Below are 57,001 nucleotides of genomic sequence, written 5' to 3' on the forward strand. Positions count from 1 at the left end.
GCCGCGCCGCCGGCGTCGGAGACCTCGACGGTGAGCACCCGGTCGCGGAACAGGCGCAGCCGGCGCGGCGCCTCGGCGTGCAGCAGGGCGTTCGTGACCAGTTCGCTGACCAGCAGTTCGGCGTAGTCGGAGACCGCGGTCAGGCCCCAGGCGTCCAGGGTGGCCCGGGTGAAGCGGCGGGCCTTGCCGGGGAGCTTGCCGCCGCCGGTGAGCGGCAGGGTGGCGATCCGGTCGGCGGGCACCGGCAGCGCCCGGGCCATGATCATCGCGATGTCGTCCTCGGTGCCGTCGGTGACCAGGGCGCCGATCACCGCGTCGCAGCTCTCCTCCAGCGTCCGGCCGGGCCCGGCCAGGGTGCGGGCCAGCAGGTCGATGCCGTGGTCCAGGTCCTGGCCGCGCCGCTCCACCAGTCCGTCGGTGTAGAGGGCGAGCAGGGTGCCCTCGGGGAGGGTGAAGCCGATGGACTCGAAGGCGACCCCGCCGACGCCCAGCGGGACGCCGGGCGGCACCTCGATCCGGCGGGCGGTGCCGTCGGTGCCGACCCACACCGGCGGCAGGTGCCCGGCCGAGGCGACCTGGACGGTGCGCTCCAGCGGGTCGTAGACGGCGCAGATGCAGGTGGCGAACTGGCCCTCGCCGATCCCCGAGGCGGTCTCGTCCAGCCGGGTGAGCACCTGCTCGGGCGGCATGTCCAGGGTGGCCAGGGTACGGGCGACGGTGCGCAGCTGGCCCATGGTGGCGGCGGCCCGGATGCCGTGGCCCATCACGTCGCCGACCACCAGGGCGACCCGCCCGCAGGACAGCGGCACCACGTCGAACCAGTCGCCGCCGACCTCGCTGACCACGCTGCTGGGCAGGTAGCGGTAGGCGATCTCCAGGCCGAGGGTGCGGTGGATCTCCTGCGGCAGCAGGCTGCGCTGGAGGGTGAGGGCGGTCTCCCGCTCCCGGCGGTAGAGCCGGGCGTTGTCCAGGGCCAGGGCGGTGCGGGCGACGAGTTCCTCGGCGAGCGCGACGTCGGCGTCGTTGAACGGCTCGGGGTTGCGCATCCGGATGAACTCGGAGCCGCCGAGGACCATGCCCCGGGCGGTGATCGGCACCATCAGGTACGAGTGGATGCCGGCGGCCATCCCGGGGGCCACCCGGTCCTCGCTGGAGACCAGGCCGCGCAGCACCTCCTCGTCCACGTGGGCGCGCAGCAGCGGCCGCCCGCTGCGCAGGCACTGGGTGTAGCTCCGGTCGGGGGCGTACTCGGAGGTCTCGCCGACGACGTCCACGGCGTGCGCCAGGCCGGTGTCGTAGTTCTCGCCGACCGCGACGGCGCGCAGGGTGACGGAGCGGTCCGAGGGGATCGGGGTGGGCTCGGCCCCGCGCAGCACCGGTTCCAGCAGGTCGACGGTGGCGAAGTCGGCGAACCGGGGGACGACCGCCTCGATGAGTTCCTCGGCGGTGCGCTGGAGGTCGAGGGTGGTGCCGATCCGGGCGGTGGCCTCGGCGATGGTGGCGAGCCGTTCCTGGGCCCGGGCGGCCCGGGCCTCGGCCTGGAAGCGTTCGGTGACGTCGATGATCGAGGAGCAGACGCCGAAGACCCGGCCGGTGGAGTCCTCCAGCCGGAAGTAGGAGGCGGACCAGGCGCGGTCCCGCTTGGGGTCGCCCGGGACGCGGCCGTGCGAGCGGGCGTCCACCACGGGCTTGCCGGTCTTGAGGACCTGTCTCATGGTCTGTTCGATCTCGGCGGTGTTGATGCCGGGCAGGACGGCGGATATCCGGCGGCCGAGGTGGGCGGCGGCCGGGACGCCGTTCATCCGGGCCAGCGCCTCGTTGATCCGGACGTAGCGCAGGTCGCAGTCGTAGACGGCCATGCCGATCGGGGAGCGGCCGAAGACGCCGTCCAGCACCGCGAGGTCGGCCTCGATGGCGTGCAGGGCCTGGGTGTCGGTGGCGGTGGCGAGCAGCAGCAGGGTGCCGGCCGGTCCGGCGATCGGGTAGGTGCGGAACTCCAGCTCGACCCGGTGGCCGTCGCGGTGGCGGACCGGGAAGACGAAGGAGGCGCCGCTGCCGGACATGATCCGCTGGAACAGGCCGAGCACCGCGGGCCGGTCGGTCTCGTCGGTGAGCAGCCGGGCGGCGTAGCTGCCCACCGCCTCCTCGGCGGAGTAGCCGAGCAGCGCCTCGGCGTCCTCGCTCCAGTGCAGGATCAGGCCGTCGCTCTGCAGCAGGGCCGTGGCGAGCGGGACGAGGCGGTGACCCTCCGGACGTACGGGATCGCCGCTCGGCGCGGGGCCGGCGGCGGCGGTCGCGTCCCACTCGTGTCCGTGCATTCAGGCAGCACCCCGGTTCGGCTCGTTCCCGGCCGGATGGGCCTCGCGGTCGGTGCCGGCCGGGGTTCTTCTCCAGACTGCACGGACATCGGCCGCCCGGCGACCCCTTGGTCGGGGGCCGTCCGGTCGCTCGGTTGTACGGGCGTCATGGGCGTACCGGCCGCAGCGTACTCTCCAGAACGCCTGCCCACTGCCGGATCACTCCGGAACGTCGAAGGCTGTCGTCGGTGAGCAGATTGGCCAGGCCGAGTCCGCGGGCGAGGTCGAGGGTGGCCTGCACCGATTCGCGCACGCCCGGGCGGGTCTCGTCGGCGTCCAGGAACTCCACGGCGGCCCGGTGGGCCTCCCGGCCGACGTGGCCCTCCAGCGCGACGATCCGCTCGCGCAGCCCGTCCTCGGTGGCGGCGGCGGTCCACAGGTGCAGGGCGGCCCGGAACAGCGGGCCGGTGTAGAGGCGGACGATCAGGTCGACCACGGCCCGGGTCCGGTCGGGGCCGGCGGCCGGCAGCTCGTCCGCGTGGGCGCGGACGGCCGCCAGCCGCTCGGCGGTGACGTGCTCGACGGCCGCGGTGAAGAGGTCCTCGCGGGTCGGGAAGTGGTGCTGGGCGGCGCCCCGGGAGACGCCGGCCCGTTCGGCGACCACGGTGACGGTGGAGCCCTGCCAGCCGAGCTCGGCCAGGCAGTCCACGGCGGCCGCGAGCAACCGGGCCCGGGTCGCTCGGCTGCGGTCCTGCTGGGGGGTGCGGACGGCGGGGTGGCTGGTCATGGCGGGTGGCGGTTCCTGTGTCGATGGGTTCTGTTCCGGTCGGGGCGCGGCGGGTCGGGGCGCCGCGGGTCGATCCTCACAGACGGGCCGCGCCCGCCGGCCGCCCGGGTCCTGGTCGGCGGGTCTCAGCGGACGGCCTCGCGGGCGGCCTCGCGGGCGCGCAGTTCGCGGCGGAGGATCTTGCCGGCCGCGGACTTGGGGACGGCGTCCACGAACTCCACCGCGCGCACCTTCTTGTAGGGGGCGACGTGCCCGGCCACGTACCCGGTGACCTCCTCCGCGGTGAGCCCGCTGCCGGGGGCGCGGACCACGAAGGCCTTGGGGCACTCCGTCCCGTCGGCGTCCCGGACGCCGATCACGGCGGCGTCGGCGATCTGCGGGTGGCCGAGCAGGACGGCCTCCAGCTCGGCGGGGGCGACCTGGTACCCCTTGTACTTGATCAGCTCCTTGACCCGGTCGACCACGAACAGGTAGCCGCGCCCGTCCACGTAGCCGATGTCGCCGGTGTGCAGCCAGCCTTCGGCGTCGACCATGGCGGCGGTGTCGGAGGGGCGGCCGAAGTAGCCCTTCATCACCTGGGGGCCGCGGATCAGCAGCTCGCCCGGCTCCCCCGGCCCGAGGTCCGCGCCGGAGCCGTCCAGGGCGATGACCCGCAGTTCGGTGGAGGGGACCATCCGGCCGACCGAGCCGGGCACCGGGTCGCGCTCCGTCGGGGAGACGACATGGGTGACCGGGGACAGCTCGGTCATCCCGTAGCCCTGGAGCAGGTGCGGCAGGCCCAGGCGGCGGGCACAGGCCTCGGCGAGATCGTGGTCCAGCGGGGCGGCCGCGCACAGCAGGTACTCGACCGAGGAGAGGTCGAAGTCGGCCACCACCGGGTGCTTGGCCAGCGCGAGCACGATCGGCGGCGCGACCACCAGGCCCTGCACCCGGTGGCGCTCGACCGCACCGCAGAACTGCTCCAGGTCGAAGCGGGGCAGCACGACCACGGTGGCGCCGCACCGCAGCGGCTGGTTGAGCAGGGCCGTCAGCCCGTAGATGTGGAAGAACGGGAGCACCGCGAGCACCCGTTCGCCGACGGAGGGGCGGTAGAGGGCGTCGGTCTGGGCCAGGTTGGTGGCCATCGAGCGGTGGGTGAGCATCACCCCCTTGGGCAGTCCGGTGGTGCCGCTGGAGTACGGCAGCACGGCGACGTCCTCGCCCGGGTCGATCGCGGGCTCCGGGGCGGGGCCGGTGGCGGCCAGCAGGTCGGCGAGCGAGCGGTGGCCCTCGGCGCCGTCCAGCACGATGACCTCGACCGGCGGGCGGCCCTCGGCGGCCAGCAGCTCGGCGGCGGCGCGGGCGGTCGCCAGGAACGGGGAGACGGTGATCAGGCAGCGGGCGGCGCTGTCCGCGAGCTGGCCGGCCAGCTCGCGGGCGGTGCTGAGGGAGGACACCGTGGTCACGGTGGCACCGGCCCGGCTGGCGCCGTAGTAGGCCATCGGGTAGCTGACCGAGTTGGGGCTGAACAGGGCCACCACGTCGCCCTTGCCCACCCCCGTCTCCGCCAGTCCGGCGGCGACCCGCTCGACGGAGGCGGCCAGCCGCGCGTAGCTGACCTGCTCCCCGGTGAGGCCGTCGATCAGGGCCGGCCGGTCGCCGTACTCGGCGGCGGCGGCGAGCACCGCGTCATGGATCGGCAGGTCGACGACGGGGACGTCCGGGAACTCGCTACGGAACACCAAGGCATGCCTCCAGCAAGGAAGTTGATGCAGCAACCAAATCGGCGAGCGGGTGGTACGGGGCGCGTTCAGGAGCATACGGACAGTGCGGCGCGGGACTGGGCCATTGTGGGGAACCGGGGTGGGGGCAGGCGTGGCGCAGTTGCTCCGGAGGGCGCTCGATCGGACGGTGTGCTCCTCGGCCGCCCGCCCGGGTGCGGCCCCCCGGAACCTGGAGCGCCCCTGTGAGATCGACCTCCGTCCCCGTGCCGCCCGCTGCCCTGCCGTCCGCCCGTCGTCTGCTCGCCGCCGCCGGCGTCGCGGTCGTGCTCGCCCTGGGCGGAGCCCCGGTCGCACTGGCCGCGCCGGGCGACAACGGCGACGTCAAGGTGCACGACAGCACCACCGCGGTGAGTGACACCCGCGACGACCCCAAGGTCTGCCGCTTCTACTTCGACGCCTTCAACTTCGACACCATCCAGGAGGTCAACTGGACGGTCCATCAGCAGCCGCCGACCGGCACCGCCCAGGTGCTGGCCGGGTCGATCGTCCTGGTCGGCGGCACCGGGCACACCGGCGACTTCACCCTCCCGGACGGGCACTACAAGCTCGAATGGACGTTCGTCGGCGAGAACGGCGCGGCGAAGCAGAAGGTCTTCGACGTCTCCTGCGCCACCTCGTCACCGTCCCCGTCCCCGTCTCCGTCCTCGTCACCCTCGCCCTCCTCCTCGCCGTCCGTGTCACCCAGCAGCTCGCCCTCGCACTCGCCCTCGGTCTCCCCCGGCCACTCGCCCAGCCACTCGCCCAGCCACTCGCCCGGCGGCGGCCCGCACGGCGGGGTGGGCACCGGTGGTGGCGGCACCTCCGGGACCGACACCGCCGAGGTGCTCGGCGGCCTCGCGCTGGTCCTCGGCGCCGGCGGACTGGGTGTCCGCGCGCTGCGCCGCCGCTCCGGGCGCAATGCCGAGTCCTGACCGCGCCACCCGCGCGCCGCGCGGCGGCTCCGGCCCCTGGCGGGCCGGGGTCGCCGCGCTCGCGTTGGCGGCGTGCGGCGCCTGGCTGGTGCACGACGGCTCCACCGGCCGAAACGGGCCGCCGCTGCCGCCGGCCCCCGCCGCCGTGCCCGCCGCCCCGGCACCCGCGGCGCCGTCGGCGACCGCCCGGCCGAGCCCGGGGCCGCCCGCCCACCCGCCGCTGCCGCCCTCGGTGCCGACCCGGGTCCGGATCCCCTCGATCAAGGTCGACGCCCCGGTCACCGGCCTCGGACTGACCGCCGCCCAGCAGCTGAACACCCCGCCGATGGACCAGCGCAACCTGGCCGGCTGGTACCGGGACGGCACCACACCCGGCGCCGCCGGGAACGCGCTCGTCGTCGGCCACGCCGACAACCACACCGGACCGGCCGTCTTCTACCGGCTCGGACTGCTGCGCCCCGGCGACATCGTCGAGGTGGCCCGCAAGGACCGGCGCACCGCGGTGTTCACCGTGGACGAGGTCCGGGTCTTCCCCAAGCAGGGCTTCCCGGACGCCCTGGTCTACGGCCCCACCGAGCGGGCCGAGCTGCGACTGATCACCTGCGGCGGGAAGTTCGACCGGCGCACCGGGTACGAGGCCAACACGGTGGTGTTCGCGCACCTGACCGGCGTGCGGTGACGGCGGCGCGCTGCGGTGGCGGCCGCGCGCCCCTCGGTGCCGATGCTCGGCAGGACTGCTCGGCAGGGCTGCTCGGTAGGGCTGCTCAGTACGACTTGGGCAGGCCCAGGGTGTGCTGGGCGACGAAGTTGAGCACCATCTCCCGGCTCACCGGGGCGACCCGGCCGACCCGGGTGGCGGCCAGCAGAGCGCCCAGGCCGTACTCCTGGGTGAGGCCGTTGCCGCCCAGGGTCTGCACCGCCTGGTCGACGGTGCGGGCGGCGGCCTCCCCGGCCGCGTACTTGGCCATGTTGGCGGCCTCCCCGGCGGCCAGGTCCTCGCCCGCGTCGTAGAGCAGCCCGGCCTTCTGGGTCATCAGCCGGGCCAGCTCGATCTCCACCGCGCACTGGGCCAGCGGGTGTGCCAGGCCCTGGTGGGCGCCGATCGGGGTGGACCAGACGGTGCGGGTCTTCGCGTACTCCACGGCCTTGCCGAGCGCCTGCCGGGCCAGCCCGAGGGAGAAGGCGGCGGTCAGGATGCGCTCCGGGTTGAGGCCCGCGAACAGCTGGAGCAGGCCCGCGTTCTCGTCGCCGACCAGGGCGTCGGCGGGCAGCCGGACGTCGTCCAGGAAGACCTGGAACTGCTTCTCGGGGGCGACCAACTCCATCGGGATCGCCCGGTACTCGAAGCCGGGGGTGTCCCGGGGGACGACGAACAGGCAGGGCTTGAGCTTGCCGGTGCGGCCCCCTCCAGTGTCCGCAGTCTCGGTGCGGGCCACGAACAGCACGGCGTCGGAGTGGTCGATGCCGGAGACGAAGACCTTGCGGCCGGTCAGCAGCCAGTCCTCGCCGTCCCGGCGGGCGACCGTGGAGATCCGGTGCGAGTTGCTGCCCGCGTCCGGCTCGGTGATGCCGAAGGCCATCTTGCGGCTGCCGTCGGCCAGTCCGGGCAGCCAGCGCCGCTTCTGCTCCTCGGTGCCGTACCGGGCTATCACCGTGCCGCAGATCGCCGGGGAGACGATCAGCAGCAGCAACGGGCAGCCCGCGGTGCCGAGTTCCTCCAGGACGATGGCGAGGTCGCTGATGCCGCCGCCCCCGCCGCCGTACTCGGCGGGCAGGTTGACGCCCAGGTAGCCGGCCTTGCCGGCCTCCGCCCACAGCTCCTCGGCGGGCTCGCCGGCCCGGGCCTTGGCCAGGTAGTAGGCGGAGCCGTAGCGGCGGCCGAGGTCGCCGACGGCCTTGCGCAGGGCGGTGCGTTCGGGGGTTTCGAGGAGCTGACTGCCGATGGCCGACATGCGTGGTCCTTCCGCGGTGCGGGTGGTCGGGCGGTACTCAGGCTTCTTCGGGGGACTTGACGACGGCGAGCAGGGCGCCGAGCCGGACCTGCTGGCCCGGGGTGACGCGCAGTTCCACCAGGGTGCCGTCGGCCGGGGCGGTGACGCGGTGCTCCATCTTCATCGCCTCCAGCACCAGCAGCGGCTGGCCCGCTGCCACGGTGTCTCCGACGGCGGCGCTGGTGCGCAGGACGGTGCCGGGCATCGGGGCGAGCAGGGCGCCCGGGTCGCTCTGGGCGGTGCGGTCGGGGAAGCGCGGCAGCACGGTGAGCGCGGTGCTGCCGGTCGGGGAGTCGACGTACATCTGGTCCCCGTAGCGGGCCACCTCGTAGCGTCGCTGCACCTCGCCCTCGCGCAGCAGGACGAACCCGGCCCCGGCCTCGACGAGTTCGACGTCCGGGTGGTCGACGGCCTCCAGGCCGCCCCTGGTCCGGCGGTAGCGGACCTCCAACTCGCCGCCGTCGGCAGCCCGGTAGCGCTTGGACTGGGGCTGGGAGGGCAGGTTGCGCCAGCCGGACGGCAGCGCGGTGCCGCGCTCGGCCGCGTCGGCGAGGGCGGCGGCCAGGGCGGCCCGCCCGGCGCCCCCGGCCTCGGGGGCGAGCAGCTCGGCCGCGTGCTCGGCCAGGAAGCCGGTGTGCAGCCGCCCGGCCAGGAAGGCCGGGTGCCGCAGCGCGCGGACCAGCAACTCCCGGTTGGTGGAGGGCCCGTGGATCCGGGCCCGGGCCAGCGCGTCGGCCAGCTTCCGGGCGGCGGCGGCCCGGGTCGGCGCCCGGACGATCACCTTGGCGAGCATCGCGTCGTAGTGCGGGCTGATCTCGCTGCCGGCCTCCACCCCGGAGTCCAGCCGCAGTTCGGAGTCGATCCGGAGTCCGGAGTCCCGCCACACCGCGTAGTCCGGCCGCAGTCCGTTGCCGCCGAACTCCTGGTGCTCCGAGGTCAGTTCGAGGCGGTGCAGCGTGCCGGTCGCGGGCTGCCAGTCCTTCGCCGGGTCCTCGGCGTACAGCCGGGCCTCGATCGCGTGCCCGGTGCTCGGCGGCGGCCCGCCCGCGGGCAGCTCCTCGCCCTCGGCGACGGCGAGTTGGAGCGCGACCAGGTCCAGGCCGGTGACCGCCTCGGTGACCGGGTGCTCGACCTGGAGCCGGGTGTTCATCTCCAGGAAGTAGAACCGGCCGTCCTCGGTGAGCAGGAACTCGGCGGTGCCGGCGCCGACGTAGCCGATCGCCCTGGCGGCGTCCGCGGCCGCGGCGTGCAACTCGGCCCGCACCCGCGGCGGCAGGCCGGGGGCCGGGGCCTCCTCGATCACCTTCTGGTGCCGCCGCTGCAGGGAGCAGTCGCGGTCGCCCACCGCCCACACCGTGCCGTGGGCGTCGGCCAGCAGCTGCACCTCCACGTGCCGGCCGCTGGGCAGGTAGCGCTCGCAGAACACCTCGTCCGAGCCGAAGGCCTTGGCCGCCTCGGCCCGGGCCGCCGCCAGCTCGGCGGGCAGGTCCGCCAGCCGTTCGACCACCCGCATGCCGCGGCCGCCGCCGCCCGCCGCGGCCTTCACCAGCACCGGCAGGTCGGCCTCGGTCGGCTCGGCCAGCGCGCCCAGCACCGGCACCCCGGCCTCGGCCATCAGCCGCTTGGCGGCCGTCTTGGAGCCCATCGCGGCGATCGCGGCCGGTGGCGGGCCGACCCACAGCAGGCCCGCGTCCAGCACCGCCCGGGCGAACTCCGCGCTCTCCGACAGGAATCCGTACCCCGGGTGGACGGCGTCCGCCCCCGCCCGCAGCGCGGCCCGGACGATCAGCTCGCCGCGCAGGTAGGTGTCCGCGGGCGCGGCGCCGGGCAGCCGCACGGCCGCGTCCGCCTCCCGTACGTGCGGGGCGCCGGCGTCCGGGTCCGAGTGGACGGCGGTGGTCGCGATGCCGAGCTCCCGGCAGGTGCGGAACACCCGGCGGGCGATCTCGCCGCGGTTGGCGACCAGCAGGTTGGTGATCATTTGACCTCTCACATCCGGAAGACGCCGTAGCCACGCGCGCCCTCGACCGGCGCGTTGTGGATCGCGGACAGACACAGGCCCAGCACCGTACGGGTGTCGCGCGGGTCGATCACGCCGTCGTCGTACAGCCGGCCGGACAGGAAGACCGGCAGCGACTCCGCCTCGATCTGCTGCTCGACCATCGCCCGGATCGCCGCGTCCGCGTCCTCGTCGTACGGCTGCCCCTTCGCCGCGGCCGACTGGCGGGCCACGATCGAGAGCACCCCGGCGAGCTGCTGCGGGCCCATCACCGCGGACTTGGCGCTCGGCCAGGAGAACAGGAAGCGCGGCTCGTAGGCCCGGCCGCACATGCCGTAGTGGCCCGCCCCGTACGAGGCGCCGAGCAGCACGGACAGGTGCGGGACCTTGGAGTTCGAGACGGCGTTGATCATCATCGCGCCGTGCTTGATGATGCCGCCCTGCTCGTAGTCCCGGCCGACCATGTAGCCGGTGGTGTTGTGCAGGAACAGCAGCGGGGTGTTCCGCTGGTTCGCCAACTGGATGAACTGGGCGGCCTTTTGCGACTCCGCGCTGAACAGCACGCCCTGGGCGTTGGCGAGGATGCCCACCGGGTAGCCGTGCAGCCGGGCCCAGCCGGTGGCCAGGCTGGTGCCGTACAGCGGCTTGAACTCGTCGAAGTCGGAGCCGTCGACGATCCGGGCGATCACCTCGCGCGGGTCGAAGGGCACCTTGAGGTCGCCCGGGACGATGCCCAGCAGCTCCTCCTCGTCGTACTTCGGCGGCTCGGCGGCGCGGTCCGGGTCCGGGCCCGGCTTGCGGTGCTCCAGCCGGGCGACGATCCGGCGGGCGATCCGCAGCGCGTCCGCCTCGTCCACCGCGAAGTGGTCGGCCAGGCCGGAGCTGCGGGCGTGCATCTCGGCGCCGCCCAGCGACTCGTCGTCGGCCTCCTCGCCGGTCGCCATCCTCACCAGCGGCGGGCCGCCGAGGAACACCTTGGCGCGCTCCTTGACCAGCACGGTGTGGTCCGACATCCCCGGCACGTAGGCGCCGCCGGCCGTCGAGTTGCCGAACACCACGGCCACGGTGGGGATCCCGGCCGCCGAGAGCCTGGTCAGGTCGCGGAACAGGGCGCCGCCCGGGATGAAGATCTCCTTCTGGCTGGGCAGGTCCGCCCCGCCCGACTCGACCAGGTTCACCAGCGGGAGCCGGTTCTGCAGCGCGATCTCGTTGGCCCGCAGGGCCTTCCGCAGCGTCCACGGGTTGCTGGCGCCGCCGCGCACCGTGGGGTCGTTGGCGGTGATCACGCACTCCACGCCCTCGACCACCCCGATGCCGGTGACCAGCGCGGCGCCCACCGGGTGGTCGCTGCCCCAGGCCGCCAGCGGGGACAGCTCCAGGAACGGCGAGTCCTGGTCCACCAGCAGCTCGATCCGCTCCCGGGCCAGCAGCTTGCCCCGCCTGCGGTGGCGCTCCACGTACTTGGGGCCGCCGCCTGCCAACGCCTTGGCGTGCTCGGCGTCCAGCTCCGCCAACTTGGCGACCATCGCGGCACGGTGCTCCGCGTACTCGGGCCCGGCCGGGTCGACGCGGGTGGGCAGGACGGTCACAGCAGGGCCTCCGGAATGTCGAGGTGGCGCGAGCGCAGCCACTCCCCCAGGGCCTTCGCCTGCGGGTCGAAGCGGTGCTGGGCCGCGACGCCCTCGCCGAGCAGGCCGGTGAGGGTGAAGTTGACGGCCCTGAGGTTCGGCAGCAGGTGCCGGGTGACGGGCAGGTCGGCGGTCTCGGGGAGCAGTTCGCGCATTCGGTCGACGGTGAGGGTGTGCGCCAGCCAGCGCCAGGCGTCCTCGGTGCGGGCCCAGACGCCCAGATTGGCGTCGCCGCCCTTGTCGCCGCTGCGGGCGCCGAGCACCCGGCCGAGCGGGGCGCGGCGGGTCGGGCCCGGGGGCAGGGGTGCGGGCAACTCATTCACTACAGCGGCGACTTGGCTGGTGACGGGGGCGGGCGGAACGACGATCCGGCGACCGTCCGGCAGGACGGCGGTGTGCTCGACCAGCTCGGCGTCCAGGTACGCGGCGGTGAACACCCCGTACGGGGCGCCCGGGCCGGGCGGGGCGGTGAGGTGGAAGCCCGGATACCCGGCGAGACCCAACTCCACGGCGGCCTTGCCGAGTTCACGGCCGACCTTGGCCGGATCCCGGTCCCGGGCGGTCAGCCGGAGCAGGGCGGACGCGGCCTCCTCGGTGTCGGCGTCCGGATGGTCGGTGCGGGCGAGGGTCCAGCGCAGCTCGGCCGGACGGGCCTCGGGCGGCAGGGCGGCGGCGAACTGCCGTCGTACCAGGGCGGCCTTGGCCTCGATGTCCAGGCCGGTCAGCACGAAGACCACCTCGTTGCGGTGGCCGCCCAGCCGGTTCAGGCCGACCTTGAGGGTCGGCGGCGGGGCCTCGCCGCGTACGCCGTCGATCCGCACCCGGTCCGGGCCCTCCTCGGTGAGCCGCACGGAGTCCAGCCGGGCGGTCACGTCGGGGCCGAGGTAGTGCGCTCCGCCGGTCTCGTACAGGAGTTGGGCGGTGACCGTGCCGATCGTGACGGCCCCGCCCGTCCCGGGGTGCTTGGTGATCACGCTGGAGCCGTCGGCGTGCAGTTCGGCCAGCGGGAAGCCCGGGCGGTCCACGTCGTGCTCGCCGAAGAAGGCGTAGTTGCCGCCGGTCGCCTGCGCCCCGCACTCCAGCACGTGCCCGGCCACCACCGCCCCGGCCATGGCGTCCAACTCGCCCTGGCCCCAGCCGAAGTGGGCGATCGCCGGGCCGGTCACCAGTGCGGCGTCCGTCACCCGCCCGGCCACCACCACGTCCGCCCCCGCTCCGAGACAGGCGGCGATGCCGAACCCGCCCAGGTAGGCATTGGCGGCCAACAGGCCGTCGGGCAGGCCGAGTTCCTCCCGGCGCGGCAGCAGGTCGTCCCCCTCGACGTGGGCGACGGCGGTCGGCACGCCCAGGCGCTGCGCCAACTCCCGCAATCGCTCCGCGAGTCGGGCCGGATTGAGGCCCCCCGCGTTCACCACGATCCGGACACCCCGGTCCCGGGCCAGGCCCAGGCACTCCTCCATCTGCCGCAGGAACGTCCGGGCGTACCCGAGCGACGGGTCCCGCAGCCGGTCCCGCGCCAGGATCAGCATGGTCAACTCGGCGAGGTAGTCCCCGGTGAGCACGTCCAACGGCCCACCCGTCAGCATCTCCCGCACCGCCGCGAACCGGTCCCCGTAGAACCCCGAGGCATTGCCGACCCGCAGCACCGATCCTCCGCGCACCAAAGCGCCTCCCCTACCGGCCTGTTGACGCCACCCGTCACGAGCGCCGTCGGGCAGCAGCGTGGCACCGGGCCGAGAAAAAAGCAATCATGCCTGCTTGTTTTTCCGCCGCACGGGAGACTGCGCGCCGGCTCTCGGTTTCGGCCGCCGGGGGCTCTGTTCGGGCCAGTCATCCGGGAACGCGGCTCCCGGACCGCCCGCCGGGACGATGCTGTGGGTGCTGCCCCGCGTGGCCGCACGGCCACGGGAGACGGCCCGCCCGACCGAGATACTAGGGCCCGTCTTCAAACCCCCGTCGTTCGCCCGGAGGGCGGGCGGGGCGGCGTTGGGGTGCGTGCATCGCAAGGCGGAGGAGGGAGCCCAATGCAGCGCATTGGCGACCGACGACAACGCGGCGAGGTGCGTGCCCCAGCGTCGCCCCGCAGGCGGGGGTTTGAAGACGGGCCCTAGCACCGCCAGCACCGAGCCTCGACTGCGCGCCTTCTGCCGCATCGTGTGAAGCGCCGGAGTAGGGAGTCCTGATCGTGCCGTCCTTGCTGAACTACGCCATCCTCACCGATCCCACCACGCTCTCGGCGTCGCAGCCCGGGGCACCGTCCGTGGGAACGGTGTACGTGATCGTCTCCAACACCCACCAGTCCCAGGTGCGGTGGGATTTCATCGACGTGGAGATACCGGTCGGCAACGGCCCCGACGACCTGACGGGCGACCCCACGGCGATCAGCGCGAGCATCGAGAAGGACTACACCGTCAACCGGGAGCCGGAACCGGCGTTCGACTGGGACAAGACGCTCGGCCGCTTCCGGGCGCACGACCCCTCCGGGGGGAGGCTGACCCTGCCGGACGCGGAGTCGCTGGTCCTGAAACTGGAGAACATCCCGGTCTCCGACCTGGCGGGGCTGGTCCGGCTGAAGATCCACGAGCGCTCCGGCGGCGGCGACGACAACCTCCCCGTGCGGCGGGCGACCTTCACCACCACGCTCGGGCTGGTGAAGCAGGCACCGAGGACCCCCCGCAACTTCCGCCCGGAGCGGAGCTCCCTGGTCGACGTGGACGCGGGCCAGAACGTCGTGCTGGCGTGGGAGGGCCCGGACAACCTCGACTACTGGATCCGCGATCCGCGCGGGAACGAGGTGCTCGTCCAGTCGGCGGCCCAAGGGCCGCAGGTGACCCAGCGGTCCTACAGCTGGTCGCCCCCCGCCGCGCCGAGGCGGGGCACCACCTACACGCTCGTCGCCGGGACGACCACCGCCGCGCAGCAGCACCAGGGGTACTTCCTCACCACCACGGTCCACGCGCTCGTCCCCGAGTACGACAGCGGGACACGCACCCCGTGGGTCGAGCAGGCGCCGAGCAGGAGCCGGGTCGCCTTCTCCGCGACCGGGGTGGAGGTCCACGACGGGACCGGCGCCCCGGGATCCGTCCTGGCCGACAAGGTCGACGCGGACCGCGTGAACGCCAGGACGGTGCACGGCCGCGACGCCGGCGACGGATGGATCGACTTCCCGCAGGGCGGCGTGCACGTGCACAAGGAGGGCAAGCAGGACCGGGGGACGGTCTGGGCCGACCGGGCCGACGTGAACGGCGTGAAGACCGCGTGGGTACAGGGGCCGGACGACAGCGACGGGTGGATCGAGTTCCCGCCGAACGGGCTGAACGTGTTCCACGGCCAGGGAAGGGCCTGGGGGACGGTCTGGGCCGACCGGGCCGACCTGAACGGCGTGACCACGCACTGGGCGGAGGGACCGGACGGGAAGAAGAGCCGCATCGCCTTCACCGAAACGGGCGTGAAGATCACCGACCCCGAGAAGAAGCGGGGCACCGTGGTCGCCGGCGAGACCAACGTGCGCAGCGTGGTCACCCCCTGGGTGTCGGGGCCGCAGGCCGGAGCGGGATGGATCTCCTTCCCGAACGAGGGGGTGGACGTGCACCGGGACGGAGAGGTCTCCTTCGGCAGGATTCGCTACGCCTCCTACAAGGAATCGCAGACGGTGAACGACCGCCCCGTGCACCGCAGGCTGCCCCCGTACGAGTGGCCGCCGCCGAAGTCCGGGGAGTGAGGCGGGACTTGTGGACCAGGCCAGGCCCTGCCCCGGCCGCGGGTGAGTTATCCGCTGGGTTCGCGGTCGGTTCGCGGATAGCCTCGGCGGCATGACCTGGCTTCCTGCTGACTTCGTCCACCCCGTCCATGTGCCGCTGCTGGACGGGGCGTACCACCTGCGGCCGATCCGGGAGGCCGACGCGCCGATGGACTATCCGGCGGTGATGGGGTCGCGGGAGCGGCTGTTCGGGATGTTCGGGCCGGCCTGGGGGTGGCCGGCCGAGACGATGACGGCCGAGGCGAACCGGGTGGACCTGGCCCGGCACGAGCGGGAGATCGCCGCGCACCAGTCGTTCAACTACGTGCTGCTGGACGCGGCCGAGACGGCGGTGCGCGGGTGCGTGTACATCGATCCGCCGGAGCGGGTCGGGGCGGACGGCGAGATCGCCTGGTGGGTGGTGGACGAGCTGGTCGGCGGCGAGGTGGAGCGGGCGCTGGACGCGCTGGTGCCGCGGTGGATCGCCGCGCAGTGGCCGTTCCGGCAGCCGCGGTTCCTGGGGCGCGACCTCGGCTGGGAGGAGTGGCTGGCCCTGCCGGAGGCTCCGGGTGCCTGAGCGCGCGCTGAGTTTCGGGACGGTGGCGGCGGCCTACGAGCGCTACCGGCCGGGGTATCCGGCGGAGCTCTTCGACCTGGTCGCGGAGTACGCGGCGGTGCAGGCGGGCGGGCCGGTGCGGACGGCGCTGGAGATCGGGGCCGGAACGGGCAAGGCCACCCGGCTGTTCGCCGGGCGCGGCGTCGCCGTGACCGCGACCGAGCCGGACCCCGCCATGCTCGCCGAGCTGCGCCGGCACGCCCCGGGGAACGTCCGGACGGTGCGGGCCGCGTTCGAGGAGCTGCCGCCGGACGGCCCGTACGACCTGGTGTACGCGGCGGCGGCACTGCACTGGACCGACCCGGTGGGCCGGTGGCGGCGGGTGGCCGAACTGCTGCGCCCGGGCGGTGTGTTCGCCTGCTTCGGCGGGCCCGTCCAGCTGGCCGACCCCGAACTGGCGGAGGCCGTACGGGTGGTGCGGGCGCCGTTCCTGGCGAGCGATGACGTGCCGTCCCCGGACGGCACGCCGCCGGAGCGGGCGTTGCAGTGGCCGGGCACCGAGCTGCGCCGCTCCGAGTGGTTCGACCAGGCGCAACAGCTGGTGCAGCCACGGCGGTTGACGATGGCTGCGGCGGAGTACCTCGGCCATCTGTCGACGGTCTCGGCCTATCTGCTGCTGCCGGAGGACACCCGGGCGGAGGTGTTCCGCCGGATCCTGACGGTGCTGCCGGAGCGGGTCGCACTGGAGGCGGACATCACCGTCCACCTCGCGCGGCGCCGCTGATTCGTGGCTTCCGCCAGTACGACGGCGCGTCAGGCTCCGCCAGACTTCCCAGCACAGCACAGGGCTGCGCACACGGGAGGACGACACGATGAGCGTGCAGCAGTACGACCTGATCGGTGAGGCGTTCGAGGGGTTCAAGGCACTGCCGCTGACCCGCTACGGCGAGGTGCCGAGCGTGCTCGGCCTGGTCGGGGACGTCCGTGGCAGGAGCGTCCTGGACCTCGCCTGCGGCACCGGCTTCTACAGCCGGGAGCTGCGCCGGCGCGGCGCGGCGGACGTGCTCGGGGTAGACATCTCCACCGAGATGGTCGCCGCCGCCCGGTCGTTCGAGGAGCGCGACCCGCTCGGGGTGCGCTACGAGGTCGGCGACGTGGCCGAACTTCGGGAGCTGGAGCGGCAGTTCGACGTGGCGCTGGCGGTGCAGTGCCTCAACTACGCGGAGGACCGGGCCGCCCTGGACCGGATGTGTCGCAACATCCACCGCAGCCTGCTGCCGGGCGGGGAGCTCGTCGTCTTCGCCCAGAAGCCGGACTACGCCTTCGACTGCCTCACCCTGGAGCAGTACGGCTTCCGCTGCGAGCCGACCGGCGAGCAGGGTGAGATCGGACCGCGGGTGCGGGTCACCGCGCTCCTCGACCCCCGGCCGATCAGCATCCTCGGCACCGTCCCGCGCCGCGAGGTCTACGAGGAGGCGCTGCGGGCGGCCGGGTTCACCGGGCTGGAGTGGGTGCCGCTGCGGATCTCCGAGGAAGGCCTGCGCGAGTACGGCGAGGAGTTCTGGGCGGACGTGCTCGCCCACCCGCCACTGGAGATGCTGCGCTGCCGCGCCTGAGCAGCCGCGCGAGCCGCACGACCGAGCCCGACGGCCCGGCCCCCGGACACCGGTCCGCACGGGGGGCGGGCCGTCGGGCCGTCGGGCTGTCCGGGCCATCGGCCTGTCCGGGCCGTCCGGGCCGTCCGGGCCGTCCGGGCCGTCCGGGCCGTCCGGGGAGGCGATCAGTTTTCGAGAAGCGCCCGCCCGGGGACCGCGCCTAGCGTTGCAGTCATGAACGACATCAGCATTCACTGGACCTTCCTCCCCCACACCGACCCGGAGGCCTCGCTGGCCTTCTACCGCGACCTGCTCGGCTTCGAGGTCCGCAAGGACGTCGGCGGCGGCCCGATGCGGTGGATCACCGTCGGTCCCGCCGACCAGCCCGACGTGTCGCTGGTGCTCGAGCCGCCGTTCGCGGACCCGGGCATCACCGAGGACGAGCGGCGTACCATCACCGAGATGATGGCCAAGGGGACGTACGCGCGGGTGGTGCTCGCCACCGCCGACCTGGACGCGGTGTTCGACCGGTTGAAGTCCGGCGGCGCCGAGCTCGTCCAGGAGCCGACCCTGCAGCCGTACGGCATCCGCGACTGCGCCTTCCGCGACCCGGCGGGCAACATGGTCCGCTTCAACGAAGTCCGCTGACCCCTCCCCGGGCCCGACCCGGCCACGACCGGCCGGGGCGGGCCCGGGGCGCCGACCGAAGAGCCCCGAAGAGCCACCGAAGAACCGCCGAGAAGCCACCGAGAAGCCACAGAGACACGGAGCGAACAGAACGATGGCCGAGCCGCACGCCGCCGACAGCCACGACCTGATCCGCGTGCACGGGGCACGCGAGAACAACCTCAAGGACGTCAGCGTCGACATCCCCAAGCGCCGTCTGACGGTGTTCACCGGGGTGTCCGGCTCCGGCAAGAGCTCGCTCGTCTTCGACACCATCGCCGCCGAGTCCCAGCGGCTGATCAACGAGACCTACAGCGCCTTCGTCCAGGGCTTCATGCCGACCCTGGCCCGCCCCGAGGTGGACGTCCTGGAGGGCCTGACCACCGCGATCCTGGTCGACCAGCAGCGGATGGGCGCCGACCCGCGCTCCACCGTCGGCACCGCGACCGACGCCAACGCGATGCTGCGGATCCTGTTCAGCCGGCTGGGCACGCCGCACATCGGCTCCCCCAAGGCCTTCTCCTTCAACGTCCCGTCGATCAGCGGCGCCGGCGCGGTGACCGTGGAGCGCGGCGGCAGGACGGTCAAGGAGCGGCGCAGTTTCAGCATCACCGGCGGCATGTGCCCGCGCTGCGAGGGCCGGGGCAGCGTCTCCGACATCGACCTCACCCAGCTGTACGACGACACCAAGTCGCTCACCGAGGGCGCGATCCTGATCCCCGGCTGGAAGCCGGACAGCTGGTGGACGGTCGGGGTCTACGCCAACTCGGGCTTCCTGGACGCGGACAAGCCGATCCGCAGGTACACCAAGAAGGAGCTCCAGGACTTCCTGTACCGGGAGCCGACCAAGGTCAAGGTCAACGGGGTCAACCTGACCTACGAGGGCCTGGTCCCCAAGCTCCAGAAGTCCATGCTGTCCAAGGACAAGGAGGCGCTGCAGCCGCACATCCGGGCCTTCGTGGAGCGCGCCGTCACCTTCACCGCCTGCCCGGAGTGCGGGGGCACCCGGCTGAGCGAGGCCGCCCGCTCCTCGAAGATCGGCGGTGTCAGCATCGCCGACGCCTGCGCGATGCAGATCAGCGACCTCGCGGACTGGGTCCGGGCGCTGGACGAGCCCTCGGTGGCGCCACTGCTCGACGCGCTGCGGCAGGCGCTGGACGCCTTCGTCGAGATCGGCCTCGGCTACCTCTCGCTGGACCGCCCCTCCGGCACCCTGTCGGGCGGCGAGGCGCAGCGGGTGAAGATGATCCGCCACCTGGGCTCCTCGCTCACGGACACCACGTACGTCTTCGACGAGCCCACCACCGGGCTGCACCCGCACGACATCAGCCGGATGAACGACCTGCTGCTGCGGCTGCGGGACAAGGGCAACACGGTGCTGGTGGTGGAGCACAAGCCGCAGACCATCGCGATCGCGGACCACGTGGTCGACCTCGGCCCCGGGGCGGGTGCGGCGGGCGGCTCGGTGTGCTTCGAGGGCAGCGTGGCCGGGCTGCGCCGGAGCGGCACCGTCACCGGCCGGCACCTGGCGGACCGGACGGCGCTGCGGGAGGAGGTCCGTAAGCCCACCGGCTCGCTGGCGATCCGCGGCGCGAACAGCCACAACCTGCGGAACGTGGACGTGGACGTCCCGCTCGGGGTGCTGACCGTGGTGACGGGGGTGGCGGGCTCGGGGAAGAGTTCGCTGATCCACGGCTCGATCCCGCCGAGCGAGGGCGTGGTCTCGGTCGACCAGGGGGCGATCAAGGGCTCCCGGCGCAGCAACCCGGCGACCTACACCGGGCTGCTGGAGCCGATCCGCAAGGCCTTCGCCAAGGCGAACGGCGTGAAGCCGGCCCTGTTCAGCGCCAACTCGGAGGGCGCCTGCCCGACCTGCAACGGCGCCGGCGTGGTCTACACCGACCTGGCGATGATGGCCGGGGTGGCCACCACCTGCGAGGACTGCGAGGGCAAGCGCTACCAGGCCGCGGTGCTGGAGTACCGGCTGGGCGGCCGGGACATCAGTGAGGTGCTGGCGATGTCGGTGACCGAGGCGGAGGAGTTCTTCGGCGACGGCGAGGCGAAGCTGCCGGCCGCGCACCGGATCCTGGAGCGGCTCGCCGACGTCGGCCTGGGCTACCTCAGCCTCGGGCAGCCGCTGACCACGCTGTCCGGCGGTGAGCGGCAGCGGTTGAAGCTGGCCACCCACATGGCGGACAAGGGCGGGGTCTACGTCCTGGACGAGCCGACCACCGGGCTGCACCTGGCGGACGTCGAGCAGCTGCTCGGGCTGCTGGACCGGCTGGTGGACTCCGGCAAGTCGGTGATCGTGATCGAGCACCACCTGGCGGTGATGGCGCACGCCGACTGGATCATCGACCTCGGGCCGGGCGCCGGGCACGACGGCGGGCGGGTGGTCTTCGAGGGCACCCCGGCCGAGCTGGTCGCGGCCCGCTCGACGCTGACCGGCGAGCACCTCGCGGAGTACGTGAAGTGAACCGCCGGGTGGCCCGGTAGGGCGGGTCCTGTGGATCAGGCGGCGCCCTACCCCAGCGGGAGGACCATCTCCAGGATCCGGGCCCGCTCGTCCAGCACGTACGGCGTCTCGCCACCGGTGTAGGTGAAGCCGCGCCGCCGGTAGAAGGCGGCGGCGCGGTCGTTCGCCTCGTGGACGCCCAGCAGCATCCACTCGGCGCCGCCCTCCCGGGCCCAGGCGATCACCGCGTCCAGCAGGGCGTCGGCGACGCCGCGCTCGCGGCCGCGGTGCGCCGGGTCGACCCAGACGCCGATCAGGTCGACGGTCGCGGTCTTGCGGCTGGGGATCGAGAGCATGGTGGCGACCCACCGGTCGTCCGCGTCCACGGCGACCAGGCCGATCCGGCCGGGCTCGTTCAGCCAGTCCGTGCGGGCCCGCCAGTTGCCCTCGCCCTGGAGCAGCGCGTACGCGTGGGTCTCGCCGAAGGCCAGCGGGGTGTCGAGGAGTTGGGCCAGCCGGATGGTGCGCAGCCGCTCCCAGTCGTCCGGTCCGATCCGCTCGATCCGGTACTCCGGGCGGGCCGTGGCCTCCGCACCCGCCGAACCTGCCGCACCCGCCGGGCCTGCCGGGCCTTCCGGGCCGTCCGCACCTGCCGCGTCCGCCGTACCCGCCATGCCCGCCCCCGTCACGCGATGCCGCCTCCGCCGCCGGCGGTCGCCGACGACGGAGGCAGGATAGCCGCGGCTCGGGTCAGGGCCTGAGGCGGACCACCTGCGGGTCGTGGTCGCTGGCCTGCTGGGCGAACTCGGCGTTGATGTGCACCACGTCGTACTTGGCGTGGCCGAGCTCGGGGCTGACCAGGACGTGGTCGAGCACCTGGGAGTTGCCCTGGTAGACGTACGAGTACTGCTCGGTCTCCGGCAGCTCGTTGACCAGGTCGCGCAGCACGCCGCCCTTGGTGAGCGCGGCCAGCGCGGGCGAGAACTGGTAGTCGTTGAAGTCGCCGAGCGAGACGATCCTGGCCTGCTTGTCGGCGGCCAGCAGTCCGGCGACGAAGGCCTGCTCGACGGTGGCCTGCTGAACCCGCTGCACCTCGGAGCTGCGGGTCGGGGCCTGAAAGCGGCTGTCGATGCCCTGGTCGCCGCCCTTGCTGTTGAAGTGGTTGGCGATCACGAAGACCTTCTGGCCACGGAAGACGAACTGGCCGACCAGCGGCTTGCGGCTGTTGGTCCAGGCGTCGTCGGTGGGCGCGATCCGGCCGGGCGAGGCGGTGAGCGCGGTGGCGGCGCCGGTGCCGGTGACGCCGACGGCGGTGGTGGCGCTGCCGCCGGGGATGTCGGTGAAGGAGACCCGCTGGGGGTTGAACAGGAAGACCTGGCGGATGTTGCCGCCGGGCTCGCCGCCGTCCTTGCCGTCCTGGGGGTCGACCGAGCGCCAGTCGTAGGCGGGGCCGCCGGCCGCCTTGATCGCGGCGAGGAACTTGGCGACGGTCTGGCTCGCGTCGACGGTGCCGTCGCTCTTGGCGCCGTTGTTGTCCTGGATCTCCTCCAGGGCGACGATGTCGGGCGAGCGCAGGTTGGTGACGACGCCCTGGGCCAGCTGGGCGAACTTGGCGTCCGGGTTGGTGGCGGCCAGGTTCTCCACGTTGTAGGTGGCGACGGTGAGTTCGCGCTCGCTCGCCTGCGGGGTGACCTCGCGCTGGAGGTGGTTGTCCTTGAGGGTGCCGAGGGTGCCGGCCACCAGGGTGTAGCCGCCGAAGGCGTTGTAGTCCAGCGGGCCGGTGGTGGTGCCGGTCAGCTCGTCGCCGACGTTGGCCACCGGGAAGGGCTGCTGGGTGACGGCGGCCTGCTGCTGCACCATCAGGCGGCCGACGTTGGGCTCGCGGTAGGACTCGTAGAGCACCCCGCCGCGCTTGCTGCGCTGGTCCTGCCGGTCGGCGGCGACCCAGAGCTCGTTGTACTTGTCGGTCGCCTGTATCACCCGGACGTCCTTGACCTGGACGAGCATGCCCTCCAGCGACTCGTAGAAGTCCAGGGTGTACTTCTCCGGGTCGAGCCGCCCGGCGTCGATGCTGCCGTCGGGCCCGGCCGGCGGGGCGTAGCTGCCGGGGATGTTGCGGGTGTCCACCACCACGGGGGCGGGCAGCGGGTTGCCGGCGGAGAGCACGGTGACGGCGGGGCCGGTGAGCTCGGTGACGGACTGCGAACCGCCCGAGTAGTTCGGGTAGTACTCGGTGACCTTGCCGCTGACCAGCACCGAGTCGCCGACCTTCACGGTCGGGTTTGCGCCGGTGAAGACGAAGATGCCCTCACTGGTGGCCGGGTCGGCGTCCGGGTTCGGGTCCTGCAGCCAGAATCCCTTGGAACTGCCGTACGCGCGCACGCCGGTGACGATTCCGGGCACGCCGGTGACCGGCTTTCCGGCCTGCGGGGAGACCCGGGTGGTGCCCTGGATGTCGTGGATCCGCAGCGGCCCGGCCTCGGTGGGCGCGGGCGGGGCGGCGGCCGCGCCGGCCGCGACGGCGGACGGCAGAGGGACGAGCACCAGCGAGACGGCGAGTGCGGCCGGGGCGACGGCGGCGCGCAACAGGGCGGCTCTGCGGGGGCGGGGTGCGGGGGCGGTGGTCACCGGGGCATGGCTCCTAGCTCGGGCAGCGGACGCTACTCGTGTAGAAGGAAGGTCGGAGAGAGCGGGGGACGGCTCCCGTTCCCCCGCGGCGCCCTCAAGATACGCGCGTAGAAAATGCCCCGACAAGACCTCGTCAATGAACTGTCGGTTCCGGCCCGATGACCTGCGGAAGCGTCGATTCGGTTGTCTCCCAGGCTCCTTCCAGCCCGCTCCCAGCAATCCCCCGGTTCGACCGGGGCTCTGCCCGGCGCTACCCGATCCGTTCCACGATCAGCTCGCACAACTCGTGGGTGCGCAGCGCGTCGTGGGCGTCCAGGGTCTTCCCGGCCCGGACGGCGTCCAGGAAGCCCAGCACGCACTGCTCGATCCCGCGCTGACGGGCCACCGGCACCCAGTCGCCGCGCCGCCGGACGGTGGGCTGGCCGCGGTGGTCGATCACCTCGGCGAGGTTGCGCACCTCCCGCTTGGAGTCGCCGCCGGAGACCTCCAGCACCTCCTCGGTCGAGCCGGAGACCCGGTTCATGATGCCGAGCGCAGTGAAGCCCTCCCCGCCGAGCGTCAGCACCACGTGCTCCACCAGGCCCTCGCGGTCCTTGCGGGCCCGGACGTCCACCTGCTCGATCTCGCCCGGTACCAGGAACCGCAGGGTGTCCACCACGTGCACGAAGTCGTCGAAGACCAGCGACCGGGCGGCCTCGGGCAGGCCCTCGCGGTTCTTCTGCAGCACGATCAGGTCGCGCGGACGCTCCAACGCCTGGACGTAGCCGGGGGCGTGGCGCCGGTTGAAGCCGACCATCAGCGAGCGGCCGGTCCGGTCGGCGAGGTCGACCAGCCGACGGGCGCCGTCCACGGTGTAGTCGAGCGGCTTGTCCACGTACACGTCCACCCCGGCGCCCAGCAGCCGCTCGACGATCGGCACGTGTTGGTCGGTGGCCGCGTGCACGAAGGCGGCCCGGATGCCGCTGTCGATCAGCGCGCCCAGGTCGGTGAACCGGCTTGCGGCGTCGATCCGGTGGGCCTCCCCCAGCCGGTCCAGCTTGGCCCGGTCCCGGGTCATCAGGCGCAGGTCCAGCCCGGGCAGGGCGGTGAGCACCGGCAGGTACGCCTTCTGCGCGATGTCGCCGAGGCCGATCACCCCGACCGGCAGCGGGCCGGCGGGGTCGGCGGGGACGACGGTCGAGGTCATGGGGGCTCCTGGAGTGCGGCCGGTCATGGTTCCCGCCACCCTACGCGGTCCGCCGCACGGCGGTTCGGGCACGATCCCGCCCGCCGTCCCACCGGGGCGGGGGCACGGGGAGGGGGCACGGGGGTGGGGCGGGGGTCGCCGTTGGCGGTCATGCCCGGGCGGGCATGACGCGATAGCGGAATTGGTCTTGGCGGGGGCGGACCGGCCGGTCATAGCGTCGAGGGAGTTCGCAGCAGGGTTCTCCACGAAGGGGTCCACCATGGCCACCACCGCAAGCAGCAACAGGTACCTGACGGCCCGGAGGTTCGTCGCCGCCTCGCTGGCCACCGCCGCGATCGGCCTCGCCGCCGTGGGCAGCGCGGACGCCGACGCCCCGCGGCGGGGCCGGGTCGAGGTGCTCGAACTCCAGGTCCGGAACGACCAGTACGAGGCCCTGGACCTCGGCCCGGCCGGGCCGAGCCTGGGCGACCAGGACGTCTACTCCGGCGGCGCCGTCCAGGACGGCCGCGAGGTCGGCCGCGGCGGCGGCACCTGCCAGGTGGTCCAGATCCACGGTGCGGAGGTCACCAAGCACTGCCTGCTCACCATCGAGGTCCAGGGCGGCTCGCTGACGATGCAGTCGCTCTGGACGAACGGATCGGGCGTCCCGCTCGACATGGCGGTCACCGGCGGTACGGGCGCCTACGGCAGTGCGCGCGGCACGGCCCGGTTCTGGGAGATCGGTACGCCGAACGAGCGGGCCCGGGTCGAGATCCAGCGCTGATCCGCGGCGCCTGACGCCCGGTCAGCCCGGGCGTCAGGGCGTCAGGCGCCCGCAGCGGCGGCCTCGGCGAGGGAGTCGAGGACCGGGCGGAGCAGCGGGTGCCCGTCGGCGCCGGCCCGGACGGCGGCGAAGACCCGGCGGGTGGCGAGGTCGCTGTCGACCGGGCGGACCGCCACCCGGTCCAGGTCCACCCCGCGCAGCGCGGAGCGCGGCACCAGGGCGACGCCCGCACCCACCGAGGCCAGGGCGACGACGGCGCGGAAGTCGTCGGAGGAGTGCAGCAGGCGCGGCTGGAAGCCGGCGTGCTCGCAGGCCAGCAGGACCACGTCGTGGCACGGGTTGCCCGGGTAGGGGCCGATCCACGGCTCGTCCGCCAGCGCGGCCACCGCCAGCGGACCGGCCTCGGCGGCCAGCGGGTGGGCCAGCGGCAGCACCGCCTCGAAGGGCTCGGCGTACAGCGGGACCCTGGTCAGCCGGGCGTCGTCGGCGCGCGGGGCGCCGCGGTACTCGACGGCCACCGCGAGGTCGGCGCGGCCGTCCAGCACCATCGGGAGGCTGGCGTCGCCCTCGGCGTCCAGCACCTTGAGCCGCACCCCGGGGGCCCGGCCGGCCAGCAGGCCCATCGCCGGGGCGAGCACGTGCGAGATGCCGGTGGCGAAGGACGCGACGGTGACCTCGCCCGCGACGCCCGCGCTGTACGCGGCGAGGTCGGCCTCGGCCCGCTCCAGCTGGGCGAGCACCGCGTCGGCGTGGCCGAGCAGGATCTCCCCGGCGGCGGTCAGCCGCACACCCCGGCCCTCCCGGGCCAGCAGGTGGTGGCCGGTCTCCTGTTCCAGGGCGGCCAGCTGCTGGGAGACCGCGGAGGGGGTCAGGTAGAGGGCGGCCGCCGCGGCGGTCACGGTGCGGTGGTCCGCCACGGCCCGGAGGGTCCGCAGCCGTCGTGCGTCGATCACACGCCCAATTCTGCCAGCGCGGCGCGGCGGTCCGTCCGGGGTGCGGTTCCCGGGGCCGTTGCCGGGCTCGTTCCGGGGCAGTACCACCGGTGGCGTATTTCGGCGCGAGATCGTCTCGGCCCGTTGACCGCCCGGTCCGCCCGGCGCTTGGCTCGGGGACGGACCGGGCCGGGGACTCCGGGGCCCGGTACTCGTCATCAGGGGAGGATGTCCATGATCACCGCTCGTTCCCGCCGCCGGCTCGCCCGCGCCGGCTGCGTCCTGGTGGCCGCCCTCGCGGTCGGCGCCGTGATGCCCGCCGCCGAGGCCCGGCCGCCGAAGGGCGACACCGCCCGGGTCAGCGAGGGCTTCAAGGGGGAGCAGCTGAACGGCGCCTCGACCGGGCTCGGGCTGAGCGCGGACGGCCGTTCGGCGCTGTTCTCGTCGAGCGCGACCGACCTGCTGCCGTCCACCGGCACCCCGAACTCCGGCGAGGTCTACGTCCGCGACCTGCGCAACGGCCACCTCGAGCGGGTCAGCGTCGCCGACGACGGCTCGCAGCTGAACGCCCCCACCACGGACGCCTCGCTCAGCGCCGACGGCCGGTTCGTGGCGTTCAGCACCGCCGCCACCAACGTCGTCCCCGGCCAGGCCAAGCACGCGAACGACGTGTTCGTCCGCGACCGCTGGACCGGGCGCACCGAGCTGATCACCGGCGGCCTGCTCGCCACCGACGACGACGAGACCATCCGCAGCGCGGACAACCCCACGCTGAGCGCGGACGGCCGCTATGTCGCCTACGCCTCGAACCGCACCGACCTGACCACCGGCATCCGGCGCGGGAAGATCAACATCTATGTGACCGACCGCTGGACCCGTACCACCCGGCTGGTCACCACCGGCCCCTCGGGCGGCACCGGCGGCACCGGCGCGGACAACCACTCCTACCGTCCGACGATCAGCGCGGACGGCCGCACGGTCGGCTTCGTCTCCCGGGCCTCGAACCTCACCGACCCCGCCCCGGGCACCCCCGCCGCCCCGGCGGCCGCCGACGCCGAGCTGGCGGGCCCACGCTTCTACCCGTACTACGTCTGGTCCGCCGCCACCGGCCGGACCGTCGTCGCCAGTGTGGACACCACCGGCGCCGAGCGCGGCGTCGGCCTGATGGACGCCCGGCTCAGCCCCGACGGCCGCTACGCGCTGTACGGCATGCCGACCTACGGCATCGACCCCCGCCCGGGCAGCCACGGCCTCCGGATGGACCTGTACGTCCACGACCTGGTCACCGGCACGGTCACCCTGGTCAACACCCCGCTGCCCGGCACCACGCCCACCGACGGCTCCTACGACCCGGCGATCACCGCCGACGGGCGCTGGGTCTACTTCGACTCCGCCGCGGACGACCTGGTCGCCGACGACACCAACCAGTCCTCCGACGTGTTCCGCCGCGACCTGTGGACCGGCCGGATCGAGCGGGTCAGCCTCGCCTCGGACGGCTCCCAGAGCACCGCCGCCGCGCAGAACCCGTACGTCGACGCCGAGGGCGGCACGGTGCTGTTCGACGCGGAGGACGGCAACCTGGTGCCGGGGGACACCAACACCGTCACGGACGTGTTCCGCCGCCGCCTCTGAGCCGCGCCCGATTACGTCTGTTGACGTATTTTCCGTCCGGATTCATCTCAGCTGTTGACCCCGGGGGTCGCCCACGGCTTGGCTCGTCCCCGGACCGACCGCCCGGGGGGCCTGTCCGACCCGCCGCCGCCCCGCCCTCCGACTGCGGGAGGGCGGGGCGGCGCCGGGCTCAGCGGACGGGCAGCGAGACGTCCGCCGGACCGAAGGTCACCGTGCTGCCCGCCGGTGTCTCGCCGCCGTACAGGCCGTCCTGGGTGCCGAGCACCAGCGCGAGCCGGTGGCCGGCCGGGAGGTCGTACGCGGTGGGGAACAGCGTGACGTCCAGCGGGAAGGACTGCCCGGCCGGCTGGCCGGACCAGCTCTGCGGGGCGTGCGCGATCAGCCGCCCGGCGCCGAGCGCGTCCACGTCGTAGAGGTACGCGACGGTGGTGCCCTGCGGCGCCGAGCTGGTCACGGTGGTGTGCACCCGGACGGCCCCGCGCACGGCGAGGCCCTGCCCGTACGGCTCCGACTGCCGGACGGCTGCCGCCCCGCGGTCCAGCAGCGGCACCAGGACGGTCGGCGGCTGGTGCAGCCACTGGTCGACCAGTCCGGAGAGCAGCACCGTGCCGCCGCTCGCACCGGACGGCCGGTCGCCGCGGACGGTGGCGGTGCCGGCGAGGTCCAGCCGCTCGGTGCGGGAGGCGACCGAGTCCCAGTCCGGGTACGCCTCGTGGGCACCGCCCGGGCGGACCTCCAGGTCGACGCCCGGCGGCAGGCCCGCGCCCGCCACGCCCCTGAGGTGCTGGTCGAGCCAGCCGCGGGCGTCGTCCCAGGTGGCGTTGGAGAAGCCGAGCAGGCCGGTGAACTCCTGGCTGGCGTGGTCGCCGGGGCGCAGTTCGAGGCGCTTGGGGACGGTCAGCCGCCGGTAGAAGTCGGTCATCTGGCCGGGGTTGAAGAAGCTGTCGCTCCAGCCGTTGGCGAGGTAGACGGCGGCGCCGTTGGCGTTGATCCGGTCCAGGTAGGCGGCGGGCGAGCGGAGCTTCGCCCAGGCGATCACGTCGGGCAGGTCGTGGTCGCCGAACAGGTCGTCCAGGGCGGCCGCGAACTCCGGGCTCTTGCGGCCGGTCAGGCCCTCGATCCGGGCCAGCCTGGTGGCGGCGGCGGTGTGCCGGGTCTGCCCGCTGTACAGCGCGTCGGTCAGGTCGGCCCAGCCGCTGAGCGAGGCGACGGCCTTGATCCGCGGGTCGAACGCGGCGCCGAGGAGGGTGAGGCCGCCGCCGAGCGACAGGCCGATCATGCCGACCCGGTCCGGGTCCGCCGGGGTGTGGGCGAGGGCCCAGTCGATCACCGTCGAGATGTCGGCGACGTCCTTGGGCCCGGCGACGTCCACCTCCCCGCCCGAGCCCCAGAACCCGCGCACGGTGTACGTCACGACGACGTACCCGGCGGCGGCGAACCGGTGCCCCTGGGCGACGTACTCCAGGTCGTTCTGCCCCCAGCTCGCAGGCTGCACCACCACCGGGTAGCGACCCCGGGCGTCGGCGCCCGGGGTTCCGGCGGGCGGGGTGAAGACGTCGGCCTTGAGTACGATGCCGTCCCGGGCGGTGATGTCCGCCAGCCGGAAGCCGCCGAGTGCCGACGCGGCGGCCGGCACGTCGGCCGGCACGGCTGCGGACCCGGACACGGGTGCGGCGGCCGCAGGCTGTGCCACCGCACCCGTTGCGAGCCCGAGCCCGAGCGCCAGGGCGAGGGCGGCGCTCGCCGTCCGATGTCCGCCGGTTCGGTGGGGTCGTGCCATCACGCGCTGCTCCCTCGGTCCACTTGATGTGATCACGACGAGCCTAGTGATCGAACCCGGCCCCGAAGGAGATGATGATCAGCCAAATTACTGGCCGGTAACGTGAACTGGAGGCAGAACCGCGAACGGGGGTGGGACACCGGTGCGGGCCGGTGTCCCACCCCCGAGGCGGGAGGGTGGGGCAGTTGGTCTTCGGGCCGCGCGGCGGTGGCGGGAAATCGATTCACCACCACCGCAGGGCGGTTGTGAGCCCGCGGGGACGGGCCGGTTCCGAGCGGCTCGGCCCCGCGGGCAGCTTGTGGGGGTCAACCCCCGTGCGGGTCAACCCTCCTGGGGGGGTCAACCCTCCTGGGGGTCACCCTCTCGTGGGGGTCACCCTCTCGTGGGGGTCGGCCCTGCCGGGAGTCACCCCTCGTGGGCGTCAGCCCTCCAGCGCGGCGCGGGCGTCCACGAAGGCGGCGACGGCGCGCTCCACGTCCTCGGTGGAGTGGGCCGCGGAGAGCTGCACCCGGATCCGGGCCTGGCCGTGCGGGACCACCGGGTACGAGAAGCCGATCACGTACACGCCGCGCTCCAGCAGGAGTTCGGCCAGACGGCCGGCCTTCGCCGCGTCGCCGATCATCACCGGGGCGATCGGGTGGTCGCCCGGCAGGATCTCGAACCCGGCCTCGGTCATCTTCGAGCGGAACAGCGCGGTGTTGGCCGCCAGCCGCTCGCGCAGCTCGTTGGACTGCTCGACCAGGTCGAGCACCTTCAACGAGGCGGCCGCGATCACCGGGGCCAGCGAGTTGGAGAACAGGTACGGGCGGGAGCGCTGGCGCAGCAGGGCGACGATCTCCCGGCGGGCGGCGACGTAGCCGCCGGAGGCGCCGCCGAGCGCCTTGCCCAGGGTGCCGGTGATGATGTCCACCCGGTCCATCACGCCGTGCAGTTCGGGGGTGCCGCGGCCGCCGGCGCCGACGAAGCCGACGGCGTGCGAGTCGTCGACCATGACCATGGCGTCGTAGCGGTCGGCCAGGTCGCAGATCTCGCGCAGCGGGGCGACGTAGCCGTCCATGGAGAAGACGCCGTCGGTGACGATCAGGCGGCGGCGGGCGTCCTGGGTCTCCTTGAGCTGCTGCTCCAGGTCGGCCAGGTCGCGGTTGGCGTAGCGGTGGCGGCGGGCCTTGCTGAGCCGGATGCCGTCGATGATGCTGGCGTGGTTGAGCGCGTCGGAGATGACGGCGTCGCGGTCGTCCAGCAGGGTCTCGAACACGCCGCCGTTGGCATCGAAGCACGAGGAGTAGAGGATGGTGTCCTCCTGGCCGAGGAAGGCCGAGAGGCGGTTCTCCAGCTCCTTGTGCACGTCCTGGGTGCCGCAGATGAAGCGGACCGAGGCCATGCCGTAGCCCCAGCGGTCCAGGGCGTCCTTGGCCGCGGCGAGCACCTCGGGGTGGTCGGCCAGGCCGAGGTAGTTGTTGGCGCAGAAGTTCAGCACCTCGCCGGGGCGGCCGCCGGAGGTGACGGTGACCTCGGCGCTCTGCGGGCTGCCGATCACCCGCTCCGGCTTGAACAGGCCGGCCTCACGGATCTCGTCGAGGGTGGTGGCGATGTCGGCGCGCACGTTGTCGAACACAACAGGCTCCTTTGGCGTCAACGGGGTGCTCAGGCGGTCCAGTCGAGGATGATCTTGCCGCAGTTGCCGCTCGCGGCGTCGTCGAAGGCGGCCTCGAAGTCGGTGGCGGCGTAGCGGCCGGTGATCACCGGGCTGAGGTCCAGGCCGCCCTCCAGCAGCACCGACATCGCGTACCAGGTCTCGAACATCTCGCGGCCGTAGATGCCCTTGATGGTGATCATCGAGGTGACGATCGAGGCCCAGTCCACCGCGAAGTCCTCGGCCGGCAGGCCCAGCATGGCGATCTTGCCGCCGTGGGTCATGTTGGCGATCATCGACTGCATCGCCTCGGGGCGGCCGGACATCTCCAGGCCGACGTCGAAGCCCTCGCGCAGGCCCAGCTTCTGCTGGCCCTCCTCGATGGTGTGCTCGGCGACGTTCAGCGCCAGCGTCACGCCGACCTGGCGGGCCAGGTCGAGCCGGTACGGGGAGACGTCGGTGATCATCACGTTGCGGGCGCCGGCGTGCTTGGCGACGGCGGCCGCCATGATGCCGATCGGGCCGGCGCCGGTGACCAGCACGTCCTCGCCGACCAGCGGGAAGGACAGCGCGGTGTGCACGGCGTTGCCGAAGGGGTCGAAGATCGCGGCCACGTCGAGGTCGACCGGCACCCGGTGCACCCAGACGTTGGAGGCGGGCAGCGCCACGTACTCGGCGAAGGCGCCGTCCCGGTTCACGCCCAGGCCGACGGTGTTGCGGCACAGGTGGCGGCGGCCGGCCAGGCAGTTGCGGCACTTGCCGCAGACCAGGTGGCCCTCGCCGCTGACCAGGTCGCCGATCGCGATGTCCGCGACGCCGGCGCCGATCTCGGCGACCTCGCCGACGAACTCGTGGCCGAGCACCAGCGGGGTCCTGATCGTCTGCTGCGCCCAGCCGTCCCACTTGCGGATGTGCAGGTCGGTGCCGCAGATGCCGGTGCGCAGCACCTTGATCAGCACCTCGCCGGGGCCGATCTCGGGCTTCGGGACGTCGATCATCCAGAGGCCGGGCTCGGCGTGCTGCTTGACGAGTGCCTTCACGGGAGACGGCTCCTGACGTGCTGATCGGGGACGGCCTTCGAGGGTCGGGCAGGCCGGGGGCTCGGTTCGGCCGCTCCTGACGGGCACGCTCCGGCAGGCAGAAATCTGCCTGGTGGGAGGGGGTGCGGTCCATCGAGGAATTCTTAAGGACGGCCACAGCTGAGCTGAACGATCGTGCCCGAGCTGGGCCCGGGGGCGGGTGCGGCGTGCCGGTGCTCACCCGTCCGGCCGAGCGCGCGGCGCCGGTGACGACACCAACCGGCCGTACCGCCGGGGTACTTGACAAGGATCCGCCAGCGGGAACGGGCCACTCGGGTGGGCTTGGGTCCGTTCGGGCCAGCCCGGCCGCCACCGGCGCGCGGGTGTTCGAGCACGGTGCTTACGGTGGCGACGCTCCCCCACGGCCCCGTGGAGCAGCGCTCCGGGGCCCTTCGCCGCAGAGAGGCGCGCCACTCCATGACCAACACCCGACGGCCCCGCCCGGCCGCTCCCCGTTCCGCCCGGCTGGCCGCCGGCGCCGCCCTCGCGCTGGCCGGCCTGCTGACCGCCACCGCCTGCTCCGGAGAGTCGACGCCCGCCCGGCAGGCCGCCGAGCCGGCGGTCACCGCCGAACCGGCCGCGCTCAGCCCGTCCCCGGGGTACTCCTCCCCGGGCACCCCCTCGGGGAGCGCCTCCTCGAACGCGGTGGTGCAGCTGACCCCGGCCGTCGGCGCCAAGCTGGACGCCGCGATCCAGTCGGTGCTCAAGCAGAACTCGGTGCCCGGCATCTCGGTCGGGATCATCACCCCGGGCGGCACGTACCAGAAGTCCTTCGGCGTCTCCGACAAGGCCGCCAACACGCCGATGGACGCGGGGCTGTTCGCCCGCATCGGCAGCGAGAGCAAGACCTTCACCGCGACCGCCGTGCTGCGCCTGGTCGACCAGGGCAAGGTGGCGCTGGACGACCCGATCTCCAAGTACGTGGACGGCGTCCCCGGCGGCGACGGGATCACCGTCCGCCAGCTCGGCGAGATGCGCAGCGGCCTGTTCCCGTACAGCTCCGACCCGGACTTCGTGAACACGCTGATCAACGACCCGAACCACGTGTTCACCCCGGACCAGCTGCTCGCCTACGGCTACAAGCACCCCGCCGTGTTCCCGCCCGGCCAGCGGTTCCAGTACAGCAACAGCAACTACATCATCCTGGGCAAGCTGATCGAGAAGGTCGGCGGGCAGAGCGCCGGCGACTTCCTCCAGTCCCAGGTGTTCGCGCCCGCCTCGCTGGCCAAGACGAGCTTCGCCACCGACGGGACGCTCCCCGACCCGCACGCCCACGGCTACACCAACCAGACGCCCAACGGGGACATCCAGGACGCCACCAACTGGAACCCGTCCTGGGCCTGGACGGCAGGGGCCGTCGTCACCCAGCTCGCCGACCTGGAGAGCTGGGCCAAGACCGTGGCCACCGGCGCCATCATCAGCCCCGCCAGCCAGACCGAGCGGTTGAAGACCCTGCCCACCGGCGACCCGGGCGTCACCTACGGCTTCGGGCTGTTCAACAACAACGGCTGGATCGGGCACAACGGCTCGATGCCGGGCTACGAGAGCGTCGCGGTGTACATGCCGGACGCCCAGGCCACCCTGGTGCTGCTGCTCAACACGGATGTGATCTCCCAGGGCCAGGAGCCGTCCACGCTGTTCGCCAACGCGATCACCAAGATCATCTCGCCGAACAACGTCTACGCGCTCCCGACCGAGACCGCCTCGCCGTCGGCCCCGGCCTCGGGCGGCGGTTCCGGCTCCCCCTCGGCCACCGGCTCCGGCAGCGGCACGCCTTCGCTCCCGGGCAACGCCCCCACCACCGTGCGGGCCTGACCGCGACACGGGCCCCACGGCACGCGGGCAGGACGCGGGCCCGACCCGGTGCGACCGGGTCGGGCCCGCCACCTTCATGACGCTGCTTCAGATCCCGAGCACCTTGCCGAGGTCGTACGAGACCGGCTCCTCCAACTGCGCGTAGGTGCAGCTCTCCGGAGTGCGGTCAGGCCGCCAGCGGCGGAACTGGGCGGTGTGCCGGAAGCGGCTGCCCTCCATGTGGTCGTACGCCACCTCGACCACCCGCTCGGGGCGCAGCGCGATCCAGGACAGGTCCTTGCCGCCGGTCCAGCGGCTGACCGCCCCCGGCAGCCGCCCCTCCGCGTGCGCGGACTCCTCCGCCCAGGCGCCCCAGGGGTGTTCGGCGAGGTCGTCCATCCTCAGCGGGGCCAGCTCCTCGACCAGTTCGCGGCGGCGCGCCATCGGGAAGGCGGCGCACACCCCGACGTGCTGGAGCCGGCCCTCGTCGTCGTGGATGCCCAGCAGCAGCGAGCCGACCACCGGGCCGCTCTTGTGCTCGCGGTAGCCGGCCACCACGCAGTCCGCGGTGCGCTCGTGCTTGATCTTGTACATGGTCCGCTCGCCCGGCCGGTACGGCTGGTCCAGCGGCTTGGCCACCACCCCGTCCAGCCCGGCGCCCTCGAACTCGGCGAACCAGCTCTGCGCCAGCTCGGGGTCGGTCGAGGCCGGGGCGGTGAACACCGGGTCGGCGGCCCGCGCGAGCGCCGCCTCCAGGGCCGGGCGGCGCACCGACAGCGGCTCGTCCAGCAACGAGTCGTCACCGAGGGCGAGCAGGTCGAAGGCCACGAAGGAGGCGGGGGTCCGCTCCGCGAGCAGCTTCACCCGGCTCGCCGCCGGGTGGATCCGCTCCAGCAGCTCCTCGAAGCGCAGCCGCCCGTCCCGGGCGATCACCACCTCGCCGTCCAGCACGCAGCGCGGCGGCAGCTCCCGCCGGAAGGCCTCCACCAGCTCGGGGAAGTACCTGGTCAGCGGCTTGCCGGTGCGGCTGCCCAGCTCCACCTCGGCGCCGTCGCGGAACACGATGCTGCGGAAGCCGTCCCACTTGGCCTCGTACTGCATCCCCGTCGGGATCCTGGCCACCGACTTGGCGAGCATCGGGGCCACCGGCGGCATCACGGGCAGGTCCATGCGTCCCAGCCTGGCGCGGTTCGCCCCGGGGCGCGCGCCGGGCGCGGCGCCCTTAGCGTGAGAGGCATGGGCACAGCCGTCGAACTGGAAGTCGCCGGGCGCACCGTCCGGCTGTCCAACCCGGACAAGGTGTACTACCCCGAGCGCGGCTTCACCAAGCTGGACGTCGCCCAGTACTACCTGGCCGTCGCCGACGGGGTGCTGCACGGGCTGCGCGACCGGCCCACCACCCTCCAGCGCTTCCCCGACGGGGTCGACGGCGAGTTCTTCTACCAGAAGCGCGCCCCCAAGGGCCTGCCGGACTGGCTGCCCACCGCCCGGATCGAGTTCCCCAGCGGGCGCTCCGCCGACGAGATCTGCCCCACCGAACCGGCCGCCGTGCTGTGGGCCGCCAACCTGGGCTGCCTCACCTTCCACCCCTGGCCGGTCCGGCGCGGCGACACCGACCACGTCGACGAACTGCGCATCGACCTCGACCCGCAGCCCGGCACCGACTTCCACGACGCCGTCCGCGCCGCCCACGAACTGCGCGCCCTGCTGGAGGAGTACGGGCTGCGCGGCTGGCCCAAGTCCTCCGGCGGGCGCGGCCTGCACGTCTACGTCCCGTTGGTGCCCGAGTGGACCTTCACCGACGGGCGGCACGCTGTGATCGCGCTCGGCCGGGTGCTGGAACAGCGGATGCCGGGGAAGGTCACCACCGCCTGGTGGAAGGAGGAACGCGGCGAACGCATCTTCGTCGACTACAACCAGATGGCCCGCGACCGCACCATCGCCTCCGCCTACTCGCTGCGCGCCCGCCCCCGCGCCACCGCCTCCGCCCCGCTGCGCTGGGACGAACTCGACGACGCCGCCCCCGAGGACTTCGACCTGCGGACGGTGCCCGCCCGCTTCGCCGAACTCGGCGACCCCAACGCGGAGATGGCGGACCACGCGTACCGGCTGGACGGCCTGCTGGAGCTGTACGAGAAGCAGCTGCACGACGAGGGCCTCGGCGAACTCCCGTACCCGCCCGACCATCCCAAGGCCGCCGGCGAACCGACCCGGGTGCAGCCCAGCCGGGCCCGGAAGAAGGCCGTCTAGCCTCCTGGCTTCCTGGCCGTCTGGTCTCCTGGCCTCCTGGCCTCCTGGCCTCCTCGTAGTCTGACCGGATGCCCTTCGACCACAACGACCACTACCACCGGTCACTGCTGCGCACCGTGCCGCCCGGCGCCCGCCGCGCCCTGGACGTCGGCTGCGGCACCGGCCGCTTCGCCCGGGCGCTCGCCCGCCGGGGCCTGGAGGTGGACGCCGTCGACCGGGACGAGGCCGTCCTCGCCGCCGCGCGCGGCTCCGCCGCCCCGGCCGCCGTCCACTACCGGCAGAGCGACCTCACCGAGCTCCAACTGCCGCCCGGCCACTACGACTTCATCTCCTGCCTGGCCAGCCTCCACCACCTGCCGCTGGACAGCCTGGCCCGGCTGCGCGAGGCGCTCGCGCCCGGCGGGGTCCTGGTCGTGCTGGGCTGCTACCGCGAGACCACCCCCGGGGACCGGCTGATCAGCCTGGCCGCCGTCCCGGTGAACGCCCTCTGCCGCCTCGCCGTCCACCTGCGCGAACGCGGCGCACCACCACCGGCCGTCCGGGCGCCGATCGCGATGCCGCAGACCTCGCTCCCCGACATCCGGGCGTACGCCACCCGGCACCTGCCCGGCTTCCGGCTGCGGCGGCTGCTGTTCTGGCGGTACCTGCTGGTGTATCGCCGCCCGCGGTGATCAACTGGGGCGGACAACTTTCCAGGGAGGGAACGGACATGGGCGCACGGGGGCTGGCGGAGATCCTGGCGGACGCGGCGGGCGGGGTGTTCCCACCGCCGGACGGCTCGGTGACGGTGGTGCCCCAGCCCTCGCCGCGCGAGGCCGGGGTGGTCTCCTTCGCCGCGCACGCCGTGGTCTTCACCGACCAGGACCCGGACTGGGTGCGCGCCGCCGTCGCCGCCGCCCCGGGCGACCCGCTGTCCGTCCCACTCTGCCCGCCCTTCCTCACCGCCTTCGCCGAGCGGACCGGGCGGACCGTCAACAACATCGACCTGCTCACCGTCGCCGACCGCCTCCCGGGCGCGCCGCCGCTGCCGCTCAGCCCGCTCGAGGACCGCGAACACCCGCGCGTGGTGCGGGCGTTGCGCTACCGCGAGGACGTCCGGGTGTACCAGGCCGACGGCGGCGTGCTCATCCTGGGCCGGGGCGTGGCCGGCCGCTGGGAGACCGCCGTCGAGGTCGACCCGCACGCCCGGGGCCGGGGCCTCGGCCGCGCCCTCGCCACCGCCGCCCGCCACCTGCTGCCGGAGGGCGAGGTGGTCTGGGCCCAGCAGGCCCCCGGCAACGCCCCCAGCGTCCGCGCCTTCCAGGCCGCCGGCTACCGGCCGGTCGGCGCCGAGGCCCTGCTCGTCCTCGGGCAGCCGTAGCGCGCGAGTCCGCCACCGTGGTGTCCGCGACACGCTCGCCGGGCAGCCGGCCGTCCCGCCCCGGATCGAGCAGGCACCCGGCGTGGCCCTCCCAGCGCGGCGGCTCAGCCGTCCACCCGCTCCGCGCGCATCGACACGACCCGGTCGGCCTCGGGGTCGTACCCGATCATCGGGCAGTTGTCGTAGCCGCCCTCGGCGTACATCACCACCGGCTTGCCCAGCCGCCGCCCGATCGCGGTCAGGAACGCGCAGAGGACGTCCAGGCGCTCCTGCCCCTGGATCTCCCGGAGCGAGACGTCGAAGTCGATCGCCTCGGCCGAGTAGAACCGGAAGATCGCACACACCTCCGCGGTCGGCCGCACCACCAGGCTCGGGCATTCCGCGTCGTCCGGGCGCGCCAGCACCGTCCCGGCCGCCGGGAGCGGCAGGACGGTGTCGCCGTCTTCGTACTCGTGGGCCCAGCCCCGTTCCCGGACGAGGTCGAGCAGCGCCTGCCAGTCGGCCGCCGTGGTGCCGTCCACGACCACGTCCGGCAGCGTCCCCCCGTCGCTCGGGTCGAACATGTACGCCACGTCGTCCCAGATCAGATCGGCCATCCCGTCCTCCTGCCCGCTGTCGACCCCGGCCGCCGGGCCGGTCATGCGATCCGGGCGCCCGCCGGGGCGAGGTCGGCGATGGTGCGGACGGCGTCGGCGATCTGCTGGTCCGTGAGGTCCCCGCGGGCGGTCAGGCGCAGGCGGGAGATGCCGTCCGGGACGGACGGGGGCCGGAAGCAGCCCACGGCGAGGCCCGCGCGGAGGCAGTCGGCGGCCCAGGCGACGGCGGCCTCCGGGCCCGGGGCGCGGACCGAGACCACGGCCGCGTCGGGTTCGCAGGCGTGCAGGCCGGCGGCGGTGAGGCGGGCGGCGAGGGTGCGGGCGACCTCGCGGGCGCGCTCGGCGCGCTCCGGTTCGGCGCGCAGCAGGCGCAGCGCGGCGAGGGCGGCGCCGGCGGCGGCCGGGGCGAGGCCGGTGTCGAAGATGAAGGTGCGGGCCGTCTCGGTCAGGTGCCGGATGACCCGGCGCGGGCCGAGCACGGCGCCGCCCTGGGAGCCGAGCGACTTCGACAGGGTGACGGTGGCGACGGTGTCCGGCTGCCCGGCCAGCCCGGCGGCCGCCAGTGCGCCGCGCCCGCCGGGGCCGAGCACACCCAGCCCGTGGGCGTCGTCCACCAGCAGGGCGGCCCCGCCGGTCCGGGCGGCCTCGGAGAGTGCGCGCAGCGGCGCCGCGTCGCCGTCCACCGAGAACACCGAGTCGCTGACCACCAGCGCGCGCCGCTGTTCCCGCGCGGCCAGCGCGTCGGCGACCGCGGCCGGGTCGCTGTGCGGGGCCCGGTGGACGTCGGCGCGGGCCAGCCGGCAGCCGTCGATCAGCGAGGCGTGGTTGTAGGCGTCGGAGACGATCAGGGTGTCCGGGTCGGTCAGCGCGGTGAGGGCGGCGAGGTTGGCCGTGTACCCGGAGGAGAACACCAGCGCGGCCTCGACCCCGCAGAACTCGGCGAGCTCCCGCTCCAGTTCGGTGTGCAGCGCGGTCGTCCCGGTCACCAGCCGGGACCCGGTCGACCCCCCGCCCCACCGCAGCGCGGCCTCCGCCGCGGCCCCGGTCACCGCCGGGTGCCTGGTCAGCCCCAGGTAGTCGTTGCCCGCGAGGTCCAGCACCGCGTCCTCCGCGCGCCGGCTGCGCAGCGTGCGGGTCAGCCCGGCGTCGGCGCGCAGCGCGGCGGCCTCGTCGAGCCAGTCGAAGACGTGCGCGGCAGCGGGCGCGGCAGCGGGCGCGACAGCGGGGCGGGGCTGGGAGGCGAGGGGGAGGGCCATGTCCGGCACTCTGGCACGGGCGGCGCGGGGCGGGCAATGTGCCGCTTGGCACAGGGACGGGAGAGACGGCCCGTTTCATTCACCTTCCGTTCATTGGCATTCCATCGACAAGCCCCTCAAGCCACCTCACCTGCAAAACATTCATCATGCCCTTGCAAAGATTCCGACCCTGTCTTCGTACGCGTTCGATAAACTCCCTGTCGATCTTTACCTGGGGGGAAGCGCGAAGTGACGGACCTCGAGTTCGAGCGTCGGATGAATCCATGGCTCTTCGACGACAGGGGCAACCTGACCGAAGCGGCGAAGAAGCAGTTCCCGGACCTGGTCGGCGCCAACAACGCCCCGGTCACGCTCGGCGGCCGGACCGTCAAGGCGAACCCGGGCATGTTGCAGCAGGCGGCACAGAACGCCTTCGCCCTGCGTGACGCCGTCAAGACAGAGCTGTCCCAGCCCGGCGAGCACGTCAACGCGGCGGCCGCCTCACTCAAGGGCTGGTCCCTCGGCGCCGGACTCACGGGACTCTGGATGACGTGGTCCACCCAGGCGGAAAGCCTGCGCGGCACCGTCGAGGACATCGGCAACAAGCTCCAGGGCACCGGACAGGCCTACGCCCAGACCGAGGCGGACATCCACGCCGGCTTCCAGCAGGGCGCCAAGGCCTGACGGCCGCGCGAACAGGGACACGAACTCGAACAATGGTGACGTTCAGCCAGCTCAAGCAGGTCGACCTCAGCAGCCTCAACTCGGCGGCGAGCGACTACGAGACCCTCGTCCGCACCTGGGACCTCACCCAGCGGATGCAGAACGAGGTCATCGGCACCGTTCAGCAGTCCGGCTGGCACGGCGACACTGCAGGCCTCGCCGCCGCCAAACTCACCTGGGGCCGCAACCTCTACGACCCGACAATGGCCTCGAAGGTGTGATGAATCATGGTCGACGTCGCACACACCGTCCCGAGCTCTCCGGACTGCCCGCCACCGTCGCGGGGGCGGCGTGCCCTGCCCTGGCTGGCGGGCCTCCTCGCCCTGGCCCTCGTCGTGGGCGGCGGGCTCTTGATCTGGAAGCCGTGGCGGTCCCAGGACCTCCCGCAGAGCGCCTGCTGGTCGGCGCTCTCCAAAGACGACCTCAAGCCGCTGGCCGGGTCGCACGGGAAGGCGACCGAGCAGGGAGCGGCGCGGATCCAGACACCCGGCGTACCGGACGACCCGGCGAACCGCAGCAACACCTGCTTCCTCGACTGGTTCCCGGACGGCGGGGACGGCAGCCGCACCTTCCTCTCCGTGCAGGTCGACCCCGCCCTGGACGGGATCGACGCCGATCGCGCCAACGCCTCCGCAGGGGGCCGCCCCGTCGCCACGCTGGACTTCGGGACCGGCGCGGTCGGACTGGCCACCACCGAGACGGACCGACATGTCCGGCTCTACGTGCGCTGCGACTTCAAGGTGCTCCGCGGCGGCGCGGCCCCGCAGTACTTCCGGATCGACGTCGGCGGCAACGTGCTGGACGGCGTCCCGCCTGCCAAGGCCCGTCAGGCGCAGGCCGACATCGCGCTGAAGGTCGCACGGGTCGCCGCCAAGGAGTACGAGTGCGCCAACCAGGTGCGGCTACCCGCCATCGCGCCGACCATCCCGGACCTCGCGAACGGCTGAGTCCGCCGTCGCGCACCGCCACCGGCCCGGCGGCGTGCCGCCGGACTTTGCCGGGGGTGGCGGCGAGCAGGCAAGATAGCCCGGTGACCCTCCTTGATCTGATGCCGAAGCCCGCCACTCCCGATGCGCTGTACGAGACCTTCGCGGCCTGGGCGGAGGAGCGCGGGATCACGCTGTACCCGGCGCAGGAGGAGGCGCTGATCGAGCTGGTCTCCGGGAACAACGTCATCCTGGCGACGCCGACCGGCTCGGGAAAGAGCCTGGTGGCGGCGGGTGCGCACTTCGCGGCGCTGGCGGAGGGGCAGCGGACCTTCTACACCGCGCCGATCAAGGCGCTGGTGTCGGAGAAGTTCTTCGACCTGGTGAAGATGTTCGGCACCGAGCAGGTCGGCATGATGACGGGTGACGCCAGCGTCAACCCGACCGCGCCGATCATCTGCTGCACGGCCGAGGTGCTGGCGCAGATCGCGCTGCGCGACGGTGCCCGGGCGGACATCGGCCAGGTCGTCATGGACGAGTTCCACTTCTACGCCGAGCCGGACCGCGGCTGGGCCTGGCAGATCCCGCTGCTGGAGCTGCCGCAGGCGCAGTTCCTGCTGATGTCCGCGACCCTGGGCGACGTGCGCCGCTTCGAGGAGGACCTGACCCGCCGCACCGGCCGGCCGACCACCGTGGTGCGCAACGCGACCCGCCCGGTGCCGCTGTTCTACGAGTACCGCCGCACCACCCTGCACGACACCCTGGAGGAGCTGCTGCAGACCGGCCAGGCGCCGGTCTACGTCGTGCACTTCACCCAGAAGGAAGCGGTGGAGCGGGCCCAGTCGCTGATGAGCATCAACATGTGCTCGAAGGCGGAGAAGGAGGCCATCTCCGAGCTGATCGGCGGCTTCCGCTTCACCACCAAGTTCGGCCGCAACCTGTCGCGTTTCGTCCGCCACGGCATCGGCGTGCACCACGCGGGCATGCTGCCGAAGTACCGCCGGCTGGTCGAACGCCTCGCCCAGGCAGGCCTGTTGAAGGTGATCTGCGGGACGGACACGCTCGGTGTGGGCGTCAATGTGCCGATCCGCACGGTGCTGTTCACCGCCCTGTCCAAGTACGACGGCCAGCGCGTGCGCATCCTGCGCGCCCGGGAGTTCCACCAGATCGCCGGGCGCGCGGGCCGGGCCGGCTTCGACACCGTGGGCCAGGTCGTGGCCCAGGCGCCGGAGCACGTGATCGAGAACGACAAGGCGGTCGCCAAGGCCGGGGACGACCCGAAGAAGAAGCGCAAGGTGGTGCGGAAGAAGGCGCCGGAGGGCTTCGTCGGCTGGACCGAGGAGACCTTCGACAAGCTGATCGGCGCCGACCCGGAGCCGCTGGTCTCCCGGTTCAAGGTGAGCCACGCGATGCTGCTGTCGGTGATCGGCCGCCCGGGCAACGCCTTCGAGGCGATGCGCAAGCTGCTCACCGACAACCACGAGGACAAGGCGGCCCAGCGCCGGCACATCCGCACCGCGATCGCGATCTACCGCTCGCTGCTGGAGGGCGGCGTGGTGGAGCGGCTGCCGGAGCCGGACGCGGAGGGCCGGATCGTCCGCCTGACCCTGGACCTCCAGGAGAACTTCGCGCTCAACCAGCCGCTGTCCACCTTCGCGCTGGCCTCCTTCGAACTGCTCGACCCGACCTCCCCCGCGTACGCGATGGACGTCATCTCGGTGGTCGAGGCGACCCTCGACGACCCGCGCCAGATCCTCGCCGCCCAGCAGAACAAGGCGCGCGGCGAGGCCGTCGGCGAGATGAAGCGGGACGGCATCGAGTACGAGGAGCGGATGGAGCGGCTCCAGGAGATCACCTACCCGAAGCCGCTGGAGGAGCTGCTCACCCACGCGTACGAGGTGTACCGCCGGGCGCACCCGTGGATCGGCGACCACCAGCTCCAGCCGAAGTCCGTGGTGCGCGACCTGTACGAGCGGGCGATGACCTTCTCGGACTACGTCGGCTTCTACGAACTGGCCCGCACCGAGGGCATCGTGCTGCGCTACCTGGCCGGTGCGTACAAGGCGCTGGAGCAGACCGTCCCCGAGGACGTGAAGACGGACGACCTCAAGGACGTCATCGCCTGGCTCGGCGAGCTGGTCCGCCAGGTCGACTCCAGCCTGCTGGACGAGTGGGAGCAGCTGGCCAACCCGACCGAGGCGGCCACCGCCGAGGTCACCCTGGACGACAAGCCGGCGCCGGTGACGGCGAACGCCCGGGCCTTCCGGGTGCTGGTGCGCAACGAGATGTTCCGCCGGGTGGAGCTGTGCGCGCTGGAGCGCTGGGACGAACTCGGCGAGCTGGACGGCGAGTACGGCTGGGACGCGGACCGCTGGGCGGACGCCATGGACGGCTACTGGGACGAGTACGACGACCTGGGCACCGGTCCCAACGCGCGCGGCCCGAAGATGCTGATCATCGAGGAGGAGGACTCCGCCTGGAAGGTCCGGCAGATCTTCGACGACCCGGAGGGCGACCACGACTGGGGCATCAGCGCCGAGGTCGACCTGTACGGCTCGGACGAGGAGGGCCGGGCCGTGGTGCGGGTCACGGCGGTGGACCGGCTCGGCGGCTGACGGCCGCTCGGACTGCGCAGGGGCCCGGCGCGCGTCGCGCCGGGCCCCTGGCCGTTCGTCAGACACGCCTTAGGGGCTACATCCAGACGAACGGCTGCCCCGCCGCGTACGACAGCGCGCGGGTGGCCTCGTCCAGGTTCGGCTCGCCGCCGGTGCCCGGGGCGCCGGGCGCCGGGGTGCTCGCCGCGGGGGTGCCCGCGGCGGGGCTGCCGGTCGGGCGGGCGTCGCCGGCGCGGGAGCTGGTGACGGTCACGTAGTGGCCGACCGCCTCGACCCGGGCCTCGCTGCCCGGCTTGGCGCTGCCGGCGGACGGGGCGGGCGCGATGTTGGTGTCGGCGAGCATGAAGGCGACCACGCCGGGCTTGCCGCGCAGAGTGTCGGCGGCCCTGGCGGCGGTGGACTGGTCGGCGAAGCGCAGCACGGTGACGCTGGAGAGCACCGGGCGGTCGACACCGGTGAAGCTGACCGTCAGATAGGCCTGGCAGCCGGTGTCCTTGAGCAGTTCCTGGGTGCGGTCCTGGAGCACCTCGTCGCACTTCTCACCCTGCCGGATGCCGCCGCGCCGGGCCTTGTAGCCGGCGACCTCGACCGGGCGCTGGGCGGGGAACAGGTTGTCGGCGTTGAGGCCCTCGGGGTCGGTGACGGGCGGCGGGGCGCCGACCACGGGGGGCGTGCGGGCGGCGTCCGCCTTGGACGGGCCCAGGCCGGGTATGTAGTCGCCGGGCGTCGGGCGGGTGATGATCCATCCGCCGGCCGCGACCACGCCGACCACGGCGACCCAGCCGACCGCCCGGCGGCCGTTCAGCCGCAGGCCGCGCCTGCGCCCGGTGCCGACGGCCCCCTCGGCTCCCCCGCCGGTCCGCTGTCCTGCCCGGCCGTCCTGGCCCTCTCCCGGAGTCGGGGTGCGCTCCCCCTGCGTGGTCATGGCGCAGATTCTAAGCACCCGCCGAGTGGCGCCGGTCACGGGGTCGGGGCTTGTCGATCTTCGCCCGCCCCACCCTCGACCCCGCCCTCGACCCCGCCCTCGACCCCACCCCCGCCCCACCCCAGACCTACCCGCCGGTAACCGCCCTTCGGCGCCGCCGTCAAGCGCGTGACCAGCACCGACGCCGTGAGCTTCGACACTGTGGCAATCGGCACATCCTTCCGGGGATCTTCTGGTGGGTTTGCTCTGGCGCCATTCGAGCGCCAGCAGGCAGGATCGGCCCCATGGATCTGCTCGATACCCTCACCGCCAAGGGCCTGCGCGGCGAAGTCCCGACCCGCGAGGAGGCCCTGGCCGTCCTCGCCACCACCGACGACGAGCTGCTCGACGTGGTCGCCGCGGCCGGCAAGGTGCGCCGCCGCTGGTTCGGCCGCCGGGTCAAGCTCAACTACCTGGTGAACCTCAAGAGCGGACTCTGCCCCGAGGACTGCTCCTACTGCTCCCAGCGGCTCGGGTCCAAGGCCGAGATCCTCAAGTACACCTGGCTCAAGCCGGACCAGGCCGCCGACGCCGCCCGCGCCGGGGTGGCCGGCGGCGCCAAGCGGGTCTGCCTGGTCGCCAGCGGCCGCGGCCCGACGGACCGTGACATCGACCGGGTCACCGACACCATGGCCGCCATCAAGGACGCCGACCCCGAGGTCGAGATCTGCGTCTGCCTCGGCCTGCTGTCCGACAACCAGGCCGAGCGGCTCAAGGCGGCCGGTGCCGACGCCTACAACCACAACCTCAACACCTCCGAGAACACCTACGGGACCATCACCAAGACCCACACCTACGCGGACCGGGTCGACACGGTGCAGAAGGCGCACGGCGCCGGCCTGTCCGCCTGCTCCGGCCTGATCGCCGGCATGGGCGAGACCGACGAGGACCTGGTCGACGTGGTGTTCGCACTGCGCGAGCTCGGCTCGGACTCCGTCCCGGTCAACTTCCTGATCCCCTTCGAGGGCACCCCGCTCGCCAAGGAGTGGAACCTCACCCCGCAGCGCTGCCTGCGCATCCTGGCGATGGTCCGCTTCGTCAACCCCGACACCGAGGTGCGGATCGCCGGCGGCCGAGAGGTCCACCTGCGCACCATGCAGCCGCTCGGTCTGCACATCGCCAACTCGATCTTCCTCGGCGACTACCTGACCAGCGAGGGCCAGGCCGGGCAGGCCGACCTCGACATGATCAAGGACGCGGGCTTCGAGGTCGAGGGCGCGGGCGAGGCCACCCTGCCCCGCCACCGCGCCGACGTGGCCGCTGCCGTTGCCCCCGGCTCGGGGTGCGGCACCGCGGCCTCGGCCTGCGGCAGCGGCGGCGGCTGCGGGCCGTGCGGCGGGCACGCGCACGACACCGAAGCTGCATCGGCCCCGGCCGCAGCCGTGGAGGGCACGAACGACGGGCTGCGCGAGGACCTGGTCAAGGTCCGCCGCCGCGGCGCCGGCACCGAACTCGCGCCCAACGCCTGACCCTCCCGCACACTCCGGAGCGATCTCACCATGTCCCAGCTGTCCGCGGACACGCTGCTCGCCCTCGACCGGGCGCACGTCTGGCACCCGTACGGGCCGATGCCCGGCACCGTCACCCCGTACGTGGTCGAATCCGCCTCGGGCGTCCGCCTGCGCCTGGCGGAGCCCGTCGCGGGCGGGCGGCGCGAACTGGTCGACGGCATGTCCTCCTGGTGGGCGGCGATCCACGGCTACCGGCACCCGGTGCTGGACGAGGCGGTGCGCGAGCAGCTGGGGCGGATGAGCCATGTGATGTTCGGCGGGCTCACCCACGAGCCCGCCGTGCGGCTGGCCGCCCGCCTGGTCGAGATCACCCCGGAGCCGCTCCAGCACGTCTTCCTCGCCGACTCCGGCTCGGTCGCGGTCGAGGTCGCGATGAAGATGTGCCTCCAGTACTGGCAGTCCACCGGCCGGCCGGAGAAGCGCCGGCTGCTGACCTGGCGCGGCGGCTACCACGGCGACACCTTCCATCCGATGTCGGTCTGCGACCCCGACGGCGGGATGCACCACCTGTGGGGCGGGGTGCTGCCCGGGCAGCTCTTCGCCCCGCAGCCGCCGGCCGGCTTCGACGCCCCGATCGACCCCGAATACGCCGCGCGCTTCGAGGAGTTGATGGTCCGTCACGCCGACGAGCTGGCCGCCGTCATCGTCGAGCCGGTGGTCCAGGGCGCGGGCGGCATGCAGTTCCACTCCCCCGCCTACCTGCGGATGCTCCGCGAACTCTGCGACCGGCACGGCGTGCTGCTGGTCTTCGACGAGATCGCCACCGGCTTCGGCCGCAGCGGCGCCCTGTTCGCCGCCGACCACGCGGGCGTCTCCCCCGACGTGATGTGCCTCGGCAAGGCGCTCACCGGCGGCTACCTCACGCTGGCCGCCGCGCTGTGCACCGGCGAGGTCGCCAACGGCATCAGCCGCGGCGAGATGCCCGTCCTCGCCCACGGCCCGACCTTCATGGGCAACCCGCTGGCCTGCGCGGCCGCCAACGCCTCGCTGGACCTGCTGCTCGGGCAGGACTGGGCGGTCGAGGTCAAGCGCATCGAGGGCGGCCTGCGGGACGGCCTCGCGGCGGCCGCGGGCGCACCGGGCGTACGCGACGTACGGGTCCAAGGTGCCATCGGTGTCGTGCAGTTGGACCACCCGGTGGACGTCCCGGCGGCCACCGAGGCCGCCGCCCGGGAGGGCGTCTGGCTGCGCCCGTTCCGGGACCTGATCTACACCATGCCCCCCTACGTGACGGAGGACGAGGACGTGGCACGCATCGCTGCCGCAGTGACCGCAGCGGCGGTGGCCGGATGACCGCGCGCATCCTCTTCGTGACCGGCACCAACACGGACGTCGGCAAGACCGTCGCCACCGCGGCCCTCGCCTCGGCCGCGCTGCACGAGGGCCGGAAGGTCGCCGTGCTCAAGCCCGGACAGACCGGCGTCGCGCCGGACGAGCCGGGCGACGCCGCCGAAGTGCGGCGCCTGGCAGGCGAACTGACGGTCCGTGAGCTGGTGCGCTATCCCGAGCCGCTGGCCCCCGACACCGCCGCCCGGCGGGCCGGGATGCCCTACCTCTCCCCCGCCGAGGTGGTCGCCGAGGTCACCGACCTCGCCGCCACCCACGACCTGGTGCTGGTCGAGGGCGCGGGCGGCCTGCTCGTCCGCTACGACGACGAGGGCCGCACGCTGGCCGACCAGGCCCGGGCCGTACGGGAGGCGGGCCTCGACGCCGAGGTGCTGCTGATCGCCTCCGCCGGCCTGGGCACCCTCAACATCGTCTCGCTCACCGCCGAGGCCCTGGCCGCCCGCGAACTCCCGCTCGCCGGCGTCGTCGTCGGCTCCTGGCCCGCCGAGCCCGGCCTCGCCGAACGCTGCAACCTCGCCGACCTGCCCCGCTCGGCCGGCGCTCCGCTGCTCGGCGCCCTGCCGGAACGGGCCGGCTCGGCCGAGGACTTCGCGGCCCTGGCCGTCGCCTCCCTGGCCCCCGAACTGGGCGGCCACTGGAACGCGGAGCACTTCGCACACGTCCACCGGCCGGAACGGCCCTGACTTCGCTCGATGGAGTGATCCTGGTGCCCGAATTGCAGATTCGGGCACCGGATGCTCAATAGGTTGCCCACATGACAGACGGGCTGAGCATGGACGAGGCCCTCCGGGCCTTGGCCGCCCTGGAGGCGGCCTGGAAGGACGACGACGAGGCGCTGGTCGCCCTCGCGGCGAGCACGGCCGGGGAGCAGTCGCTGCCGGCGCTGGTCGCCGCGTACGGCGAACACGCGATGGACACGCTGATGGCGCTGGCCTTCGGGCTGCGGTCCAGCATGAGCGACGAGGAGATCGCCGAGCTCTCGGACGCCGTCAGCGCCAACATCGGCGCCCGGATGAGCGCCCTGCTCACCCAGACCCTCAAGGCCTGGGGCACGGTCACCGCCGCCGACGACCTCACCGTCACCAAGGTCATCGCCCACACCGTCATCGACGCGATGCGGGCCGTGACCGAGGACCCCAACAAGACCGAGGTGCTGCCGCTGCTGGCCACCTTCCGCAGCTACGCCCTCAACGGCGTCTGAGCGCGCCGCTCCCCCTCGTTCGCCCCCATTCGCGGAGCCGGCCGGTACGGGCTGTGCATGGTGAGGTAGCGGATTTCCAGGTCCCGCTCCAGGTAGTCCATTCGGTGCTCCCAGAAATCCCGGAGGTGCGGGAGGGCGAGGTGGGCGTCCAGGTCCTCCTGGCTCCGCCAGGCCTCGTAGAAGACGAAGGCGCCGGGCTCGTCCCGGTCCTCGTGGAAGTGGTACTCGAGGCAGCCGGGCTCCCGGCGCGTGGGCTCGACGAAGGAGAGCAGGAGCCGGCGCAGTTCCTCCGCGCGCTCGGGCTTGGGGCGGGCGAGGCCGACGAGGGTGAAGGGCTGGTCCACAGGGGGTCTCCGATCCAGTAGGTACGACGTTCGTCGTACCTCCCGTACGGTAGAGCCGCCCCGAGGTACGATGCAAGCCATACCTTGGAGGTGACCGCGATGCCCGACGACGAGGGACACCCCGCACCCGCGGAGATCCAGCTCGGCAAGGTGCTGAGCGCCCTGGCCGACCCCCTACGGCGGCGCGTGGTCCGGGAACTGGCCGCCGGACCCGACGGCGAGGCCCGTACCTGCAGTTCCTTCGCCCTGCCGGTCAGCAAGGCGACGGTCACCCACCACTTCCGCACCCTGCGCGAGGCCGGCCTGATCCGCCAGGTCGACCGGGGCAACAGCCGGATGGCCACCCTCCGCCGGGCCGACCTCGAACAGCGCTTCCCCGGCCTGCTGGCCCTCCTCACGGCGGAGGAGGACGCCCCGGGCGCATGAGCACAGGCTCGGGCTTCGAGCGGCACTCGAAGCCCGAGCCGTTGCTAGCTGCGCACCCTCAACCATCCTGCGGCGATGGAGAATCCACCCGTGGAGATGGCGAGGAAGACGAGGACGAACACCAGCGTGTCGGCCGCCGGGGATATGTCGCCGGGAATCGCGAGGCCGACGGCCCCGGCGAGCAGAAAGCTGCCGACGGTGATCACACCGGCGGTGGCTAGGGTCGCATACCCCTGCGGAGGACGACGACCAGCCGCTCGATGACGTCCGGCCTGGCGGAGCCCAGGTCGATCAGGAGAACGCCAGTCTCCTTGACGAGGCGCCAGTCGATGCCGAGGGAGGGGAGTTTGATCTCGGCGGCGTTCAGGACGGCCTGGAGGTCGTCGAGAATGTCGGCCGCGTTGCGCCGGTCCTCGGCCGTGATCTTGTTGATCATGCTGCTCATCGGGCATCTCACAGTTCGGTGTTCGTGATCCAACGCGCTTCGGCGTCCCACTCGATGCCCCCGCCGAGGGGCCGGAGGAAGGCGCTGCCGTGCTGCCACCCCATGAAGGCGGCCCAGCGGCCGGAGCGGACGTCGAAGACCCGCTCGCCGGGGACGGAGGGCCGGTAGGGCTCGCACGGCGGCGCCACCCGCCGCGCGGGCGGCGCCGCCGGGGCGATGGCGTGGTCGGCCAGCCCCGCCTCCGGGATGGAATCGCCGCACCGGGGACACCGACAGGGCGGGAAGCTCCGCTGGAGGATGATGCTTTCGCCAGATTGCGTGTTCGTCATATGTGCTTCTCTGTTGAAGTATGCGCCGAATCGGCAGTGGCCATTTGTGACTCAAGAGTCACGCCTCGAAGCTAGGCTTGGGAAGACGCGGCATGTCCCCACCCCTCTTGAAGACATCCGGAGGCCCTCAAGTGCCCGCACATCCCCGTAATCTCACTCCTGGCCGATCCGCACGGGACTTCTTCGGGGCCGAGCTCCGTCACTACCGGACGTGTGCGGGCATGTCCATCGCCGAACTCGGCGAGAAGGTTCGCTACAGCAAATCCCACCTGGCCAACATCGAGGCTGCGCACCGGACTCCGCCGCCGGACCTCCCTCCCCTACTCGATTCTGTACTGCCTTCCGGCGGCTTCTTCACTCGGTTCTTCCCGCTCGTGGCCAGCGAGGTCGCCGCAGACGGATTTCGACGCTATCTGGCGCTTGAACCGGCCGCAAACACTCATCTGAAATATTCACTCGTGATCCCGGGGCTGTGGCAGACGGACGACTACGGCCTCGCATACCTTCGATTGGGCCACCCTCGGGCATCGAAACAGGCAATAGAGGAACTGTGGAACAATCGAAAAGCCCGGCAGCACATCCTGCGCGGTCCTAAACCGCCATACATGTGGGTAGTGCTCGACGAAGCCGCTGTACATCGAGTCATCGGCAGCCCAGAGATCACCCGCGAGCAGATCAAACACATCATCGACATCGCCCAGGGGCCGGACGCCACCGTACAGATCCTGCCCAGCGGTCGAACCCACGCTATCCTCGGCGGTTCACTCACCATCCTCCACTTCGACGACGCCCCTCGCGTTGCTTATGCGGAGGGCTTGCTACCCGGCCATCTCATCGAAACCCCCGAGCAGGTGACCGGTTTTGCGCTCTCGTATGATGCGCTCCGGGCCATGGCCCTCTCACCCGACCACTCACTGCTACTACTGCATGCGGCTATGAATAAGCTTGCAGTGGCCGAGAGTTGATAGCGCGCTTTGTGAACAGACGCCAGGCGAGCAAGGATGTGGAGCCAGTGGGCAATTCGGCACTGTCTTGAGCTAGGGGGGAGTGCCTTGCGACCAGCCGACGATCCAGCTCCGCTGGAGTTCGCCTTACTCGGCGCGCTGCGGGTGCAGCGCGCCGATACGACCATCGAGCTGGGGGCGCCTCGGCAGCGGGCGGTGCTGGTCGCACTCCTCCTGCGGCCGAACTCCGTCGTGGCGATCGACCAACTGACCGACGACTTATGGGGCGACGAACCACCCGGATCTCCCGTCGTCGCCCTCCGCTCGTACATCTCCCAGCTGCGGAAGCTCCTTGAGCCCGTACGCCAGAAGCCTTCCCTTCTGCTCTCCCAATCCGGTGGCTACCGGCTGGCGATCGATCCCGACCATGTCGATCTCTGGCGGGTCAGGCAGCTCCATGAACTCGCCGGGAAGCACCCGCAGCAGGCCCAGGCCCACCTCTCCAACGCCCTCGCCCTCTGGCGCGGTGAGCCGCTCGCCGACCTCCCCGGCCCCCTCATGGAGCGCGAACGCCAGCGCCTCTCCGAGCTCCGCCTCACGCTCCAGGAGGAGCGTTTCGCCCTCGACCACTCCGCCGACCAGCTACCGGAGTTGGCAGCACTCGCCGCCGAACACCCCTTCCGCGAACGCCTCCAGGCCCTCCTCATCCGCACCCTCCACCGCAGCGGCCGCACCGCCGAGGCCCGCGCCGTCCACGACGCCCTCCACGCCCGCCTGGTCGAGCACCTCGGGATCGAACCAGGCCCCGAGATCACCGCCCTGCGCCACGAGCTGGACCCGGACCAACTCCCCTCCTCCCCTCCCCACTTCACCGGCCGACAGACCCACGTCGCCGACATCGCCCGCGCCCTCACCGACCGCACCACCCGCACCACCCGCACCACCCACACCGGCCTGCGCCTGGTCACCGTCACCGGCATGGCCGGCGTCGGCAAGACCGCCCTCGCCGTGCGCGCCGCCCACGCCCTGCGCCCGGACTTCCCCGACGGCCGCCTCTACGCCGACCTCCGGGGTGCCGACCTCGTCCCCGCCAGCGCCTCCGACGTCCTCGCCGACTTCCTGACCACCCTGGGCATCCGCCCGTCCGCCGTCCCCCAGGACCTCGCGGGCCGGTCCGCCCTCTTCCGTACCGTCACCACCGGCAAGCGGCTGCTCATCCTGCTCGACAACGCCCGTGACGACGCCCAGCTCCAGCCTCTCCTCCCCGGCTCCTCCGACTGCGCCGTCCTCGTCACCAGCCGCACCGCGCTGCCCGGCGTCCCGTCCGTCCTGCGCATCGCCCTGGACGTGTTCAGCCCCCAGGAGGCGATCGGTCTCCTGGACTCGGTCATCGGCCCCGCCCGGCGATCCGCCCAACACTCCGACGCCGAGCACCTGGTCGAGGCCTGCGGCCGCCTCCCGCTGGCCCTGCGGATCGCCGCCGCCCGGCTCGCCGCCACCCCGGACCAGCCGATCGCCGACCTCCTCCGCAGCCTGGCCGAGGACCGGGAGGGACTCGCCGAGCAGGTCTTCGAGCTCAGCTACCGTCTCCTCCCCCCGCCCCTGGCGACAGCCTTCCGTCGACTCGCCTGGGTGGAACCGGACATCGGCCTGGCCTCGGCGGCCGCCGTGCTCGACCTGCCGGAGCACGAAACGGAGCACCTCGCCGAGGCGCTGGTGGACCAGGCCCTGCTGGAGTCGACGGGCCCCGGCCGCTACCGCTTCCACGACCTGGTACGGGCCTTCGCCCGCCGGACGTCCCTGCACGTCGACCCGACCGAACGCAGCACCGCCCACCACGGCCTGCTGGCCCTGCTCCTCGCTCACGCCCGTACGGCCTTCGCCCTGGCCGTCCCCGGCGACCCGGTCGCCGACGTGTTCGGTGCACCGGCGCCCCACCCGGTCTTCGCGGACCTGCCGGAGGCCCGCCGCTGGGCCCGGTCCGAGACCCCCGCCGCCGTCGCGCTCGCCGCAGCCCTCGCCACCCTCGACCCGGACTCCGCCACCCTGCGCTCGGCCGTCGACCTGCTGATCGCCCTGAGCCCCCTCGGCCTCGGCGCCGTCGCCGGACGGGCGGAGGAGGCGGCCCGCCACCTCGTCGCCACCGCGCTCCACACCGGCGACCGCGCCGCCGAGGGCCGCGCCCGGTTCCTCCTCGGCACCGTCCTGCTGGGCCGGGCCCGGCTGGCCGAGGCCGCCGAGCAGGCCCGCCGGGCAGCTGGGGCCTGCCAGGAGGCGGGCGACCCGGCCGTGCTGCGGCAGGCCCTCAACGACCTGGGCCTGATCGCCCAGGCCCAGGCGCGCCACGAGGAGGCGATCGCCGCCTTCGACCAGGCGGCGGCCCTCGCCCGCCGCCTCGGCCACCGTTCCGGCGAGGTGGCGAGCACCGCGAACGCGGCGCTGTCCCGGATCCGCACGGGTCACGCCGAGGAGGCCGCGGCGACCTGCCAGCGGCTCCTCGCCGAACCCGACGGCACCGCCGACGCCGCGATGACCGCCTACGTGCACTACGTCCTCGGCCTGGCTCACCGGGAGCTGGGCCGACTCGACGACGCCGCCGCCCAGTTGCGCGCCTGCGTCGACCGCGCGGGCCCCGCCGGGGACCTGGACCGGGAGTCGGCGGCCCGCAGCCGCCTGGCCGAGGTGCTGCGCCTGCTCGGGCGGGTCGAGGAGGCCGTCGAGGAGGCGACCGAGGCCCTCCGGCTCGCAACGCGAGGTGGGCGACAGCGCGAACGCGCCCTCGCCCACCTGGTGTTGGCCCATGCGGTGGCCGCCTGCGGCGACCATCCCGCCGCCCGCACTCACGCGGCGCAGGCGCACCGACTGCTCAGCGGCCTGGGTGCCCCGGAGTCCGCCGACGCCCGGTCGCTGCTGACGGCCCTGGCCACCGCCGACGGGTCCGTCACCTCAGCCGGATGACCAGCCCCGTCCCGTTCCAGGCGATCTTGCTCGCCAGGCACTGCACGTCCGCCGACCCCCCGCAGGCCGACGGCGGTGCGGCCGGCGAGCCGTGCCGTACGGGATCCCCCGCCGCCACGGCGAACAGCCCGGACACCCCCGCCAACACCACCGCACCGACAACCGCGGTACGGGCCACCATGGTTCGCAACACTTCCCTGCTCCTTGCTCACGTGGGACTCCAGCGCCCGCACCTTCGCAGCAGCCGGTAGACAGCCGATCAACACGTCGGCGCGGGCTTCGAGGAGTCTCGAAGCCCGCGCCCTCACCGCACCTCACCGCGCATGCACCGCGCATGCACCGCGCGTTCACCGTGCCCGCACCGCTCCCCGCGGCAGGGTCAGGGGGTCGGCCCCAGCCGCGTCCAGGGATTCTTGGCATCGGTCGCGTCGGGGACATTGCCCTTGGTCCAGTACTTGGCCTTCCAGTAGGAACCGTTGTACGAGACGGCCGCGCGGGTGATGCCGCTGGGATCGCCGGCCACGATCGGGGTGCCCGGTGCCACCGCGCTGTTCCTGGGCTCGGCGACGAGGTCGGGGCTCGCCCAGGTGGTGCCGGGGGCGAAGGAGCCGAGGGTGTAGGACGTCCCGTGGGCCGGGGAGCCGGTGACCCGGTTGCCCTTGTCGTCGAGGAACTCCCACCACTGTCCCGGGCTGCCGTCGCAGTCGCGGACGCTCAGGGCGGACGACAAGCGGTCGGCGCCCAGGCACTGGTCGTGGCCGCCGGTCCCGCTCTTGATCCGGAACCAGCCGGCGCCGCCGTCCTCGGTGACGGTCCACTGCTGGTTGGCGTTGCCGGCCTGCTTCTCGACCAGGTGCGCGGTGCCCCAGCCACCGGGGTGGTCGAGCAGGTTGCCGCTGTTGACGTCCTCGACCAGCCACTTGTCACCGGTCTTCCACAGCGTGAACGGCGCCCAGGCGGGGTTGTAGGTCCGCCGGGCGTCCCAGGGGTCCGCCTGGCAGGCTGCGGCGTTGGCGGTGCCGCCGGGGTCGGGGGTGACGGTGGTGGTGTTCTTGCGGTGCTCCTGGCCGAGGCCGTACTCCGTGCCGCCGACCTTGATCGTGAAGTTGGCCGGCCCGGTGATCGGCAGGTAGTACTTGATCCCGATGTCGCGGGACTTGCCCGGCGGCAGGTCCTCGCAGTAGCCGAGCTTGATCGTCACCCGGTGGAAGTCCGCTTTCAGCCCGCCGACGTTCGGCCCGGTGCGCCCGGCGGTGACGGCCCCCTTCATCTCCTTCCAGCTCTCGTCCTTGAGCAGGGGCGGCGTCGAGGTCGGGATGTCGAAGGACAGCTCGGTGCCCGACGGCAGCGTGGTGGCGGTGTTGTTGGTGATGCGCAGCTTCGGCTGCATCGGCCACATGTTCGCCGCGTCGGTGGGGTAGTCGACGAGTTCGGCCGTGACGTCGACGACCTTGTCCGGCAGGGCGTGGGTGGTGCGGGTGTTGCCGTAGGGGCCGGCGCCCTTGAGCTTGTCGGAGAGGAGGTCGGTGAGCGTGCTGCCCATGCCACACTGGCCGGTGTCGGGGCAGGAGTAGTCGCCCGAGAGCTCCCAGATCACCGCGCCCCCGGCGCCGGTGGCGGCCAGGTAGTCGGCCTTGGCGGCGACGGACTTCTCGTCCTCGGTGGAGATGAAGACCTTCTTGTCGGGGTTCCAGAGCCAGGCGGCCTGGAGGGTGTCGTCGTAGTGCCGGGTGTAGCCGCTGATCCGGTTGGCCGGGTCGTCGGATTCGAGGCCGTAGTCGGTGAGGTAGTCGGGCCAGAGGTTGCGTTCCAGGTTCTTGGCGTGCCACAGCGGGTTGGCACCGGCGCCGACCTCGTGGCCGGCCGCGTCGTTGTCGTGCCAGAGGTTGTCGACGCCGGTGGCGCCGCTGCCGCAGGGCGCCCTGGTGCCGGTGCCGGTCTGGCACTTGGACTGGTCGGGCAGGGGCGCGGTGCCCCAGAGCCCGTCAGTGCCCCCTTGGACCCCCTGCCAACCGCGCGTGTAGTACGGGACGCCGAGGTTGATCCGGCCGGGCTGGAGCGCTCCGCGGTAGTAGTGGTAGGCCCAGTCGAGGTTGAAGTAGCCGGTCTTCTGGTAGTCCTTGGTGTTCGGGTCGGCGTCGTTGTAGATCCCCGCCGCCGCCAGCTCGTTGTCCTTGCCGTCGTCGTACAGCGGGGCCTGGGGCCCCACGTAGGAGTTCCACGACCCGTGAAGGTCGTAGGTCATGGCGTTGGCGAAGTCCAGGTACTGCAGGGCCTGGCCGTTCTCCTGGCCCCGGACCAGGTAGCCCGAAGCCGAGGAGGCCGCGGTCAGCAGGTAGTAGCGGTGGTCGGCGGCCCCGGCGGCGTCCAGCTTCTCCCGCAGTGTCCTGGTCAGCGCGTTGTAGCCCGCCGTCAGGCCCTTGCGGCGACTCCCCGCGTCCGCGACGGCCCAGTCCTGCGGGTTGCCGCTCTGGGTGAGGGCGGTCGGGTACTCGTAGTCCAGGTCGACGCCGTTGAAGTCGTAGCGGCGCAGGAAGTCCACCACGGAGCCGGCGAAGGTGTCGATGCCGGCCTGGTTGACGCTCCCGTCCTCGTTGGTCGTCATGGTGTAGAAACCGCCGCCGCGGTTTCCGTCAGGACCGGACCCGCCGCCGGTATCGGCCCAACCGCCCACCGAGATCAGCGACTTCACCCGGGGGTGCTGCTTCTTGTAGGTCGTCAGCAGGTTGAAGTTGCCCTTGTACGGCAGCGCCGGGTCCAGGTTGGCGCCGGGCACGCCGGGCCACTCCATGCCGGTGGCGGGGTTGTCCGGGGAGTCCGGGCCCACCGAGATCCGGTTGGCCGGATCGACGTGCGCGAAGGCGTAGTTGACGTGCGTGACCTTGCCCCAGGGGATGTTGCTCGGCAGATAGGCCGGGGTCCCGTCCCGGCCGGTGCGCCAGCCGGCGAAGTAGCCGATGACCCGCCTGGGGTGCGAGGAGCCCATGAGCTCGCGCCCGGCGTCGTCGTAGGC

Annotated in this window: 49 protein-coding genes (2 of these 49 only partly in view); 25 read left to right on the forward strand and 24 right to left on the reverse strand. The window is 73.0% G+C overall.

Going from position 1 to position 57,001, the window contains the following annotated elements:
* From ACIQWA_RS02770 to ACIQWA_RS02780, 3 genes are all read right to left on the reverse strand, one after another.
* Window positions 1-2,318, reverse strand: partial view of a SpoIIE family protein phosphatase gene (locus ACIQWA_RS02770; RefSeq protein WP_402477238.1) — the 5' portion only. The gene continues 148 nt to the left of window position 1, outside the view; 2,318 of the gene's 2,466 nt are visible here — the first part of the coding sequence; its start codon is at window positions 2,316-2,318; the stop codon falls past the left edge of the window.
* A gap of 145 nt (window positions 2,319-2,463) precedes the next feature.
* Window positions 2,464-3,084 carry a TetR/AcrR family transcriptional regulator gene (locus tag ACIQWA_RS02775; protein ID WP_360230409.1) on the reverse strand — a complete coding sequence of 207 codons (621 nt, stop codon included), beginning with the start codon at window positions 3,082-3,084 and terminating at the stop codon, window positions 2,464-2,466.
* A 125-nt stretch (window positions 3,085-3,209) separates the two neighbouring features.
* Window positions 3,210-4,808 (reverse strand): 4-coumarate--CoA ligase family protein, encoded by a 1,599-nt coding sequence (locus ACIQWA_RS02780; RefSeq protein WP_402477242.1) that lies wholly within the window; start codon window positions 4,806-4,808, stop codon window positions 3,210-3,212.
* A gap of 221 nt (window positions 4,809-5,029) precedes the next feature.
* Here ACIQWA_RS02780 and ACIQWA_RS02785 point away from each other — a divergent pair, with 221 nt between their 5' ends.
* Both ACIQWA_RS02785 and ACIQWA_RS02790 read left to right on the forward strand, forming a co-directional pair.
* Window positions 5,030-5,758 carry a hypothetical protein gene (locus tag ACIQWA_RS02785; RefSeq protein ID WP_402477244.1) on the forward strand — a complete coding sequence of 243 codons (729 nt, stop codon included), beginning with the start codon at window positions 5,030-5,032 and terminating at the stop codon, window positions 5,756-5,758.
* Window positions 5,745-6,437 carry a class F sortase gene (locus ACIQWA_RS02790; protein ID WP_402477247.1) on the forward strand — a complete coding sequence of 231 codons (693 nt, stop codon included), beginning with the start codon at window positions 5,745-5,747 and terminating at the stop codon, window positions 6,435-6,437. Before ACIQWA_RS02785 ends, ACIQWA_RS02790 begins: the two co-directional genes overlap by 14 nt.
* An 85-nt stretch (window positions 6,438-6,522) precedes the next feature.
* Here the strand turns inward: ACIQWA_RS02790 and ACIQWA_RS02795 are convergent, their stop codons facing one another.
* The 4 genes from ACIQWA_RS02795 to ACIQWA_RS02810 are packed head-to-tail and all read right to left on the reverse strand — an operon-like array spanning window position 6,523 to window position 13,037.
* The gene (locus ACIQWA_RS02795) at window positions 6,523-7,710 is read right to left on the reverse strand and encodes an acyl-CoA dehydrogenase family protein (protein ID WP_402477250.1); all 1,188 of its coding nucleotides are present in this window, start codon (window positions 7,708-7,710) and stop codon (window positions 6,523-6,525) included.
* A gap of 37 nt (window positions 7,711-7,747) precedes the next feature.
* Window positions 7,748-9,730 (reverse strand): acetyl/propionyl/methylcrotonyl-CoA carboxylase subunit alpha, encoded by a 1,983-nt coding sequence (locus tag ACIQWA_RS02800; RefSeq protein ID WP_402477253.1) that lies wholly within the window; start codon window positions 9,728-9,730, stop codon window positions 7,748-7,750.
* An 8-nt stretch (window positions 9,731-9,738) separates the two neighbouring features.
* Window positions 9,739-11,337: an acyl-CoA carboxylase subunit beta gene (locus tag ACIQWA_RS02805; protein WP_402477256.1), complete on the reverse strand. Its 1,599-nt coding sequence runs from the start codon at window positions 11,335-11,337 to the stop codon at window positions 9,739-9,741.
* Window positions 11,334-13,037, reverse strand: a complete 1,704-nt coding sequence (locus tag ACIQWA_RS02810) for an acyclic terpene utilization AtuA family protein (RefSeq protein ID WP_402477259.1) — start codon at window positions 13,035-13,037, stop codon at window positions 11,334-11,336. Before ACIQWA_RS02810 ends, ACIQWA_RS02805 begins: the two co-directional genes overlap by 4 nt.
* Window positions 13,038-13,561: 524 nt before the next feature.
* On the opposite strand from ACIQWA_RS02810, the gene ACIQWA_RS02815 reads away from it, so the two are divergent.
* The 6 genes from ACIQWA_RS02815 (at window position 13,562) to ACIQWA_RS02840 (ending at window position 20,408) form a co-directional block, all read left to right on the forward strand.
* Window positions 13,562-15,097: a hypothetical protein gene (locus ACIQWA_RS02815; RefSeq protein WP_402477261.1), complete on the forward strand. Its 1,536-nt coding sequence runs from the start codon at window positions 13,562-13,564 to the stop codon at window positions 15,095-15,097.
* Between the two features lie 91 nt (window positions 15,098-15,188).
* Window positions 15,189-15,692 (forward strand): N-acetyltransferase, encoded by a 504-nt coding sequence (locus tag ACIQWA_RS02820; RefSeq protein ID WP_402477264.1) that lies wholly within the window; start codon window positions 15,189-15,191, stop codon window positions 15,690-15,692.
* Window positions 15,685-16,455 (forward strand): class I SAM-dependent methyltransferase, encoded by a 771-nt coding sequence (locus ACIQWA_RS02825; RefSeq protein ID WP_402477266.1) that lies wholly within the window; start codon window positions 15,685-15,687, stop codon window positions 16,453-16,455. The genes ACIQWA_RS02820 and ACIQWA_RS02825 overlap by 8 nt, the downstream gene beginning before the upstream one ends.
* An 88-nt stretch (window positions 16,456-16,543) precedes the next feature.
* Window positions 16,544-17,287 (forward strand): class I SAM-dependent methyltransferase, encoded by a 744-nt coding sequence (locus tag ACIQWA_RS02830; protein ID WP_402477269.1) that lies wholly within the window; start codon window positions 16,544-16,546, stop codon window positions 17,285-17,287.
* A 213-nt stretch (window positions 17,288-17,500) separates the two neighbouring features.
* Entirely contained in the window at window positions 17,501-17,914 is a 414-nt protein-coding gene (locus tag ACIQWA_RS02835) for a VOC family protein (protein ID WP_360243878.1), read from the forward strand.
* Between the two features lie 133 nt (window positions 17,915-18,047).
* A complete protein-coding gene (locus ACIQWA_RS02840; protein WP_402477271.1) occupies window positions 18,048-20,408 on the forward strand; it encodes an ATP-binding cassette domain-containing protein in 2,361 nt (786 codons plus the stop codon).
* A 47-nt stretch (window positions 20,409-20,455) separates the two neighbouring features.
* On the opposite strand, the gene ACIQWA_RS02845 is transcribed toward ACIQWA_RS02840, so the two are convergent.
* The 3 genes from ACIQWA_RS02845 to ACIQWA_RS02855 form a co-directional block, all read right to left on the reverse strand.
* A complete protein-coding gene (locus tag ACIQWA_RS02845) occupies window positions 20,456-21,061 on the reverse strand; it encodes a GNAT family N-acetyltransferase (protein WP_402477274.1) in 606 nt (201 codons plus the stop codon).
* Between the two features lie 76 nt (window positions 21,062-21,137).
* Window positions 21,138-23,015, reverse strand: coding sequence for an endonuclease/exonuclease/phosphatase family protein (locus ACIQWA_RS02850; protein ID WP_402477276.1), 1,878 nt, complete (start codon window positions 23,013-23,015; stop codon window positions 21,138-21,140).
* 250 nt (window positions 23,016-23,265) lie between these two features.
* A complete protein-coding gene (locus tag ACIQWA_RS02855; protein ID WP_402477867.1) occupies window positions 23,266-24,162 on the reverse strand; it encodes a Gfo/Idh/MocA family protein in 897 nt (298 codons plus the stop codon).
* Between the two features lie 298 nt (window positions 24,163-24,460).
* On the opposite strand from ACIQWA_RS02855, the gene ACIQWA_RS02860 reads away from it, so the two are divergent.
* Complete coding sequence (locus ACIQWA_RS02860; protein WP_402477278.1) at window positions 24,461-24,964, forward strand: hypothetical protein; 504 nt, start codon at window positions 24,461-24,463, stop codon at window positions 24,962-24,964.
* Between the two features lie 41 nt (window positions 24,965-25,005).
* Here ACIQWA_RS02860 and ACIQWA_RS02865 read toward each other — a convergent pair whose 3' ends face one another.
* Window positions 25,006-25,917, reverse strand: coding sequence for a LysR family transcriptional regulator (locus ACIQWA_RS02865; RefSeq protein WP_360243863.1), 912 nt, complete (start codon window positions 25,915-25,917; stop codon window positions 25,006-25,008).
* Between the two features lie 213 nt (window positions 25,918-26,130).
* Between ACIQWA_RS02865 and ACIQWA_RS02870 the strand changes: the two genes are divergently transcribed.
* Window positions 26,131-27,528, forward strand: a complete 1,398-nt coding sequence (locus ACIQWA_RS02870) for a TolB family protein (protein ID WP_402477281.1) — start codon at window positions 26,131-26,133, stop codon at window positions 27,526-27,528.
* Window positions 27,529-27,697: 169 nt separating this feature from the next.
* Here ACIQWA_RS02870 and ACIQWA_RS02875 read toward each other — a convergent pair whose 3' ends face one another.
* From ACIQWA_RS02875 to tdh, 3 genes are all read right to left on the reverse strand, one after another.
* On the reverse strand, window positions 27,698-29,308 hold the full coding sequence (locus tag ACIQWA_RS02875) for a CocE/NonD family hydrolase (protein WP_402477283.1): 1,611 nt from the start codon (window positions 29,306-29,308) through the stop codon (window positions 27,698-27,700).
* 421 nt (window positions 29,309-29,729) lie between these two features.
* Complete coding sequence (locus ACIQWA_RS02880) at window positions 29,730-30,923, reverse strand: glycine C-acetyltransferase (protein ID WP_360243854.1); 1,194 nt, start codon at window positions 30,921-30,923, stop codon at window positions 29,730-29,732.
* 29 nt (window positions 30,924-30,952) lie between these two features.
* The gene (gene tdh / locus ACIQWA_RS02885) at window positions 30,953-31,981 is read right to left on the reverse strand and encodes an L-threonine 3-dehydrogenase (RefSeq protein ID WP_360243851.1); all 1,029 of its coding nucleotides are present in this window, start codon (window positions 31,979-31,981) and stop codon (window positions 30,953-30,955) included.
* 456 nt (window positions 31,982-32,437) lie between these two features.
* Between tdh and ACIQWA_RS02890 the strand changes: the two genes are divergently transcribed.
* The gene (locus tag ACIQWA_RS02890) at window positions 32,438-33,835 is read left to right on the forward strand and encodes a serine hydrolase domain-containing protein (RefSeq protein WP_402477287.1); all 1,398 of its coding nucleotides are present in this window, start codon (window positions 32,438-32,440) and stop codon (window positions 33,833-33,835) included.
* An 87-nt stretch (window positions 33,836-33,922) separates the two neighbouring features.
* Here the strand turns inward: ACIQWA_RS02890 and ACIQWA_RS02895 are convergent, their stop codons facing one another.
* On the reverse strand, window positions 33,923-34,984 hold the full coding sequence (locus ACIQWA_RS02895) for an ATP-dependent DNA ligase (RefSeq protein ID WP_402477289.1): 1,062 nt from the start codon (window positions 34,982-34,984) through the stop codon (window positions 33,923-33,925).
* 66 nt (window positions 34,985-35,050) lie between these two features.
* Here ACIQWA_RS02895 and ligD point away from each other — a divergent pair, with 66 nt between their 5' ends.
* From ligD to ACIQWA_RS02910, 3 genes are all read left to right on the forward strand, one after another.
* A complete protein-coding gene (gene ligD / locus ACIQWA_RS02900; RefSeq protein WP_360243842.1) occupies window positions 35,051-36,064 on the forward strand; it encodes a non-homologous end-joining DNA ligase in 1,014 nt (337 codons plus the stop codon).
* A 68-nt stretch (window positions 36,065-36,132) separates the two neighbouring features.
* Window positions 36,133-36,735, forward strand: coding sequence for a class I SAM-dependent methyltransferase (locus ACIQWA_RS02905; RefSeq protein WP_402477292.1), 603 nt, complete (start codon window positions 36,133-36,135; stop codon window positions 36,733-36,735).
* A 38-nt stretch (window positions 36,736-36,773) separates the two neighbouring features.
* The gene (locus ACIQWA_RS02910) at window positions 36,774-37,424 is read left to right on the forward strand and encodes a GNAT family N-acetyltransferase (protein WP_402477295.1); all 651 of its coding nucleotides are present in this window, start codon (window positions 36,774-36,776) and stop codon (window positions 37,422-37,424) included.
* 104 nt (window positions 37,425-37,528) lie between these two features.
* On the opposite strand, the gene ACIQWA_RS02915 is transcribed toward ACIQWA_RS02910, so the two are convergent.
* Window positions 37,529-38,020, reverse strand: coding sequence for a hypothetical protein (locus ACIQWA_RS02915; protein WP_402477297.1), 492 nt, complete (start codon window positions 38,018-38,020; stop codon window positions 37,529-37,531).
* A 41-nt stretch (window positions 38,021-38,061) separates the two neighbouring features.
* Window positions 38,062-39,276, reverse strand: a complete 1,215-nt coding sequence (locus ACIQWA_RS02920; protein ID WP_402477300.1) for an 8-amino-7-oxononanoate synthase — start codon at window positions 39,274-39,276, stop codon at window positions 38,062-38,064.
* Window positions 39,277-39,504: 228 nt separating this feature from the next.
* Between ACIQWA_RS02920 and ACIQWA_RS02925 the strand changes: the two genes are divergently transcribed.
* From ACIQWA_RS02925 to ACIQWA_RS02940, 4 genes are all read left to right on the forward strand, one after another.
* Complete coding sequence (locus ACIQWA_RS02925; RefSeq protein WP_402477303.1) at window positions 39,505-39,939, forward strand: hypothetical protein; 435 nt, start codon at window positions 39,505-39,507, stop codon at window positions 39,937-39,939.
* Between the two features lie 32 nt (window positions 39,940-39,971).
* Entirely contained in the window at window positions 39,972-40,199 is a 228-nt protein-coding gene (locus tag ACIQWA_RS02930; RefSeq protein WP_402477306.1) for a hypothetical protein, read from the forward strand.
* Window positions 40,200-40,205: 6 nt separating this feature from the next.
* Window positions 40,206-40,925 (forward strand): hypothetical protein, encoded by a 720-nt coding sequence (locus tag ACIQWA_RS02935; protein WP_402477309.1) that lies wholly within the window; start codon window positions 40,206-40,208, stop codon window positions 40,923-40,925.
* A gap of 101 nt (window positions 40,926-41,026) precedes the next feature.
* Window positions 41,027-43,519 carry a DEAD/DEAH box helicase gene (locus tag ACIQWA_RS02940; protein WP_402477868.1) on the forward strand — a complete coding sequence of 831 codons (2,493 nt, stop codon included), beginning with the start codon at window positions 41,027-41,029 and terminating at the stop codon, window positions 43,517-43,519.
* 76 nt (window positions 43,520-43,595) lie between these two features.
* Here ACIQWA_RS02940 and ACIQWA_RS02945 read toward each other — a convergent pair whose 3' ends face one another.
* A complete protein-coding gene (locus ACIQWA_RS02945) occupies window positions 43,596-44,444 on the reverse strand; it encodes a hypothetical protein (protein WP_402477312.1) in 849 nt (282 codons plus the stop codon).
* A 284-nt stretch (window positions 44,445-44,728) separates the two neighbouring features.
* Between ACIQWA_RS02945 and bioB the strand changes: the two genes are divergently transcribed.
* The 4 genes from bioB to ACIQWA_RS02965 all read left to right on the forward strand — a co-directional run bounded on the left by bioB (window position 44,729) and on the right by ACIQWA_RS02965 (window position 48,542).
* Window positions 44,729-45,952 carry a biotin synthase BioB gene (gene bioB / locus ACIQWA_RS02950; protein ID WP_402477314.1) on the forward strand — a complete coding sequence of 408 codons (1,224 nt, stop codon included), beginning with the start codon at window positions 44,729-44,731 and terminating at the stop codon, window positions 45,950-45,952.
* Window positions 45,953-45,982: 30 nt separating this feature from the next.
* Window positions 45,983-47,287, forward strand: a complete 1,305-nt coding sequence (locus ACIQWA_RS02955) for an adenosylmethionine--8-amino-7-oxononanoate transaminase (RefSeq protein ID WP_402477316.1) — start codon at window positions 45,983-45,985, stop codon at window positions 47,285-47,287.
* Entirely contained in the window at window positions 47,284-48,024 is a 741-nt protein-coding gene (gene bioD / locus ACIQWA_RS02960; RefSeq protein WP_402477318.1) for a dethiobiotin synthase, read from the forward strand. The genes ACIQWA_RS02955 and bioD overlap by 4 nt, the downstream gene beginning before the upstream one ends.
* Window positions 48,025-48,095: 71 nt before the next feature.
* Window positions 48,096-48,542, forward strand: coding sequence for a hypothetical protein (locus ACIQWA_RS02965; protein WP_402477321.1), 447 nt, complete (start codon window positions 48,096-48,098; stop codon window positions 48,540-48,542).
* On the opposite strand, the gene ACIQWA_RS02970 is transcribed toward ACIQWA_RS02965, so the two are convergent.
* Window positions 48,521-48,886, reverse strand: coding sequence for a putative quinol monooxygenase (locus ACIQWA_RS02970; RefSeq protein ID WP_402477323.1), 366 nt, complete (start codon window positions 48,884-48,886; stop codon window positions 48,521-48,523). The genes ACIQWA_RS02965 and ACIQWA_RS02970 overlap by 22 nt on opposite strands.
* A gap of 99 nt (window positions 48,887-48,985) precedes the next feature.
* Between ACIQWA_RS02970 and ACIQWA_RS02975 the strand changes: the two genes are divergently transcribed.
* Entirely contained in the window at window positions 48,986-49,312 is a 327-nt protein-coding gene (locus ACIQWA_RS02975; RefSeq protein ID WP_402477326.1) for an ArsR/SmtB family transcription factor, read from the forward strand.
* A gap of 44 nt (window positions 49,313-49,356) precedes the next feature.
* On the opposite strand, the gene ACIQWA_RS02980 is transcribed toward ACIQWA_RS02975, so the two are convergent.
* Genes ACIQWA_RS02980 through ACIQWA_RS02990 form a run of 3 tightly spaced genes read right to left on the reverse strand, consistent with a single transcriptional unit; the run spans window position 49,357 to window position 50,086 of the window.
* Entirely contained in the window at window positions 49,357-49,518 is a 162-nt protein-coding gene (locus ACIQWA_RS02980; protein WP_402477328.1) for a hypothetical protein, read from the reverse strand.
* An 11-nt stretch (window positions 49,519-49,529) separates the two neighbouring features.
* A complete protein-coding gene (locus ACIQWA_RS02985) occupies window positions 49,530-49,757 on the reverse strand; it encodes a hypothetical protein (RefSeq protein ID WP_402477331.1) in 228 nt (75 codons plus the stop codon).
* A gap of 8 nt (window positions 49,758-49,765) precedes the next feature.
* Window positions 49,766-50,086, reverse strand: coding sequence for a hypothetical protein (locus ACIQWA_RS02990; protein WP_402477333.1), 321 nt, complete (start codon window positions 50,084-50,086; stop codon window positions 49,766-49,768).
* A 92-nt stretch (window positions 50,087-50,178) separates the two neighbouring features.
* Here ACIQWA_RS02990 and ACIQWA_RS02995 point away from each other — a divergent pair, with 92 nt between their 5' ends.
* Window positions 50,179-51,051 carry a helix-turn-helix domain-containing protein gene (locus ACIQWA_RS02995; RefSeq protein WP_402477336.1) on the forward strand — a complete coding sequence of 291 codons (873 nt, stop codon included), beginning with the start codon at window positions 50,179-50,181 and terminating at the stop codon, window positions 51,049-51,051.
* Between the two features lie 87 nt (window positions 51,052-51,138).
* Window positions 51,139-53,988 carry an AfsR/SARP family transcriptional regulator gene (locus ACIQWA_RS03000; RefSeq protein WP_402477339.1) on the forward strand — a complete coding sequence of 950 codons (2,850 nt, stop codon included), beginning with the start codon at window positions 51,139-51,141 and terminating at the stop codon, window positions 53,986-53,988.
* Here ACIQWA_RS03000 and ACIQWA_RS03005 read toward each other — a convergent pair.
* Together ACIQWA_RS03005 and ACIQWA_RS03010 are read right to left on the reverse strand one after the other, a co-directional pair.
* On the reverse strand, window positions 53,972-54,181 hold the full coding sequence (locus tag ACIQWA_RS03005; protein WP_402477341.1) for a hypothetical protein: 210 nt from the start codon (window positions 54,179-54,181) through the stop codon (window positions 53,972-53,974). The genes ACIQWA_RS03000 and ACIQWA_RS03005 overlap by 17 nt on opposite strands.
* 186 nt (window positions 54,182-54,367) lie before the next feature.
* Window positions 54,368-57,001, reverse strand: the 3' portion of a protein-coding gene (locus tag ACIQWA_RS03010; RefSeq protein WP_402477344.1) for a chitinase C-terminal domain-containing protein. Its footprint extends 1,800 nt past the window's final position; the window shows 2,634 of its 4,434 coding nt (coding positions 1,801-4,434); its start codon lies beyond the right edge, outside the window; it ends in the stop codon at window positions 54,368-54,370.

The sequence above is a fragment of the Kitasatospora sp. NPDC098652 genome (assembly GCF_044760155.1).
Taxonomy (GTDB): domain Bacteria; phylum Actinomycetota; class Actinomycetes; order Streptomycetales; family Streptomycetaceae; genus Kitasatospora.

Coding starts and splice junctions, on each gene's coding strand:
- ACIQWA_RS02775 (WP_360230409.1), bottom strand. CDS start 3,084: ATGACCAGCCACCCCGCCGTCCGCACCCCCCAGCAGGACCGCAGCCGA.
- ACIQWA_RS02790 (WP_402477247.1), top strand. CDS start 5,745: ATGCCGAGTCCTGACCGCGCCACCCGCGCGCCGCGCGGCGGCTCCGGC.
- ACIQWA_RS02795 (WP_402477250.1), bottom strand. CDS start 7,710: ATGTCGGCCATCGGCAGTCAGCTCCTCGAAACCCCCGAACGCACCGCC.
- ACIQWA_RS02800 (WP_402477253.1), bottom strand. CDS start 9,730: ATGATCACCAACCTGCTGGTCGCCAACCGCGGCGAGATCGCCCGCCGG.
- ACIQWA_RS02820 (WP_402477264.1), top strand. CDS start 15,189: ATGACCTGGCTTCCTGCTGACTTCGTCCACCCCGTCCATGTGCCGCTG.
- ACIQWA_RS02830 (WP_402477269.1), top strand. CDS start 16,544: ATGAGCGTGCAGCAGTACGACCTGATCGGTGAGGCGTTCGAGGGGTTC.
- ACIQWA_RS02835 (WP_360243878.1), top strand. CDS start 17,501: ATGAACGACATCAGCATTCACTGGACCTTCCTCCCCCACACCGACCCG.
- ACIQWA_RS02840 (WP_402477271.1), top strand. CDS start 18,048: ATGGCCGAGCCGCACGCCGCCGACAGCCACGACCTGATCCGCGTGCAC.
- ACIQWA_RS02845 (WP_402477274.1), bottom strand. CDS start 21,061: ATGGCGGGTACGGCGGACGCGGCAGGTGCGGACGGCCCGGAAGGCCCG.
- ACIQWA_RS02860 (WP_402477278.1), top strand. CDS start 24,461: ATGGCCACCACCGCAAGCAGCAACAGGTACCTGACGGCCCGGAGGTTC.
- ACIQWA_RS02870 (WP_402477281.1), top strand. CDS start 26,131: ATGATCACCGCTCGTTCCCGCCGCCGGCTCGCCCGCGCCGGCTGCGTC.
- ACIQWA_RS02875 (WP_402477283.1), bottom strand. CDS start 29,308: ATGGCACGACCCCACCGAACCGGCGGACATCGGACGGCGAGCGCCGCC.
- ACIQWA_RS02890 (WP_402477287.1), top strand. CDS start 32,438: ATGACCAACACCCGACGGCCCCGCCCGGCCGCTCCCCGTTCCGCCCGG.
- ACIQWA_RS02895 (WP_402477289.1), bottom strand. CDS start 34,984: ATGGACCTGCCCGTGATGCCGCCGGTGGCCCCGATGCTCGCCAAGTCG.
- ligD (WP_360243842.1), top strand. CDS start 35,051: ATGGGCACAGCCGTCGAACTGGAAGTCGCCGGGCGCACCGTCCGGCTG.
- ACIQWA_RS02905 (WP_402477292.1), top strand. CDS start 36,133: ATGCCCTTCGACCACAACGACCACTACCACCGGTCACTGCTGCGCACC.
- ACIQWA_RS02910 (WP_402477295.1), top strand. CDS start 36,774: ATGGGCGCACGGGGGCTGGCGGAGATCCTGGCGGACGCGGCGGGCGGG.
- ACIQWA_RS02915 (WP_402477297.1), bottom strand. CDS start 38,020: ATGGCCGATCTGATCTGGGACGACGTGGCGTACATGTTCGACCCGAGC.
- ACIQWA_RS02920 (WP_402477300.1), bottom strand. CDS start 39,276: ATGGCCCTCCCCCTCGCCTCCCAGCCCCGCCCCGCTGTCGCGCCCGCT.
- ACIQWA_RS02930 (WP_402477306.1), top strand. CDS start 39,972: ATGGTGACGTTCAGCCAGCTCAAGCAGGTCGACCTCAGCAGCCTCAAC.
- ACIQWA_RS02935 (WP_402477309.1), top strand. CDS start 40,206: ATGGTCGACGTCGCACACACCGTCCCGAGCTCTCCGGACTGCCCGCCA.
- ACIQWA_RS02940 (WP_402477868.1), top strand. CDS start 41,027: ATGCCGAAGCCCGCCACTCCCGATGCGCTGTACGAGACCTTCGCGGCC.
- ACIQWA_RS02945 (WP_402477312.1), bottom strand. CDS start 44,444: ATGACCACGCAGGGGGAGCGCACCCCGACTCCGGGAGAGGGCCAGGAC.
- bioB (WP_402477314.1), top strand. CDS start 44,729: ATGGATCTGCTCGATACCCTCACCGCCAAGGGCCTGCGCGGCGAAGTC.
- ACIQWA_RS02955 (WP_402477316.1), top strand. CDS start 45,983: ATGTCCCAGCTGTCCGCGGACACGCTGCTCGCCCTCGACCGGGCGCAC.
- bioD (WP_402477318.1), top strand. CDS start 47,284: ATGACCGCGCGCATCCTCTTCGTGACCGGCACCAACACGGACGTCGGC.
- ACIQWA_RS02965 (WP_402477321.1), top strand. CDS start 48,096: ATGACAGACGGGCTGAGCATGGACGAGGCCCTCCGGGCCTTGGCCGCC.
- ACIQWA_RS02975 (WP_402477326.1), top strand. CDS start 48,986: ATGCCCGACGACGAGGGACACCCCGCACCCGCGGAGATCCAGCTCGGC.
- ACIQWA_RS02985 (WP_402477331.1), bottom strand. CDS start 49,757: ATGAGCAGCATGATCAACAAGATCACGGCCGAGGACCGGCGCAACGCG.
- ACIQWA_RS02990 (WP_402477333.1), bottom strand. CDS start 50,086: ATGACGAACACGCAATCTGGCGAAAGCATCATCCTCCAGCGGAGCTTC.
- ACIQWA_RS02995 (WP_402477336.1), top strand. CDS start 50,179: ATGTCCCCACCCCTCTTGAAGACATCCGGAGGCCCTCAAGTGCCCGCA.